55 protein-coding genes (1 of these 55 cut by a window edge) are annotated in these 55,612 nt (G+C 66.5%); 23 read left to right on the top strand and 32 right to left on the bottom strand.

Annotated features, from left to right (window positions below; genetic code table 11):
- From AC6H42_RS17215 to AC6H42_RS17230, 4 genes are all read left to right on the top strand, one after another.
- On the top strand, positions 1 to 518 hold a 518-nt coding region (locus tag AC6H42_RS17215; protein WP_497548568.1), incomplete at its 5' end, for an ABC transporter ATP-binding protein.
- Positions 515 to 1,702, top strand: a complete 1,188-nt coding sequence (locus AC6H42_RS17220; RefSeq protein ID WP_057153278.1) for an ABC transporter permease — start codon at positions 515 to 517, stop codon at positions 1,700 to 1,702. The genes AC6H42_RS17215 and AC6H42_RS17220, both read left to right, overlap by 4 nt.
- A gap of 8 nt (positions 1,703 to 1,710) precedes the next feature.
- Positions 1,711 to 2,865 (top strand): ABC transporter permease, encoded by a 1,155-nt coding sequence (locus tag AC6H42_RS17225; RefSeq protein ID WP_057153277.1) that lies wholly within the window; start codon positions 1,711 to 1,713, stop codon positions 2,863 to 2,865.
- A gap of 98 nt (positions 2,866 to 2,963) precedes the next feature.
- A complete protein-coding gene (locus tag AC6H42_RS17230) occupies positions 2,964 to 4,307 on the top strand; it encodes a hemolysin family protein (protein ID WP_057153276.1) in 1,344 nt (447 codons plus the stop codon).
- 7 nt (positions 4,308 to 4,314) lie between these two features.
- On the opposite strand, the gene AC6H42_RS17235 is transcribed toward AC6H42_RS17230, so the two are convergent.
- The 7 genes from AC6H42_RS17235 to AC6H42_RS17265 are packed head-to-tail and all read right to left on the bottom strand — an operon-like array spanning position 4,315 to position 11,179.
- Positions 4,315 to 6,045, bottom strand: coding sequence for a putative bifunctional diguanylate cyclase/phosphodiesterase (locus tag AC6H42_RS17235; RefSeq protein WP_497548569.1), 1,731 nt, complete (start codon positions 6,043 to 6,045; stop codon positions 4,315 to 4,317).
- Complete coding sequence (locus AC6H42_RS17240) at positions 6,045 to 7,082, bottom strand: AI-2E family transporter (protein WP_057153274.1); 1,038 nt, start codon at positions 7,080 to 7,082, stop codon at positions 6,045 to 6,047. The genes AC6H42_RS17235 and AC6H42_RS17240 overlap by 1 nt, the downstream gene beginning before the upstream one ends.
- Before the next feature lie 52 nt (positions 7,083 to 7,134).
- A complete protein-coding gene (locus AC6H42_RS17245) occupies positions 7,135 to 7,734 on the bottom strand; it encodes an SCO family protein (RefSeq protein ID WP_057153273.1) in 600 nt (199 codons plus the stop codon).
- A 1-nt stretch (position 7,735) separates the two neighbouring features.
- Positions 7,736 to 8,629, bottom strand: a complete 894-nt coding sequence (gene cyoE, locus AC6H42_RS17250; protein WP_057153272.1) for a heme o synthase — start codon at positions 8,627 to 8,629, stop codon at positions 7,736 to 7,738.
- Positions 8,626 to 9,852 carry a COX15/CtaA family protein gene (locus AC6H42_RS17255; protein WP_057153271.1) on the bottom strand — a complete coding sequence of 409 codons (1,227 nt, stop codon included), beginning with the start codon at positions 9,850 to 9,852 and terminating at the stop codon, positions 8,626 to 8,628. Before AC6H42_RS17255 ends, cyoE begins: the two co-directional genes overlap by 4 nt.
- Positions 9,853 to 9,861: 9 nt before the next feature.
- Positions 9,862 to 10,461, bottom strand: a complete 600-nt coding sequence (locus AC6H42_RS17260; protein WP_057153270.1) for an SCO family protein — start codon at positions 10,459 to 10,461, stop codon at positions 9,862 to 9,864.
- Positions 10,445 to 11,179 (bottom strand): SURF1 family protein, encoded by a 735-nt coding sequence (locus AC6H42_RS17265; protein ID WP_497548627.1) that lies wholly within the window; start codon positions 11,177 to 11,179, stop codon positions 10,445 to 10,447. Before AC6H42_RS17265 ends, AC6H42_RS17260 begins: the two co-directional genes overlap by 17 nt.
- 48 nt (positions 11,180 to 11,227) lie before the next feature.
- Between AC6H42_RS17265 and AC6H42_RS17270 the strand changes: the two genes are divergently transcribed.
- A complete protein-coding gene (locus tag AC6H42_RS17270) occupies positions 11,228 to 11,431 on the top strand; it encodes a twin transmembrane helix small protein (RefSeq protein ID WP_057153268.1) in 204 nt (67 codons plus the stop codon).
- Positions 11,432 to 11,538: 107 nt separating this feature from the next.
- Here the strand turns inward: AC6H42_RS17270 and AC6H42_RS17275 are convergent, their stop codons facing one another.
- From AC6H42_RS17275 to AC6H42_RS17305, 7 genes are all read right to left on the bottom strand, one after another.
- Complete coding sequence (locus tag AC6H42_RS17275; protein ID WP_373888153.1) at positions 11,539 to 12,399, bottom strand: cytochrome c oxidase subunit 3; 861 nt, start codon at positions 12,397 to 12,399, stop codon at positions 11,539 to 11,541.
- 9 nt (positions 12,400 to 12,408) lie between these two features.
- Positions 12,409 to 12,612: a DUF2970 domain-containing protein gene (locus AC6H42_RS17280; RefSeq protein ID WP_057153266.1), complete on the bottom strand. Its 204-nt coding sequence runs from the start codon at positions 12,610 to 12,612 to the stop codon at positions 12,409 to 12,411.
- A gap of 9 nt (positions 12,613 to 12,621) precedes the next feature.
- Positions 12,622 to 13,170, bottom strand: a complete 549-nt coding sequence (locus tag AC6H42_RS17285; RefSeq protein ID WP_057153265.1) for a cytochrome c oxidase assembly protein — start codon at positions 13,168 to 13,170, stop codon at positions 12,622 to 12,624.
- 1 nt (position 13,171) lies between these two features.
- The gene (locus AC6H42_RS17290) at positions 13,172 to 13,288 is read right to left on the bottom strand and encodes a cytochrome oxidase small assembly protein (protein WP_229418041.1); all 117 of its coding nucleotides are present in this window, start codon (positions 13,286 to 13,288) and stop codon (positions 13,172 to 13,174) included.
- A gap of 2 nt (positions 13,289 to 13,290) precedes the next feature.
- Complete coding sequence (ctaD, locus tag AC6H42_RS17295) at positions 13,291 to 14,913, bottom strand: cytochrome c oxidase subunit I (protein WP_497548570.1); 1,623 nt, start codon at positions 14,911 to 14,913, stop codon at positions 13,291 to 13,293.
- A 16-nt stretch (positions 14,914 to 14,929) separates the two neighbouring features.
- Positions 14,930 to 16,153, bottom strand: a complete 1,224-nt coding sequence (gene coxB, locus AC6H42_RS17300) for a cytochrome c oxidase subunit II (RefSeq protein ID WP_057153263.1) — start codon at positions 16,151 to 16,153, stop codon at positions 14,930 to 14,932.
- Positions 16,154 to 16,431: 278 nt separating this feature from the next.
- Positions 16,432 to 17,361: a methyltransferase domain-containing protein gene (locus AC6H42_RS17305; protein ID WP_057153262.1), complete on the bottom strand. Its 930-nt coding sequence runs from the start codon at positions 17,359 to 17,361 to the stop codon at positions 16,432 to 16,434.
- A gap of 68 nt (positions 17,362 to 17,429) precedes the next feature.
- On the opposite strand from AC6H42_RS17305, the gene AC6H42_RS17310 reads away from it, so the two are divergent.
- From AC6H42_RS17310 to AC6H42_RS17325, 4 genes are all read left to right on the top strand, one after another.
- Positions 17,430 to 18,305: a ComF family protein gene (locus AC6H42_RS17310; protein ID WP_497548571.1), complete on the top strand. Its 876-nt coding sequence runs from the start codon at positions 17,430 to 17,432 to the stop codon at positions 18,303 to 18,305.
- Between the two features lie 13 nt (positions 18,306 to 18,318).
- On the top strand, positions 18,319 to 18,789 hold the full coding sequence (gene trmL, locus AC6H42_RS17315) for a tRNA (uridine(34)/cytosine(34)/5-carboxymethylaminomethyluridine(34)-2'-O)-methyltransferase TrmL (RefSeq protein ID WP_057153261.1): 471 nt from the start codon (positions 18,319 to 18,321) through the stop codon (positions 18,787 to 18,789).
- 138 nt (positions 18,790 to 18,927) lie between these two features.
- Positions 18,928 to 19,722, top strand: a complete 795-nt coding sequence (locus AC6H42_RS17320; RefSeq protein ID WP_057153260.1) for a transposase — start codon at positions 18,928 to 18,930, stop codon at positions 19,720 to 19,722.
- Positions 19,723 to 19,883: 161 nt separating this feature from the next.
- Positions 19,884 to 20,345, top strand: coding sequence for a DUF421 domain-containing protein (locus tag AC6H42_RS17325; RefSeq protein WP_057153259.1), 462 nt, complete (start codon positions 19,884 to 19,886; stop codon positions 20,343 to 20,345).
- Position 20,346: 1 nt separating this feature from the next.
- Here the strand turns inward: AC6H42_RS17325 and AC6H42_RS17330 are convergent, their stop codons facing one another.
- Complete coding sequence (locus AC6H42_RS17330; protein WP_057153258.1) at positions 20,347 to 20,829, bottom strand: adenylyltransferase/cytidyltransferase family protein; 483 nt, start codon at positions 20,827 to 20,829, stop codon at positions 20,347 to 20,349.
- Positions 20,830 to 20,841: 12 nt separating this feature from the next.
- Positions 20,842 to 22,038, bottom strand: coding sequence for a PilT/PilU family type 4a pilus ATPase (locus AC6H42_RS17335; protein WP_497548572.1), 1,197 nt, complete (start codon positions 22,036 to 22,038; stop codon positions 20,842 to 20,844).
- A gap of 149 nt (positions 22,039 to 22,187) precedes the next feature.
- Between AC6H42_RS17335 and AC6H42_RS17340 the strand changes: the two genes are divergently transcribed.
- From AC6H42_RS17340 to AC6H42_RS17350, 3 genes are read left to right on the top strand one after another with little or no spacing between them, the layout of a single operon-like run.
- Complete coding sequence (locus AC6H42_RS17340) at positions 22,188 to 23,132, top strand: hydrogen peroxide-inducible genes activator (protein ID WP_057153256.1); 945 nt, start codon at positions 22,188 to 22,190, stop codon at positions 23,130 to 23,132.
- 48 nt (positions 23,133 to 23,180) lie between these two features.
- Positions 23,181 to 24,035 carry a 4-hydroxybenzoate octaprenyltransferase gene (ubiA, locus tag AC6H42_RS17345; RefSeq protein ID WP_497548573.1) on the top strand — a complete coding sequence of 285 codons (855 nt, stop codon included), beginning with the start codon at positions 23,181 to 23,183 and terminating at the stop codon, positions 24,033 to 24,035.
- A gap of 60 nt (positions 24,036 to 24,095) precedes the next feature.
- Complete coding sequence (locus AC6H42_RS17350; RefSeq protein WP_057153254.1) at positions 24,096 to 24,449, top strand: ElaB/YgaM/YqjD family protein; 354 nt, start codon at positions 24,096 to 24,098, stop codon at positions 24,447 to 24,449.
- Between the two features lie 113 nt (positions 24,450 to 24,562).
- Here AC6H42_RS17350 and proC read toward each other — a convergent pair whose 3' ends face one another.
- A complete protein-coding gene (gene proC / locus AC6H42_RS17355) occupies positions 24,563 to 25,474 on the bottom strand; it encodes a pyrroline-5-carboxylate reductase (RefSeq protein WP_497548574.1) in 912 nt (303 codons plus the stop codon).
- Complete coding sequence (locus AC6H42_RS17360) at positions 25,471 to 26,223, bottom strand: YggS family pyridoxal phosphate-dependent enzyme (protein WP_057153682.1); 753 nt, start codon at positions 26,221 to 26,223, stop codon at positions 25,471 to 25,473. The genes proC and AC6H42_RS17360 overlap by 4 nt, the downstream gene beginning before the upstream one ends.
- Before the next feature lie 68 nt (positions 26,224 to 26,291).
- Between AC6H42_RS17360 and AC6H42_RS17365 the strand changes: the two genes are divergently transcribed.
- From AC6H42_RS17365 to AC6H42_RS17390, 6 genes are all read left to right on the top strand, one after another.
- Entirely contained in the window at positions 26,292 to 27,335 is a 1,044-nt protein-coding gene (locus tag AC6H42_RS17365) for a type IV pilus twitching motility protein PilT (protein ID WP_056398579.1), read from the top strand.
- Positions 27,336 to 27,350: 15 nt separating this feature from the next.
- Positions 27,351 to 28,487, top strand: a complete 1,137-nt coding sequence (locus AC6H42_RS17370; protein WP_057153252.1) for a PilT/PilU family type 4a pilus ATPase — start codon at positions 27,351 to 27,353, stop codon at positions 28,485 to 28,487.
- Between the two features lie 8 nt (positions 28,488 to 28,495).
- Positions 28,496 to 28,981 (top strand): glutathione peroxidase, encoded by a 486-nt coding sequence (locus AC6H42_RS17375; RefSeq protein WP_497548575.1) that lies wholly within the window; start codon positions 28,496 to 28,498, stop codon positions 28,979 to 28,981.
- A 46-nt stretch (positions 28,982 to 29,027) separates the two neighbouring features.
- A complete protein-coding gene (locus AC6H42_RS17380) occupies positions 29,028 to 32,507 on the top strand; it encodes an MHYT domain-containing protein (protein WP_497548576.1) in 3,480 nt (1,159 codons plus the stop codon).
- A complete protein-coding gene (locus AC6H42_RS17385; RefSeq protein WP_057153249.1) occupies positions 32,504 to 33,499 on the top strand; it encodes an HD-GYP domain-containing protein in 996 nt (331 codons plus the stop codon). Before AC6H42_RS17380 ends, AC6H42_RS17385 begins: the two co-directional genes overlap by 4 nt.
- 144 nt (positions 33,500 to 33,643) lie before the next feature.
- A complete protein-coding gene (locus tag AC6H42_RS17390; protein ID WP_497548577.1) occupies positions 33,644 to 36,133 on the top strand; it encodes a putative bifunctional diguanylate cyclase/phosphodiesterase in 2,490 nt (829 codons plus the stop codon).
- On the opposite strand, the gene glcF is transcribed toward AC6H42_RS17390, so the two are convergent.
- The 3 genes from glcF to AC6H42_RS17405 are packed head-to-tail and all read right to left on the bottom strand — an operon-like array spanning position 36,109 to position 39,948.
- On the bottom strand, positions 36,109 to 37,350 hold the full coding sequence (glcF, locus tag AC6H42_RS17395) for a glycolate oxidase subunit GlcF (protein ID WP_057153248.1): 1,242 nt from the start codon (positions 37,348 to 37,350) through the stop codon (positions 36,109 to 36,111). The two genes, AC6H42_RS17390 and glcF, sit on opposite strands and share 25 nt — an antisense overlap.
- 11 nt (positions 37,351 to 37,361) lie before the next feature.
- Positions 37,362 to 38,441 carry a glycolate oxidase subunit GlcE gene (gene glcE / locus AC6H42_RS17400; protein WP_057153247.1) on the bottom strand — a complete coding sequence of 360 codons (1,080 nt, stop codon included), beginning with the start codon at positions 38,439 to 38,441 and terminating at the stop codon, positions 37,362 to 37,364.
- 10 nt (positions 38,442 to 38,451) lie between these two features.
- Positions 38,452 to 39,948, bottom strand: a complete 1,497-nt coding sequence (locus tag AC6H42_RS17405) for an FAD-linked oxidase C-terminal domain-containing protein (RefSeq protein ID WP_497548578.1) — start codon at positions 39,946 to 39,948, stop codon at positions 38,452 to 38,454.
- Positions 39,949 to 40,045: 97 nt separating this feature from the next.
- On the opposite strand from AC6H42_RS17405, the gene AC6H42_RS17410 reads away from it, so the two are divergent.
- Positions 40,046 to 40,606 carry a cob(I)yrinic acid a,c-diamide adenosyltransferase gene (locus AC6H42_RS17410; RefSeq protein WP_057153245.1) on the top strand — a complete coding sequence of 187 codons (561 nt, stop codon included), beginning with the start codon at positions 40,046 to 40,048 and terminating at the stop codon, positions 40,604 to 40,606.
- On the opposite strand, the gene AC6H42_RS17415 is transcribed toward AC6H42_RS17410, so the two are convergent.
- Entirely contained in the window at positions 40,603 to 41,505 is a 903-nt protein-coding gene (locus AC6H42_RS17415) for a LysR family transcriptional regulator (protein ID WP_497548579.1), read from the bottom strand. The two genes, AC6H42_RS17410 and AC6H42_RS17415, sit on opposite strands and share 4 nt — an antisense overlap.
- A gap of 106 nt (positions 41,506 to 41,611) precedes the next feature.
- Here AC6H42_RS17415 and AC6H42_RS17420 point away from each other — a divergent pair, with 106 nt between their 5' ends.
- Positions 41,612 to 42,895 carry an SGNH/GDSL hydrolase family protein gene (locus tag AC6H42_RS17420; protein WP_497548580.1) on the top strand — a complete coding sequence of 428 codons (1,284 nt, stop codon included), beginning with the start codon at positions 41,612 to 41,614 and terminating at the stop codon, positions 42,893 to 42,895.
- A 20-nt stretch (positions 42,896 to 42,915) separates the two neighbouring features.
- Here the strand turns inward: AC6H42_RS17420 and AC6H42_RS17425 are convergent, their stop codons facing one another.
- The 5 genes from AC6H42_RS17425 to AC6H42_RS17445 form a co-directional block, all read right to left on the bottom strand.
- Positions 42,916 to 43,629 (bottom strand): M48 family metalloprotease, encoded by a 714-nt coding sequence (locus AC6H42_RS17425; protein ID WP_497548581.1) that lies wholly within the window; start codon positions 43,627 to 43,629, stop codon positions 42,916 to 42,918.
- A gap of 123 nt (positions 43,630 to 43,752) precedes the next feature.
- Positions 43,753 to 44,280 carry a gamma carbonic anhydrase family protein gene (locus tag AC6H42_RS17430; RefSeq protein WP_057153241.1) on the bottom strand — a complete coding sequence of 176 codons (528 nt, stop codon included), beginning with the start codon at positions 44,278 to 44,280 and terminating at the stop codon, positions 43,753 to 43,755.
- Positions 44,281 to 44,293: 13 nt separating this feature from the next.
- Complete coding sequence (gene dxs, locus AC6H42_RS17435; RefSeq protein WP_057153240.1) at positions 44,294 to 46,174, bottom strand: 1-deoxy-D-xylulose-5-phosphate synthase; 1,881 nt, start codon at positions 46,172 to 46,174, stop codon at positions 44,294 to 44,296.
- Positions 46,175 to 47,080: a polyprenyl synthetase family protein gene (locus AC6H42_RS17440; protein ID WP_057153239.1), complete on the bottom strand. Its 906-nt coding sequence runs from the start codon at positions 47,078 to 47,080 to the stop codon at positions 46,175 to 46,177.
- The gene (locus AC6H42_RS17445; RefSeq protein WP_057153238.1) at positions 47,077 to 47,337 is read right to left on the bottom strand and encodes an exodeoxyribonuclease VII small subunit; all 261 of its coding nucleotides are present in this window, start codon (positions 47,335 to 47,337) and stop codon (positions 47,077 to 47,079) included. The genes AC6H42_RS17440 and AC6H42_RS17445 overlap by 4 nt, the downstream gene beginning before the upstream one ends.
- Before the next feature lie 314 nt (positions 47,338 to 47,651).
- Between AC6H42_RS17445 and AC6H42_RS17450 the strand changes: the two genes are divergently transcribed.
- Genes AC6H42_RS17450 through AC6H42_RS17460 form a run of 3 tightly spaced genes read left to right on the top strand, consistent with a single transcriptional unit; the run spans position 47,652 to position 50,582 of the window.
- Positions 47,652 to 48,752: an aromatic ring-hydroxylating oxygenase subunit alpha gene (locus tag AC6H42_RS17450; RefSeq protein ID WP_057153237.1), complete on the top strand. Its 1,101-nt coding sequence runs from the start codon at positions 47,652 to 47,654 to the stop codon at positions 48,750 to 48,752.
- 33 nt (positions 48,753 to 48,785) lie between these two features.
- Positions 48,786 to 49,709 (top strand): DMT family transporter, encoded by a 924-nt coding sequence (locus tag AC6H42_RS17455; RefSeq protein WP_497548582.1) that lies wholly within the window; start codon positions 48,786 to 48,788, stop codon positions 49,707 to 49,709.
- 21 nt (positions 49,710 to 49,730) lie between these two features.
- Positions 49,731 to 50,582: a sulfurtransferase gene (locus AC6H42_RS17460; protein ID WP_497548583.1), complete on the top strand. Its 852-nt coding sequence runs from the start codon at positions 49,731 to 49,733 to the stop codon at positions 50,580 to 50,582.
- On the opposite strand, the gene AC6H42_RS17465 is transcribed toward AC6H42_RS17460, so the two are convergent.
- The 5 genes from AC6H42_RS17465 to polA form a co-directional block, all read right to left on the bottom strand.
- Positions 50,583 to 50,879: a type II toxin-antitoxin system RelE/ParE family toxin gene (locus tag AC6H42_RS17465; RefSeq protein ID WP_497548628.1), complete on the bottom strand. Its 297-nt coding sequence runs from the start codon at positions 50,877 to 50,879 to the stop codon at positions 50,583 to 50,585.
- Positions 50,854 to 51,117, bottom strand: a complete 264-nt coding sequence (locus tag AC6H42_RS17470; RefSeq protein WP_157200795.1) for a hypothetical protein — start codon at positions 51,115 to 51,117, stop codon at positions 50,854 to 50,856. Before AC6H42_RS17470 ends, AC6H42_RS17465 begins: the two co-directional genes overlap by 26 nt.
- An 86-nt stretch (positions 51,118 to 51,203) precedes the next feature.
- Entirely contained in the window at positions 51,204 to 51,956 is a 753-nt protein-coding gene (locus AC6H42_RS17475; protein WP_497548629.1) for a ZIP family metal transporter, read from the bottom strand.
- Between the two features lie 142 nt (positions 51,957 to 52,098).
- Positions 52,099 to 52,983, bottom strand: a complete 885-nt coding sequence (locus AC6H42_RS17480; RefSeq protein WP_057153232.1) for a dienelactone hydrolase family protein — start codon at positions 52,981 to 52,983, stop codon at positions 52,099 to 52,101.
- A gap of 41 nt (positions 52,984 to 53,024) precedes the next feature.
- On the bottom strand, positions 53,025 to 55,612 hold the 3' portion of the coding sequence (gene polA / locus AC6H42_RS17485; protein ID WP_497548584.1) for a DNA polymerase I. It continues 220 nt past the right edge of the window; 2,588 of the gene's 2,808 nt are visible here — the last part of the coding sequence; its start codon lies off the right edge, out of view; it ends in the stop codon at positions 53,025 to 53,027.

Raw genomic sequence — 55,612 nt, forward strand, 5'->3', positions numbered from 1 at the left:
GCAAGGTGGGCTACGTGTCGCAAAAATTCTCCCTGTACGGGAACCTGACGGTGGCGGAGAACCTGAAGTTCTTCGGCACCGCGTACGGCCTGCACGGCGAGCACCTGCGCCGGCGCAGCGGCGAGGTGCTGGCGCAGTTCCAGCTGGACGGCCAGGAGAACATGGCCAGCGGCCAGCTGCCCGGCGGCTTCAAGCAACGCCTGGCGATGGCGGTCGGCCTGCTGCACTCGCCCGAGATCCTGTTCCTGGACGAACCCACCAGCGGCGCCGACCCGCTGGCGCGGCGCGAATTCTGGCGCCGCATCACGGCGCTGGCGGCCGCCGGCGTGACGGTCATCATCACCACCCACTTCATGGAGGAAGCCGAGTACTGCGACCGCATCGTCATCCAGGATGCCGGTAAGCTGCTCGCCATCGGCACGCCGCGCCAAGTGCGGGAGCAGGCGGGCGGCGCTCGGGGCATGGAACAAGCCTTCATCGCCATCGTCGAACAGAATCGCCGGGGAGACCAGCCATGACGCGGCAAGCAAGGCGCGGCAACGGCGGCGGCGGCGCTGCCCGCCTGCGCGCGCTGGTGCGCAAGGAATTCCGCCAGTTGCTGCGCGACGCCAGCAACCTGGCCATCGGCATTGCCCTGCCCATCGCGCTGATCCTGATCTTCGGCTACGGCCTGTCGCTGGACGTGAAAAACGCGCCGGTGGCGGTCGTACTGGAAGACTCCTCGCCCACCGCCGCCAACGCCATCGCCGGCCTGCAGCACACCACCGCCATCGCACCGGTGCTGCTGGGCTCCATGCACGAGGCAGAGCAGCTGATGACCGAGCGCCGCGTGGACGGCATCGTGCGCGTTCCCGCCGACTTCACGCGCCGCCTGGCACAAGGCGACGCGCGCGTGCAAGTGCTGGTGCACGGCACCGACGCCAACCGCGCCAGCATCATCCTGCAATACACCAGCGGCGCGCTGGCGCAGTGGCCCGCCATCCAGGCCGACCGCCAGGGCCGCGCCGCAGCCGTTCCCGCCGCTGGGCCTGCGCAGCCCGGCAGCGCAGCCACCGGCATGGTCGCCATCGAGCAGCGCATGTGGTACAACGCCGCCAACACCAGCACCTGGTACCTGGTGCCGGGACTGATTGTCCTCATCATGACGCTGGTGGGCGCCTTGCTGACCGCGCTGGTGATGGCGCGCGAATGGGAGCGCGGCACGCTGGAAGCGCTGTTCGTCACCCCGGTGCGCCCGGCCGAGATCCTGCTGGCCAAGATCATCCCCTACTTCACCGTCGGCATGGCCGGCCTGGCGCTTTGCCTGCTGGCCGCCCGCTTCCTGTTCCACGTGCCGATGCAAGGCTCGCTGATCGTGCTGGTGCTGGCCTGCATGCTGTACCTGTTCGTGGCGGTCGGCATGGGCCTGGTGATTTCCTCCATCACGCGCAACCAGTTCCTGGCCAGCCAGGTTGCGCTGCTGAGCAGCTTCATGCCATCGCTGATGCTGTCCGGCTTCCTGTTCGACCTGCGCAACGTGCCGCGCGCCATCCAGTACGTCGGCAATGCCCTGCCCGCGACTTACTTCATGGAGCTGATCAAGACGCTGTTCCTGGCCGGGAACGTGTGGCCGCTGATACTCAAGAATTGCGCCATCCTGGCCGTCTATGCCGTGCTGCTGCTTGCCGTGGCGCGCGCCGTCACGCGGAAAAAACTCGACTGAGGCCCCGTATGTTCGCCATTCCGACCTTCCCCGCCATCGCCGCAACGCTGCGGCGCATCGCCAATATGTGCCACAAGGAGTTCCTGGCCGTGGTCAAGGACCCGAAAACGCGCGCCATCCTGTTTGTGCCGGCGCTGGTGCAAAGCCTGCTGTTCGGCTACGCCGCCACCTTTGACCTGACCGATGCGCCCTACGTGCTGCTGGACCAGAGCCGCAGCGCCGCCTCCACCGAGCTGGCCGCCAGGCTGGAAGGCAGCGGCGTATTCCGCCGCGTGGCCACCCTGCGCAGCCAGGAAGGCATGGCGCACGCCATCGAAACGCACCAGGCCATGCTGGCGGTGCAGATCGGCCCGCGCTTCGAGCACCAGTTATACGCGGGCGAAGCCGCGCCGGTGCAGCTGATACTGGACGGCCGCAACTCCAACACAGCGGGATCGGCCGCCGCCTTCGCCGGGCAGGTGGTGGCGGCCTACAACCGCGACTGGGCGCGCCGCCACGGCGGCGGCGGCAGCGCGGGCGCTACGCTCGGCGTGGAATCGCGCGCCTGGTACAACCCCAACCTGGAAACCCGCTGGAACATGCTGCCCGGGATGGTGGCGGCGCTGAGCATGCTGCAAACGCTGCTGCTGAGCGCCCTGTCGGTGGCGCGCGAACGCGAACAGGGCAGCTTCGACCAGCTGCTGGTCACGCCCATGTCGCCGCTGGAGATCATGGCCGGCAAGGCGCTGGCGCCGGTGCTGATCGGCCTGGCGCAATCGACCATCATCCTGCTGGTGACCGCGCTCTGGTTCAAGGTGCCGCTGGCCGGCTCGCTGCTCACGCTGTACGCGGGGCTGGGCCTGTTCACCCTGGCCTGCGTCGGCATCGGCCTGTCGATATCGGCCGTGTCGCTGAACATGCAGCAGGCCATGCTGTACACCTTTGTGCTCATCATGCCACTGATGCTGCTGTCCGGGCTGACCACGCCGGTGCGCAACATGCCGCCACTGCTGCAAACGCTCACGCTGGCCAATCCGCTGCGCTTCGCCATCGACCTGGTGCAGCGCGTCTACCTGGAAGGCGTGGGACTGCGCGTGGTGGCGATGGACCTGCTGCCGATGCTGATTATCGCCGCCCTGACGCTGCCGCTGGCGGCCTGGCTGTTCCGCCACCGCCTGTCCTGACGCTGCCGCCGCAGGTGTAGCCAAAAGGCAAATTTGCGCCCGATCGGCCCGCGTCGGATAAGATGTAGGTTTCAACTACGGTCGCGCAAGCGATTTATATGGCTAACTTACTGCTGGTCCTGTTGGCGCTATTCCTGGTAGCGCTCAATGGTTTCTTTGTTGCCGCCGAATTCGGTATCGTCACTTTGCGCCGCACCCGCGTGCGCGCCATCGCCAAAACGCAAGGCCTGCGCGGCCGCATCCTGGCCAAGGTCCACGGTGAACTCGATGCCTATCTGTCGGCCTGCCAGCTGGGTATCACCCTCGCATCGCTGGGCCTGGGCTGGGTCGGCGAACCGGCTTTCGCCTCGCTGCTGGAACCGGTGTTCGGCGCCCTGGGCGTCACCTCCCCGCAGCTGATCCACGGCATTTCCTTCGTCTTCGCTTTCGTCACCATCTCCTTCCTGCACATCGTGGTGGGCGAACTGGCCCCCAAATCGCTGGCCATCCGCCTGCCGGAAGTGGTCGGCCTGTGGAGCGCGATTCCGCTGTACGGCTTCTACTGGGCCATGTACCCCGCCATCTGGGTGCTCAACGCCAGCGCCAACATGGTGCTGCGCCTGGCCGGCCTGGCCGGCGCCGGCGGCCATGGCGACTCGCACTATTCGACCGAGGAACTGAAGCTGATCCTGCGCACCAGCCAGCCTGGCGAGAAATTCAACAAGGACGAGCGCAACATCCTGGCGCACTCGCTCGACTTCAGCCAGCTGTCGGTGTCGGACCTGATGCGTCCGATCCATGAAGTGATCGCGCTGCACGCGTCGAAGTCGCTGGAAGAGAACCTGCAAACCGTGGTGCGCAACCGCTTCAGCCGCTACCCGTACTACGACGCGGACGGCGAGACCGTGCTCGGCATGGTGCACCTGAAAGACCTGTTCTTCGCCGAGCAGTCCGGCAAGGCCATCACCTCGATGATGCCTTTCCTGCGCCCGGTGGAAACCTATTCGGCGCGCACGCCGGCGCTGGAACTGTTCCGCCGCTTCAAGGACGGCGCGCCGCACTTCGCGCTGATCGGCGAAAAGGGCAAGCGTCCGGTGGGCTTCCTCACGCTGGACAACCTGCTGGGCGCCATGGTGGGCGAGATCCACGATGAATTCCGCCTCAACGAAAACGACTGGCTCAAGCAGCCCGACGGCGCGCTGGTCGGCAAGGCCAGCCTGCCCATCGTGTCGCTCGAGCGCGCGCTGGGACTGGACATCGAGAACGAGGAAATGGGCCTGGAGGACATCGAATCGGTGGGCGGCATGGTGATGCTCAAGCTGGGCGACATTCCCAAACAGGGCCAGCGCGTGGAGTTCAACGGCTTCGACATCGTGGTCAAGAAGATGAGCGGCCCGCGCATCCTGCTGGTGAAAGTGATTCCGCGCCAGCCCCGCCACAGCGAATCCGACGACCAGGACTAGGCCGCCATCAGTCCACGGCCAGCGCTGCGCCGCTGCGCAGCATGGCCACGATGCCCGCTTCGGGCAGCGGGCGGCTGAAGTAATAGCCCTGGAATTCGTCGCATCCCTGGCGCGCCAGCAGCTGCAGCTGGCGTTCCGTCTCCACCCCTTCCGCAATGGCGCGCAAGCCCAGGCTGTGCGCCAGCCTGATCACCGCCGTGACGATGGAGCGGTCCTCCGGATCGCTGGCCGCGCCGCGCGTGAAGGACTGGTCGATCTTCAGCTTGTCGACCGGGAAGCGCTTCAGGTAGCTCAGGTTGGAATAGCCGGTGCCGAAGTCGTCGATCGACATCGTGATGCCGATCGCCTTCAGGCGGTGCATCAGCGCGATCGACGCTTCCGGGTCCACCATCGACATGCTCTCGGTCAGTTCCAGTTCGATCAGGCCCGGCTCCAGGCTGTAGCGCGCCAGCACGCCGCGCACCATGGCTTCCATGTCCTGCTGTGCGAACTGGGCGGCGGCCACGTTGACCGCCACCGGCACCACCGGCACGCCGCTGTCGATCCAGCCGCGCAGCGTGGCGCACACCTTGTCCAGCACCCAGCCGCCGATGGCGGTGATCAGATTGCTTTCCTCGGCCACCGGGATGAACTGCATCGGCGGCACCAGCCCCAGCTCGGGCGACTGCCAGCGCAGCAGCGCTTCCAGGCCGATCACCTTGCCGCTGGCCAGGTCCACCTGCGGCTGGTAGTGCAGCACGAATTCGTCGCGCTGCAAGGCCCGCATCAGGCCCTGCTCCAGCTTGACGCGCGCGTTCACGCGCTGCTGCATTTCCTGCGTAAAGAACTGGAAGCCGTTGCGGCCCGCCTCCTTGGCGCGGTACATGGCGATGTCGGCCTGGCGCAGCAGGTCCTCGGCCGAGCCGCCGTCGTCGGGGTACAGGCTCAGCCCCATGCTGGCGGTGATGACGTGCTGCTGCCCGGCCACGGTGACCGGCCGCGCCAGGTGCTCGCCGATGCGCTCGGCGATCATGCCGGGCGTGGCGTCGGCCAGCGGGCTGTCGAGCAGCAGCACGAATTCGTCGCCGCCCAGGCGCGCCACGCTGTCGAAGTCGCGCACGCTGCCGCGCAAGGTGGCGGCCACCGCGCGCAGCAGCTCGTCGCCGGCGGCGTGGCCCAGCGTGTCGTTGACCTGCTTGAATTTGTCCAGGTCCAGGAACAGCACGGCCAGGCGCTCCTTGCGGCGCCCGGCGCGCCGGATCGCGTGCGCCAGGCTGTCCAGGAACAGCGCGCGGACCGGCAAGCCGGTCAGCGCGTCATGCGTGGGCAGGCTGCCGGCGCCGCCCGCCTCGCCGGCCTTGCCGGCCGGGCGCGCCACGCTCATCACCGCATCGGCCTTGCCGAACCACAGGCGGCAGCCGAAGTACGCCACTTCCACCGGCGCGCCGTCCAGCCGCAGCAGCGGGACCGTGACGCGCGGCTGCTGCCAGGCCAGCGCCAGGTCGCCGTGCAGCCCCCGGTCCAGCTGCGCGCGCAGCGCGGCGGGAACGCGCTCGTCGGCGGCGGTCCCGGCCAGGCTGGCGGCCGGCCCGGCGCCGAACAGGCTGTGCGCGGCCTGGTTGGCGAACACGATCCTGCCGCCGCTGTGGATCCACACCGCATCGGGCACCATTTCCATCAGCGCGCGGTAGCGCGCCTCGCTTTCGGCCAGCAGCGTTTGCGCATCCTTGCGTCCCAGGGCGGGCAGCGTGCCCTGCATCAGGCCGGCTTCCCGGTCCAGTTGCGCAGCAGGCCCAGCGCCACCGCCAGCAAGGTCGGGCCGATGAACAGGCCGACGAAGCCGAACGCCAGCACGCCGCCCATCACGCCCAGCAGCACCAGCAGGAACGGCAAGCTCGAGCCGCGGCTGATGATCATCGGCTTGACCACGTTATCCACTCCGCTGATCACCAGCACGCCCCACACCACCATGAATATGCCCCAGCCGGTGCTGCCCTGGTTGAACAGCCACAGCGCGGCGCCGCCCCAGATCAGCGGCGGGCCGACCGGTACCAGCGAGAACAGGAAGGTGGCCACCGACAGCAGCGCCACGGCCGGCACGCCGGCGATCAGGAAGCCGATGCAGGCCACGGCGGCCTGCGCCAGCGCGGTGCCGAGCAGGCCGTACATCACGCCGCGCACGGTGCGGCTGACGGTGTCGGCCACTTCCACCGCGTGCTCGCCCATGATCTTGTCCATGCCCACCCGCAGCGCGCCGAGGATGGCCATGCCGTCGCGGTACAGGAAGAAGCTGACGAAGGCGGCCAGGCTGACCTGGGCCACGCCGCTGCCCAGCACCACGCCGCTGCCCAGCAGGAAGGCGCGCGCCGGTTCCATGTAGCGCTTGGCCAGCGCCACCAGTTCCTCGCGGCTGCCGATAATCTTGCGCACGTAGGCGTCGGCCGCCTCGCCCACCATCGGGATGTCGCGCAGCCAGGGCGGCGGCGCCACGGTGCCGTCGTCGATGGCGGTGCGCAGGTGATCGTAGGCCTCGCGCGCGCTGTCGGCGATGTTCCAGGTGACCAGGGCCAGCGGCAGGATGATCACCAGGATCAGCGACAAGGTCATGATGATGGCGGCCAGCGTGCGGCGCTGGCGGCAGCGCACCAGCAGCATCTGGAACAGGGGCCAGCTGGAAATGGTGATGGCGGCGGCAAACAGGATCGCCGCCAGGAAGGGACGCAGCACCGCCAGGCAGCCGATCACCAGGAACACGATCGCAGCCAGGCGGCTGTAAGGTTGAAAACGCTTTTCCATCTAGCCCTCGAATTGTTGTATCGGGGGCTAGCTTATCAGGAAAGCAGCAGCATCAGGAAAGAAGCAACTTCAGGTCATGCGCGATCGGCGCCGGGCCCTGGCCGTGGCGCAGGAACAGGCGGATCTTGCCGTTCTTGTCGAACACATAGCTGCCGGCCGTGTGGTCGATGGTGTAGCTGTCCGGCGTCTTGCCTTCCACCTTGTTGTAGATGACCTTGAATTCCTTGGCCACCTGCGCGGTCTGCTCGGGGGTGCCGTACAGGCCGATGAAGCGCGGATCGAAGGTGGGCGCGTACTGGGCCAGCAGTTCCTTGGTGTCGCGCGCCGGGTCCAGCGTGATGAACAGCACCTGCACCTGGTCCGCCTGCGGGCCGAGTTCCTTCATCACGCCGGCCATTTCGGCCATGGTGGTCGGGCACACGTCCGGGCACTGGGTGTAGCCGAAGAAGATCACCACCGCCTTGCCCTTGTAGCTCTCCAGCGTCACCGGCTTGCCGGTGTGGTCGTTCAGGGAGAAGCCCTGGGCGTAGCTCAGGCCCGTCAGGTCGGTGTTCTTGAAGGCCAGGCCGGAGCCGGGGGCCTGTTTCTGGCATCCGCCCAGGGCGAGCGCGATGCACAGCACGGCAAACAGCGATTTTAATGATTTGGTCATGTCAGATCTTCACGTAATGGTCCACCAGCAGCGCGGCGAACAGCAGGGACAAATAAATGATGGACCAGGTAAACGCCTTGCGCGCCACCAGGTCGGTGTAATGGCGGTGCACGCGCCAGCTGTGCCACAGGAACACCACGTTCAGCGCCACGGCGCTGACCAGGTAGATCAGGCCGCTCATCTTCACGGCGAACGGCAGCAGGGTGGTGGCGGCCAGCGCGATCGAATACAGCCACACGTGGAAGCCGGTGAAGGTCATGCCGTGGGTGACGGGCAGCATCGGCAGGCCGGACTTGGCGTAGTCGTCGCGGCGGTACATGGCCAGCGCCCAGAAATGCGGCGGGGTCCAGATGAAGATGATCATCACCAGCAGCCAGGCCTGCATCGGCACTTCATTGGCCACGGCGGCCCAGCCCAGCGCCGGCGGCATGGCGCCGGACAGGCCGCCGATGACGATGTTCTGCGGCGTGGCCGGCTTCAAAATCATGGTGTAGATGACCGCGTAGCCGACAAAAGTAACAAAGGTCAGCCACATGGTGAGCGGGTTGACCAGCGTGTACAGGATCCACATGCCCAGGCCGCCGATCACGGCCGAGAACACGGCGGTCTGCGTTACGCTGATTTCGCCCTGCGCCATCGGGCGGCGCGCGGTGCGCGCCATGCGCGCGTCGATCTCGCGCTCGGCCAGGCAGTTGACGGCGAACGCGGCGCCGGCCAGCAGCCAGATGCCGATGGTGGCGGCCACCACCACGCGCCAGCTGGGCAGCTCGTCGGTGGCCAGGAACATGCCGATGACGGCGCAGAACACCGCCAGCTGCGTCACGCGCGGCTTGGTCAGCGCCCAGTACTGGGCGATGCGGTTGGTCGGTTTATGTAGAGCGGTCTGGGTGGTCATTGGCGGTGTCTGGCTGGCGCAGCGCCTTGCTGGGCCGTGTCGAGTTGGTGCTTAGCCCGATAGTTTAACATGGTCAGCAAAAGCACCAGCAGCGCCGCTCCGGCGTTATGCAGCACGGCGATGGCGAGCGGGAAACTGAAGTAGATCGTGGCCAGGCCGCTGGCCGTCTGCAGCGCCAGCACGGCGGCGATGCCGCGCGCCAGCCTTGTCATTGCGGCCAGATTCCATGCGCGCCAAGCCGCGTAGCCAGCGAGCAGCAGCACCACCAGCGCGAAGTTGCGGTGCACCCAGTGAATCGCCGTCAGCGCGGAAAACGGCAGGTAGTGGCCGGCGGCGGTCTTGCCCAGCTCGCGCCACAGGTGGAAGCCATGCTCGAAGTCCATCTCGGGCACCACCTTGCCGGCGCACAGCGGGAATTCGGTGCAGGCCAGGGTGGCGTAGTTCGTGCTCACCCACCCGCCCAAGGCCAGCTGCACCAGCAGCGCGGCGCCGGCGGCCAGCGCCAGCCAGCGCACGGTGCGCAGCACCGGCAGCGGCGCGATCGGCACGCGGCGCGCCGCTGCCGGCGCCGGCGGCCTTGCCGACGCCGGCGCAAGGGCTGCGTGCACCGTGTCCTGGCGGCAGCCGAACCACACCAGCATGGACAGCAGGCCCATGCCCAGCAGCAGGTGCATGGTGACGATCACCGGCTGCAGCTTGAGCGTGACGGTCCAGGCGCCGAACGCGCCTTGCAGGCAGACGAAGAAGAACAGCGCCACCGGCAGGCCGGGCGCGTAGGTCCAGCGCGCCGCGGCGGCCGCCGCGAGATGTTCGGGCTGCGCGGCCAGCTTGCCCGCCCGGCGCGTTTGCAGCAGCGCCACCGCCATCATGGCCACGATCAGCACGCCGATGCCCATGGCCAGGTAGCGGTGGATCATTTCCACCCAGGCCTTGAACACGGTGACCGGGCCGCTTGGCTGCAGGGCCTCGGCGGCGGCGATCTCGGCATGCGCCAGGAAAGGATTGGCCAGGCCGTAGCAGCCCGGCCAGTCCGGGCAGCCCAGGCCCGAATCGGTCAGGCGGGTAAAGGCGCCGAACACGATCAGGTCGAACGTCAGGAACACGCTGATCCAGACCAGCTTGCGGTACTTGTTCTCATCCGAGGACACCCAGACCATGGACAGCGGCAGCAGCGCCACCAGCAGTCCGGTGATGGCCAGCTGGGCCAGCGTGGTGCTATGCATTGCGCCCCCTCAACCGATGGCCGAAGCCTTGAGCAGCTTGGCGATATCTTTCTTCACCTTGCCCGGTTCCGGGTCTTTCGGGAAACGCATCATCAGGTTGCCCAGCGGGTCGATCAGGTAGATGTGGTCCGAGGCCTGGCCGCCCTGCTCCACCGGCAGCCACTTGGCCACGGTGCCGGCCGGTGCGCGCAGCATGCGGGTGCCGTCGTTCACGCGCAGCAGCACCGTCTCCAGCGGCTGGTCGTCGGTAATCAGCCACACGCGTTCGATGCGCTCCATCTCCTTGCCCTGCATGGTGCGCAGCTGGCGCATGGCGAACAGCTGGTCCTGGCAGGCCTGCTGGCAGTCAGAACCGCCCACCTTCAGCATGATCCACTTGCCCTTGTAGGCATCGAGCCCGGTGGGCTTGCCATCCAGCGTGGCGCTGGCCATGGCGGGAATCGGGTACTGGCGCGGGTCGATCAGCGCGCCGTAGTTGGTGCGCCCTTCCGGCTTGATGATGTAGTAGGTGATGTACGATGCAATCAGCGGCGCCGCGCACACGGCCAGCACCGCCATCAGCTTCCAGCGTCCACGCGAGCGCTTGGTTTCCTCAGTTTTGTTTTCCACGTCTGAATCCTGTTGCAACGAAAAAGAGAGCGGCCATGACAGCCAGTGCATACCACTGGAAGGCGTAGCCGCGGTGTTTGTCCACGCCGGACGCGGGCGCCGGCCAGTCGTGCGACAGGCCGCTGTCCTCCGCACCGGCCGGGGCGGTTTGTTCGATGATGAAGGGCTGCATGCGCAGCCCGCTGGCGGCGGCCACCTCGGCCACGCCGGCATTTTGCACGATGGCGCCCGGCTTGAGCGGCGGCGCCGTGCCGAGTTGCATCACATGGCCGGCATGCAGCCGTGCCACGCCTTCCAGCGTGACGGTGCCGGACGGCGTGCCGTAGGGCGGCAGCTGCTCGCGCACCGCCGAATTGCGCGGCAGCCAGCCGCGCGCCACCAGCACGTGCTGGTCCGAGCCGTCGATACGGAACGGCATCAGCAAATAAAAGCCGACGCCCTTGGCCGACGGGCGGTTGTCCAGGTACAGCGGCCAGTCCGCGACAAAGCGGCCGGTGACGCGCACGCGGCGGAACTCGACCTGCGCCACCTCGGCGGCCGGCACGGCGGCCGCGCCCAGCAGAAGCGGCGCGCCGGCCTGCCCGGCCTGCAGGCGCGCCTCGGCGGCGCTCTTGTCGGCGGCGCGGCGGTCCTGCCACCGGCCGAGCGACACGCCCAGCGCCACCAGCAGCACAGTGGCGGCGAAGGGAACCCATTTGAAGCGGAAGGCCATTACAATGGTGCCTTATTCCCGACCTGCGTCCCGACCTGCGGTACTGCCAATTCCATGAAAATCCTCGTTGCCATTGCCTTCATCCTGATCCTTGCCAGCCTGGGGTCGGCCCTGTATTACATGATGCGCCAAAAGGGCAAGAACGACCAGCGCATGGTGCGCTCGCTGGCCATGCGCGTGGGCTTCTCGATCGCGCTGTTCGTGCTCATCCTGGTGGCGCACAAGCTGGGCTACATCCAGCCGACCGGCATACGCTAGCGCCTTGCCGGCGCCAAGAAAAAAGCCGTGCGCGGGTTCACCTGCGCACGGCTTTTTTCATTGCGGCGAACCTTGTCCGCCGCAGATTATAGCGCTTACTGTGACAGTTACAGCCAGTAGACCACGATGTACAGGCCCAGCCAGACCACGTCCACAAAGTGCCAGTACCAGGCGGCGCCTTCGAAGCCGAAGTGGTGTTCCGGGGTGAAGTGGCCCTTCATCACGCGCACCATCACCACCGCCAGCATGATCGCGCCCATGGTCACATGGAAGCCGTGGAAGCCGGTCAGCAGGTAGAAGGTGGAACCGTAGATGCCCGAGGTCAGCTTCAGATTCAGTTCGCTGTAGGCGTGCATGTACTCGTACACCTGGAAGCACATGAACACGGCGCCCAGCGCCACGGTGGCGGCCAGCCAGCCGACGGTCTTGCCGCGCTTGCCCGCGATCAGCGCGTGGTGGGCGATGGTCAGGGTCAGGCCGGACAGCAGCAGCAGCGCGGTGTTGATGGTCGGGATAGGGAACGGGCCCATGGCGGTGAAGCTCTCCACCACGCCGGCCGGGGTGTTGCCCCACTGCGCGGCGAAGTCCGGCCAGATGAATTTATGGTCCAGGTCACCCAGCCATGGCAGGGAAATGGCGCGGGCGTAGAACAGTGCGCCGAAGAAGGCGCCGAAGAACATCACCTCCGAGAAGATGAACCAGCCCATCGACCAGCGGTAGGAATGGTCGATGCGCTTGCTGTACAAGCCGCCTTCCGATTCCTTGATGGCGTCGCCGAACCAGAAATACAGCACGGTCAGCGTGGCCAGGATGCCGATGATGTTGACGGTGGAGCCCCAGGAGGCGTCGTTGACCCAGGCCGACGCGCCTATCATGGTGATGAGCAGGGAAATGCCGGCGAGCATAGGCCAGCGGGACGGACCAGGCACGAAGTAGTACGGTGCCGCGTTATGTGAACTCATCTTCATCTCCTAAAATTACTGTGAAACTACGAACTTCACTATTGTTATCAGCAAGCCAATGAACAGCGCCACGCCTATCAAGGCGGCGATGATGACGTGGAAGGGGTTGAGCTTGGCCCCGTCCTGGTCAAAATCCTTTTTCCGGCGCAGGCCGAAGAACGACCATATCACCGCTTTCATCGAATACATGAAAGAAGCTGTTTGCTTCTTTTCTTCCATCTTGGCCTCCTAGTTTGAGGCAGTCTTATCCAGTCCCGCGATCTCGAAGAACGTGTACGACAGCGTGATGGTCTTCACGTCCTTCGGCAAAGCCGGGTCGATGAAGAACACCACCGGCATCTGCCGCGCCTCGTTCGCCTTCATGGTCTGCTGCTGGAAACAGAAGCACTCCACCTTCTTGAAATAGGCCGTGGCGCTGTTCGGCGCGTAGCTCGGAATCGCTTGCGCGTTCACCGTGCGCGGCTGCGTGTTGACCACTTCGTACACCACCGTGGCCAGTTCGCCCGGATGGACCTGGATGCTGCGCTGGGTGGCGCGGAAACGCCACGGGCCGTGCGCATTGCTGTCCAGCTCCACCGTCACCAGCCGGCTGCTGTCGACCTGGGTATTCTTCGGGTCCAGCGAGACGGTGCCGTCCTTCTGCGTGATCATGTTAATCCCGAGCACCTCGCAGATATGCTTGTACACCGGGATCAGCAGGTAGCCGAAGCCGAACATCATCACCGCGATGATGATCAGCTTCCGCAGCATGCGCAGGTTTTCGGCCTTGACGCTCATGTCAGCCTAGCCAGCCGCGTTTGACGAACACCGACACGAAGAACACCAGCGCGATCGAACCCAGGATCAGCGCCAGCTTCAGGTTGCCCTGCTTCTTGTCGGCTTGAGGGGCGGCCATGATTATTTCACTTGCGGTGGGGTTTCAAAGGTGTGGAACGGCGCCGGCGACGGCACGGTCCACTCCAGGCCTTCTGCGCCTTCCCATGGCTTGTCGCCGGCAGGCTTGCCGCCGCGGATGGTCGGCAGCACCACGAAGAACAGGAAGAACACCTGGCTCAGGCCGAAACCGAAGGCGCCGATCGAAGCGATGGCGTTGAAGTCGGTGAACTGCGCCGCGTAGTCGGCGTAGCGGCGCGGCATGCCGGCCAGGCCCAGGAAGTGCATCGGGAAGAACGTGATGTTGAAGGTGATCAGCGACAGCCAGAAGTGGGTCTTGCCCATCGCTTCGCTGTACATGTGGCCGGTCCACTTCGGACCCCAGTAGTAGAAGCCGGCGAACAGCGCGAACAGCGAGCCGGCCACCAGCACGTAGTGGAAGTGCGCCACCACGTAGTAGGTGTCCTGCAGCTGGATGTCGATCGGGGTCACGGCCAGGATCAGGCCGGTGAAGCCGCCGATGGTGAACACGAAGATGAAGCCCACGGCAAACAGCATCGGGGTTTCAAAGGTCATCGAACCCTTCCACATGGTGGCGATCCAGTTGAACACCTTCACGCCGGTCGGCACCGCGATCAGCATGGTGGCGTACATGAAGAACAGCTGCGAAGTCACCGGCATGCCGGTGGTAAACATGTGGTGCGCCCAGACGATGAAGGACAGGATCGCGATCGACGCGGTGGCGTACACCATCGAGTGGTAGCCGAACAGGGTCTTGCGGGCGAAGGCCGGGATGATCTGCGAGACGATGCCGAAAGCCGGCAGAATCATGATGTACACCTCGGGGTGGCCGAAGAACCAGAAGATATGCTGGTACATGACCGGGTCGCCGCCGCCGGCGGCGTTGAAGAACGAGGTGCCGAAGTGGCGGTCGGTCAGGGTCATGGTGATGGCGCCCGCCAGAACCGGCATCACGGCGATCAGCAGGTAGGCGGTGATCAGCCAGGTCCAGCAGAACATCGGCATCTTCATCAGGGTCATGCCGGGCGCGCGCATGTTCAGGATGGTGACGATGATGTTGATCGAGCCCATGATCGAGGACGCGCCCATGATGTGCATGGCGAAGATGCCCATGTCCATGCCGGGGCCCATCTGGGTCGACAGCGGCGCGTACAGCGTCCAGCCGGCGGCGGTGGCGCCGCCAGGCACGAAGAACGAGCCGGCCAGCAGCAGCGCGGCAGGCGGCAGCAGCCAGAACGAGAAGTTGTTCATGCGCGCGAACGCCATGTCGGATGCGCCGATCTGCAGCGGGATCATCCAGTTGGCGAAGCCGACGAAGGCCGGCATGATGGCGCCGAACACCATCACCAGGCCGTGCATGGTGGTGAGCTGGTTGAAGAACTCAGGCTGGAAGAACTGCAGGCCGGGCTGGAACAGCTCGGTGCGTATCATCAGCGCCAGCACGCCGCCGGACAGCAGCATGATGAAGGAGAACCACAGGTACAGCGTGCCGATATCCTTGTGGTTGGTGGCGAACAGCCAGCGCTGGTAGCCGCTGGGGTGGTCGTGTGCGTGGTCGTGTCCGTGGTCATGACCATGGTCGTGGCCATGCGCATGATCGTGTGCGTGATCGATAGTCGTGCTCATGATGTGCAACTCCTAATTACTTGCGTGCAGCCAGGACTTCGGCCGGTTGAACGATGTTTTCGGCCGGCTTGTTCGACCAGCTGTTGCGCGTATACGTGATGACGGCGGCGATGTCGGTGTCCGACAGCTGCTTCCAGGCCGGCATCTCGGCCGGGAACTTGCCGGTCTTCTGGCCGTTCAGCAGCACGTGGATCTGGGCCGCTTTCTCGCCGTTGACGACGGCGGAGCCGTCCAGCGGCGCGAAGGCGCCAGGTACGCCCTTGCCGTTGGCCTGGTGGCACACGGCGCAGTTGGCCGAGTACACTTTCTCGCCCTTGGTCTTCAGTTCATCGATGGTCCAGGTCTTGTTCGGATCGTCCGCCAGGGCGGCCAGTTCCTTTTTCTTCTTGTCGGCCCAGGCGGTGTACTCCTCGGCGGTGACCACGCGCACCACGATAGGCATGAAGGCGTGGTCCTTGCCGCACAGTTCCACGCAAGTGCCGCGGTAGACGCCGGTGTGCTGCGCCTTGAACCAGGTGTCGCGCACGAAGCCGGGGATGGCGTCCTGCTTCACGCCGAAGGCGGGAATGGTCCAGGCGTGGATCACGTCGTTGGCGGTGGTGACGATGCGGATCTTCTTATTGACCGGCACCACCACCTCGTTGTCGACTTCCATCAGGTAAGCGTCGCCGCGCTTCTCGGTCGGCGCCACGCCCGGCGCGCCCACTTGCGAGCGCGGCGTGGACAGGTTGGAGATGAAGGTGATGCCCTCGCCCTCGCCCTTCAGGTAGTCGTAGCCCCATTTCCACTGCATGCCGGTGGCTTTGATGGTGATGTCGGCGTTGGAGGTGTCCTTCATGGCCACCACGGTCTTGGTGGCGGGCAGCGCCATGCCGATGACGATCAGGAACGGCACGATGGTCCAGGCGATTTCGACCGCGGTGGACTCGTGGAAGGAGGCCGATTTGTGGCCCAGCGACTTGCGGTGCTTGAGGATGGAATAGAACATCACGCCGAACACGGCGATGAAGATCGCCAGGCAGATGTACATCATCAGGTTGTGCAGGCTGTAGATGTCCGCAGCGATGGCGGTGGCGGGCGCCTGCAGGTTCAGCTGGTTGACCATGGGACCGCCGGTACCGCCGGTGGCCTTCGAGTATTCAGTAGCCGCTGCAGCCGTCTCCGCCGCCCAGGACGGGACTGCGGCGGCTGTCATCGACAGCGCGAGCATCAACGATTGAAATCGCTTTGCATGTTTCATGTTTTCCCCAACCACCCAAGAAATAATTAATATTTTTAAAGGCAGCCGTCCGATGTTCTGAATAGCCGCCGTACGCTACAACACCTAAAGTCCCCCCACCCTGTATTTTGGTAATACTTATACAAGACGAAATGATGGCAAAATTAGTCAAGGATTATAGTCAACACCCCTAGGGGCATCAAGGAAATTATCTGTTACGCAAGCCCAATCGTCAGTGCTTTGGCGTTATTTGCCACATATGCGGGACGCTATTCCACAGCGGGCCGCCTGGCGCCGGCCTATTTCCCGGGCTTGCGCGGCAGGTCGAAGCGGACAATCGACTCGCCCTGGCTGGTGCTGCGTGGTGCCGGGCGGAAAGCATGTCCGTAAAGCACCTCGAAAGTCAGGCCCAGCTTGCCGTCCGGGCGGCGCTGGCGCTCCAGCGCGGCCAGCAGGCGGTCCCGGCCGGCGCGGCCCAGCAGGCCCTGGCGGCGCGTGGCCAGCGGATTGCCGCCCCAGGCGCGCACGTCGGCCAGCAGCGCCTGCGGCGTGCCATAGGTGACGGTGATCTTCTCCATGTCCAGCACCGGGGTGGAAAAGCCGGCCTCCACCAGCTGGTCGCCAAAGTCGTGCATGTCCACGAAGGGCAGCGCGTGCGGGAACAGGTCGACCTCGGCAAAGGCGGTGCGCAGCTCGGCGAACGTGTCCGGGCCGAAGCAGGAAAACATCAGCAAGCCCTCGACCCGCAGCACGCGGCGCCACTCGGCGAACACGCGGTCCGGCTGCGGATGCCAGTGCAGCGCCAGGTTGGACCAGACCAGGTCCATGCTGTGCAGCGCCAGCGGCAGCTCGGCGAAATCGCCGCACACCAGGTCGACCCCGGTCTTGGACGGCAGCAGCTTGCTGATCAGCTGGTTCAGTCCGCCTTTCGGCGCCGGACTGGCGGCGGCGGCCGCGCGCGCCATCGGCTCGGCGGCGTCCACGCCCAGGATTTGGGCGGCGGCATACATTTTTTGCAACATCGGCAAATCGGCGCCGGCGCCGCAGCCCGCGTCCAGCACCCGCTGCGGCACGATTTTCACCAGTTGCAGGCGGTCCTGCATGCGCGACGCAATCTCGCGGCGCAGGAAATCGGACGGCGCGATGCGCTCGGGGCGGGAAAACAGCGCGCGCACGCGCTCGATGTCGATGGGCGCGCTCAATTTCGGCGGCTTGGCGGGAACTTGCATGATCGGTCAGACTCGCGGTCGGATGGGTGAGATAATGGCGGCAGTTTACATGGTTAAGGGGAAGTGCGATGCCTGGCCCTGAATCCGCGCCCGGCGCAGCGGTTGCCGCGCCGGCCGCCATCGACGCCGGCGCAGCCCCGCCGGCCCGCCTGCGGCCCGGACTGCTGTCCCGTGGCCGGCTGCGCGCGCTGCTGGCGCGCGCCAGCCACACATTGCTGCCGGGCGCTTGCGTGCTGTGCGGCGGGGAAGCCTGGACCGGCATGCAAACTTGCCAGCAATGCCATGCGCAGATATTCGGCACGGCGCGTCCGCGTTGTGGGGTCTGCGCCAACCCGCTGGCGGGGCAGTGGCACGCGCAGGCGCCCGGCGCGCCGATGCCGGCCAGCCGGGGCGGCGCCGTGTGCGGCAGCTGCCTCGCGCACCGGCCCGCCTTCGACGCCACGCTGGCCGCCGCCGACTATGCCATGCCGCAAGACCAGCTGGTGCTGCAGCTCAAATTCGGCGGCCGGCTGGCGCTGGCCGCGCTGTTCGGCCGCGCGCTGGCCGACGCGGTCCAGGCCGCGCCGGGATTCGAGCGGCCCGCCGTGCTCTGCCCGGTGCCGCTGGGGCCGCAGCGGCTGGCCGAGCGCGGCTTCAACCAGGCGCTGGAAATCGCCCGCGCGCTGGGCCGGCGGCTCGACATCGCCGTGCACCCGCGCCTGGCAGCCCGGGTGCACGACACGGCCGCGCAAAGCCTGGTGCAGCCGTCCGAGCGGCGCGCCAACATCGCGCACGCCTTCGCGGTAGCGGACCGGGCGCTGGTCGAAGGGCGCCACATCGGCATTGTCGACGACGTCATGACCAGCGGCCAGACGCTGGACGAACTGGCCGCCGCATTCAAGCGCCACGGCGCCGCGCGCATCACCTGCCTGGTGTTCGCGCGCACGCCGCCGCATTATAGTTAACAGGAGAAACGCAGTGTTCCACGTAGTACTAGTCAACCCCGAGATCCCGCCCAACACCGGCAACGTCATCCGGCTGTGCGCCAACACCGGCGCCCGGCTGCACCTGATCGAGCCGCTGGGCTTTCCGCTGGAAGACAGCAAGATGAAGCGTGCCGGGCTCGACTACCACGAGTATGCCAGCATGAAAGTGCACAAAAGCTGGGACGCCTTCCTGGCCAGCGAGCAGCCCGACGCGGCGCGCATGTACGCGATGACCACGCACGGCTCCTCGCCGTTCGCGCAATGCCGCTTCCAGCCCGGCGACTACTTCGTGTTCGGCTCCGAGACGCGCGGCCTGGCCCCGGAGCTGCGCAACAGCTTCCCCGAAAGCCAGCGCATCCGTCTCCCCATGCGCCCCGACAACCGCAGCCTCAACCTCTCCAACACGGTCGCCGTGGTCGTATTCGAAGCCTGGCGCCAAAACGGCTACAGCGGCGGCGCCTGACACCCCAAGGCTAGCAGCCTGAGCCGCATCCCCCGCACAGCGGGGTCAGACCCCGACTTAGGCCAAATGCGGCTCAGCTCGCCAGTGAAAAGTTGATGGGCATCAATATGCCGCGGTGCCCCGGCGGTATATTGCGGCATGAGCAGACCACTTCGCACCCAGGCATGCGGCGCCCTCTATCACGTCACGGCGCGCGGCGTTCGCCGCACCACCATTTACGTCGATGGCAATGACTATCGGGTCTGGCTGGGCATGCTGGGAGAGACCGCTGCGCGATTCCAGTTCATCGTCCACGCCTACTGCCAGATGCCGAACCACTTCCACCTGGCGGTGGAGACCCCGCTCGGCAACATCGCGGCCGGCATGCGCTATCTAAACGGCAAGTATTTCCAGTACTTCAACCGGAAGTACCAGCATCTTGGCCACGTATCGCAAAGCCGCTACAGCGCCGAGATCATCGACCGCCAGGAATACCTGCTGGAGGTGGCACGCTACCTTGTCCTGAATCCCGTCCGGGCCCAGCTGGCCGCGGTGGCGTCGGCCTGGAAATGGAGCAGCCACCGCGCCCTGCTTGGCTTGACCCGCCGGCCAGACTGGTTGCACACAGACTGGTTGCTAAGCCAGTTCGGGACCGGCCCGCGTGAACGCCACATCCAGGCTTACGCCGAATTCGTCATGCAGGGCCATGGCTTGCCCGATCCGCTCGCGTCCCAGCGCCTCGCGGCCAAGGCGGCCAAACGTGCGCCGCCCGCCGCAAGCACCGTGCCGGCAGAGCCCATCGACCAGTACTTTGCCCGCTTCGCCTGCTGGCAAGAAGCGGCCTTGCGCGCCTACCTGTCGTCCGCCTACTCCATTCGCGCCATCGCACAATATCTGCACATGTCACCGCGCACCCTGTCGCGCCTGCTGCGCCAGCTCGGAAAATCCCTATAACTCCACCCGACATCCGACAAGCGGCCTGAGCCGCATCCCCCCCCACTTCGGGGTCTGACCCCGAAGTGGGGGAAATGCGGCTCAGCTTGCTCAGCTCTACGGTGTTGGCGTGGCGCTGCGCTTCGTCGTATAAGGTCGTATAGGCGCCGCAGGGAGGGGGTATGTTCGAGATGGAGTTGCCGTGGTGGGAGCTGGTCGCCCGGGGGGCGATCATCTACGCCGTGCTGCTGGTCATGGTGCGCGTGGCGGGCAAGCGCACCGTGGGCCAGTTTACCCCCTTCGATCTGCTGGTCGTCATGCTGCTGAGCGAGTCGGTGTCGAACTCGCTGTCCGGCGGCGATAATTCCATTCCCGCCGGCTTGCTGATCGCTGCCACCCTTATTGCGCTGAACATGGCGATCGCCTTCATCACGTCCCGCAGCCGCAAGGCGGCCGAACTGGTCGACGGCACCGCCGTCCTGCTGGGGCGCGACGGCAAGATCTTCCAGGAGGTCGTCAAGCGCAACCGCGTCGCCGAGGGCGACATGCAGCAAGCCCTGCGCGAGCAGGACTGCAGCCTCGACGAAATGCAGTGCGTCTTCCTTGAAGCGGATGGCAAGATCACCATCCTCAAGAAAAGATAACTCAGCCGCCGAAGGTGCGCACCTTGGCCAGCAGCTTGGTGGTGGAGCGGTCGTGCTCGAAGTCGATCGCCACCGCCTGCCCGCCGTAGGCGATCACGGCCTTGCCCTCGGGGATGGCCGTCATGTCGTAGTCGCCGCCCTTGGCGTAGATCCCGGGCCGCGCTTCCTGCACCACTTCCAGCGCCGTGTCCTCGTCGAACGGCACCACCAGGCTGACCGATTCCAGCGCCGCCAGCACCGCCATGCGGTCCGCGCAAGCGTTCAGCGGGCGGTCGTCGCCCTTGCCCAGCCGCTTCACCGACGCGTCCGTATTGGCCGCCACCACCAGCGCGGCGCCCAGCGCGCGCGCCTGCGCCAGGTAGGTCACGTGGCCGCGGTGCAGGATGTCGAACACGCCGTTGGTGAGCACCACCGGCTGGGGCAAGGCGGCCACGCGCGCCGCCAGTTCGGCGCGGCTGCAGATTTTTTCTTCGAATTGGGGCATAGGTTCCGTTGGTTAGTGGCCGGGCTCGGCGTCTTCCTCTTCCTGGTCGATTTGCATGCTCAGCTCGCCAACCGGCCCGGCTGCACCACCGCCGCCCTCGCCCGGCTCCTTGCGGTCGCCGCGCAGCTTGATCTGCAGCCGCAGTCCGTTGGCCGAGTCGGCGTTGCGCAGCGCCTCTTCGTAGGAGATATAGCCCTTATTATAGAGCTCGTAGAGCGCCTGGTCGAAGGTGCACATGCCCAGCTCGCGCGATTTGGCCATGATTTCCTTGATGGAGTGGAAATTGCCCTTGAAGATCATCTCGGCGATGGTCGGCGTGTTCAGCAGGATCTCAATGGCGGCCTTGCGCCCCTTGCCGTCCTCGGTGCGCACCAGGCGCTGCGACACGATGGCCTTCAGGTTCGACGACAGGTCCATCAGCAGCTGGTTGCGCCGCTCTTCCGGGAAGAAGTTGATGATGCGGTCCATGGTCTGGTTGGCGTTGTTGGCGTGCAGGGTGCCCAGGCACAGGTGGCCGGTCTCGGCGAAGGCGATGGCGTGCTCCATGGTCTCGGTGTCGCGGATCTCGCCGATCAGGATCACATCCGGCGCCTGGCGCAGCGTGTTCTTCAGCGCGTTGTGCCAGGAATGCGTGTCCACGCCCACCTCGCGGTGCGTCACCAGGCAGCCCTTGTTCTTGTGCACATATTCGACCGGGTCTTCCACCGTGATGATGTGCCCGGCCGAGTTGCTGTTGCGGTAGTCGATCATGGCCGCCAGCGTGGTCGACTTGCCCGAGCCGGTCCCTCCCACCACCAGCACCAGCCCGCGCTTGGCCATGATGACGTCCTTGAGCACCTCGGGCAGGTCCAGCTTCGCGAAATTCGGGATCTCGGAGGCAATGGTGCGGATCACCATGGCCACGTTCTGCTGCTGCATCAGCACGTTGACGCGGAAGCGGCACACGTCCGGCAGCGAGATGGCGAAATTGCATTCCATCTCGGCGGCGAACTCGTTGCGCTGCTTGTCGTTCATGATGGCCATGGCCAGCGCGCGCGTCACTTCGCCGGTCAGGCGCTGCTGGCTGAGCGGTTTCATGGCGCCCTGCGACTTGATACTGGGCGGAAAATCGGCGGAAATGAACAGGTCCGAGCCGCCGGTCTGGTGCATCACCTTGAGCAGCTTGTGGATGTAGGCCTGCGCTTCTTCGTGGCCAAATGTGGTTGACATGCTTGCCTCGCCAGGTTGGTCGGCTGCCTGGGCACAGCCGGTCCGGGCAATTATAGCCATGCCCTTACGCTACAATACTATTTAGTTGCGCTGGACAGCTGGCCCCTTTCGGCATTGCGCCCAATCATTGCCTGTGTTCAAATACATTTATGACACTGACCGAATTGAAATACATCGTCGCTGTTGCGCGAGCGAAACACTTCGGACACGCCGCCGAAGCCTGTTACGTTGCCCAGCCTACGCTCTCGGTTGCCATCAAGAAGCTCGAAGACGAGCTGGGTGTCGTCCTGTTTGAACGCGGCGGCGCCGAAATTTCCGTCACCCCGCTGGGCGCGCAGATCGTGGCCCAGGCCGAGCGCGTGCTGGAACAGACCGCCGCCATCAAGGAACTCGCCAAGCAAAACAAGGACCCGCTGGCCGGGCCGTTGCGCCTGGGCGTCATTTACACCATCGGCCCCTATCTGCTGCCGCCCCTGGTGAAGGCCATGATAGAGAATGTGCCGCAGATGCCGCTCATCCTTCAGGAAAACTTCACGGTCAAGCTGCTGGAGATGCTGCGCCAGGGCGAACTGGACGCGGCCATCATGGCGCTGCCCCTGCCCGACCACGGCATGGCCCTGCAGACCCTGTACGACGAGCCCTTCGTGGTGGCGATGCCGCGCCAGCATCCGTGGGCTGCGCGCAACAGCATCCCGGCCGAGGACTTGAAGACGGAGACCATGCTGTTGCTGGGCAATGGCCACTGCTTCCGCGACCAGGTGCTCGAGGTGTGCCCGGAAATGGCGCGCTTTTCCTCGCCCGGCAACGGCATGCAGCGCACCTTCGAGGGTTCCTCGCTGGAGACCATCCGCCACATGGTGGCCAGCGGCATCGGCCTGACCGTGCTGCCGCGCGCCTCGGTGCCGGACATGGGCGTGAAGGACGGCATGCTGCAGTTCCGGCCCTTCGAGCAGCCGGCGCCGTCGCGCCGCGTGGTCATCGTCTGGCGCAAGAGTTTTACGCGCAAGGCCGCCATCGACGCCATCTGCAGCGCCGTGGCCGAATGCGACCTGCCGGGCGTCACCCCGCTGTGCCAGGACGAGGCCTCCGCCTAAGCGCCTGGCAGGGTCTATAATCGCGTTTTTGCCTAGCTCCCGAACGCGATGAACAAGCTGCAGCTCTACTTCCGCCTGGTACGCCTCGACAAACCCATCGGCACCGTGCTGCTGCTGTGGCCCACCCTGGCCGCGCTGTGGCTGGCCAGCGGCGGCGTGCCGGACGGGCGCCTGCTGCTCATCTTCTCGCTGGGCACCCTGCTGATGCGTTCGGCCGGCTGCGCCGTCAACGATTACGCCGACCAGGATTTCGACCGCCACGTGAAGCGCACCGCCGAACGCCCGATCACCAGCGGGCGCATCAGCGGCAAGGAGGCGCTGGCCGTGGCGGCCACCCTGGCGGTGCTGGCCTTCCTGCTGATCCTGCCGCTGAACGCGCTGACCAAGCAGCTGAGCGTGGCGGCGGTCGTGATCGCCGCCACTTATCCATATTTCAAGCGCTTTTTCGCCATCCCGCAGGCTTACCTGGGCATCGCCTTCGGCTTCGGCATCCCGATGGCGTTTGCCGCCGTGCAGGGCGCGGTGCCGGCCGTGGCGTGGTGGCTGCTGGCGGCCAATGTGTTCTGGGCCGTGGCCTACGACACCGAGTACGCGATGGTGGACCGCGACGACGATCTGAAAATCGGCATCAAGACCTCGGCCATCACCTTTGGCAGCTACGACGTGGCCATCGTCATGCTGTGTTACGCGGTGTACCTGGGCATGCTGCTGGCGGCGGGACGCCAGTTCGGCCTGGGCTGGCCGTTCCACCTGGGGCTGGCGGCGGCGGGCGCCATCGCGGCCTACCACTACACCTTGATACGCGGCCGCGAACGTGCGCCTTGCTTTGCCGCGTTCCGGCACAATAACTGGCTGGGGGCGGCTGTCTTTGCAGGCGTTGCGCTGGACTACGCGCTACGCTGAAGCAAGCCATGTGGCAAGCGGCGCGTCCCTGCCTTATCCACCACTGCATAGAGGCTATCCATGGACCAGAATACCAACCAAGCCAGCGGCAGCACCTTGCGCAACGACGCGGGCGCCGACCGCGAACGCCTGCTGAGCCACCTGCGCGACGCCGTCACCGATGCCGAACAATGGCTGAGCACGGCCGTCAAGGATGGCAGCGCCGAGATCGAACACGCCAAGGCCGCTTTCAAGGAAACCCTGCAGACCGCCAAGACCGACCTGCTGCGGCTGGAAGACAGCATGCTGGCACGCAGCAAGCTGGCGGCCAAGGCTACCGACAATTACGTCCATGAACATCCATGGGGCGCGGTGGCGATGGGCGCGGCGGTCGGCCTGCTGGCCGGCCTGGTGATCGGCGCCAAACAGCGCTGATGCAACGCTGATGCCGCGCCGCGGCGGCTTGCGCGCTTCCCGCCCCCGCTACGCCCCATCGGCCAGGATCGCGGGGCGGCGCAGCCGGGCCTGCCCGGCGCAAGCCGCCAGCCTCAGTCCGCGCCGCCGAACTCGCGGCCCAGCTCCTGGCCGCGCGCGGCGGCCGCTTTCATGGCGCGGCCGATCGCCTCGGCCACGCCGTCGTCCGCCATGCTGCTCAGCGCCGCGTAGGTGGTGCCGCCTTTCGACGTCACGCGCTCGCGCAGCAGCGACACCGGCTCGTCCGACTGCGCCGCCAGCTGCGCCGCGCCGGCGAAGGTGGCCAGCGCCAGGTCCTTGCCCTGCTGGGCGCTCAAGCCCAGTTCCTCGGCCGCCTTCTGCATCGCCTCGATAAAGTAGAACACATAGGCCGGGCCGCTGCCCGACACCGCCGTCACGGCGTCGATCTTGTCCTCGTCGTCCAGCCACACGGTGCCGCCCACGGCTTTCATGATGGCGTCGGCCGCCGCGCGCTGCTGCGCGCTCACGCCGGCCGACGCGGCCATGCCGGTGACGCCCATGCCGATCAGCGCCGGCGTGTTCGGCATGCAGCGCACGATGGCGCCGTAGCCGCCCAGCCAGCGCGACAGTTCCGCCGCGCGGATGCCGGCCGCGATCGACACCAGCAGCGGGCCGGCCGCCGCCGCGCCGCCTGGCAATGGCAGCAGCGGGCGCAGTTGCTGCGCCACTTCGCGCATGCTTTGCGGTTTCACCGCCAGCACGATCACGTCCGCACTGGCCACCGCCTGGTAGCCTGCTGCGGCCGCAACGGCGGCCCCGTCGCCGCCCGCCACGCCGGCGTCCGGCGCGTGGGGCGCGCCCGGCAGCGCGGCCGACGTGCTCACGCCGAACTGCGCGCGCAGCTTCTCCAGCGCCGCCGCGCTGGGGTCCACCACGTGGATGTTGGCGCCCGCCGTCAGCTTGCCGGCCAGGCCGGAGATCAGTGCCGCGGCCATATTGCCGCCGCCGATGAATGCAATTTTCATACTTGTCCTTTAGGGGTAACCGCGGGTGTGGCCGCGGAAGTCGCCGCGTAGCTGCGCGCGCCGAATATGGCGCTGCCCACCCGCACGATGGTGGCGCCTTCCAGCACCGCCGCGCGCATGTCGCCGGACATGCCCATCGACAGCGTGTCGAGCGCCAGGCCTTGCGCGCACAGCGCGTCATACAGTTCGCGCACGCGGCGAAATGCCGCGCGCTGCTTGTCGAGATCGTCTTCCGGTTCGGGAATGGCCATCAGCCCGCGCAGGCGCAGGTTCGGCAGCCCGGCCACCGCCTGCGCCAGCGCCGCCACCTGGTCCGGCGCCGCGCCGCTCTTGCTGGCTTCCCCGCTGATGTTTACTTGCAAACAGATATTCAACGGCGCCCGTCCGGCCGGACGCTGTTCGCTCAGGCGCAGCGCGATCTTCTCGCGCTCCACCGTGTGCACCCAGTCGAAATGCTCGGCGATGGGCCGCGTCTTGTTACTTTGTATAGGCCCGATGAAATGCCACTCCAGTGCCTGGTCCGGCATGGGCGTGGCCGCAGCCAGCGCGCGGATCTTGTCCACGCCCTCCTGCACATAGTTTTCGCCAAACGCGCGCTGCCCGGCCTGCACCGCTTCCAGTACCGCCTCCGCGCCGAAGGTCTTCGACACGGCCAGCAAGCGCACGGACTGCGCCGGACGGCCCGCTTCGTGCTCGGAGGCAACAATTGTACTGATCACTGCTTGCAAGTTCTGGGCTATTCTGGACATAATCATCGGGCTGGCTGGTTGGGCCGGTTCCGCAGGCCTCTCCCCGAAACGCAGCACTGGGATTATAAATGGACATCTCCGAATTACTCGCATTCTCCGTCAAGAACAAAGCTTCCGATCTGCACCTGTCCGCCGGCCTGCCGCCCATGATCCGCGTCCACGGCGACGTACGCCGCATCAACCTGCCGCCGCTCGAGCACAAGGACGTGCACGGCATGATCTATGACATCATGAACGACGGCCAGCGCAAGGCCTACGAGGAAATGCTGGAGTGCGATTTTTCCTTCGCCATTCCCGGCCTGGCGCGCTTCCGCGTCAACGCCTACAACCAGGAACGCGGCGCGGCCGCCGTGCTGCGCACCATTCCGTCCAAGATCCTCAGCCTGGAAGAACTGAACGCGCCCAAGATCTTCGCCGAATTCGCGCTCAAGCCGCGCGGCCTGGTGCTGGTGACGGGGCCGACCGGCTCGGGCAAGTCCACCACCCTGGCGGCCATGGTCAACCACCTCAACGAAAACGAGTACGGCCACATCCTCACCATCGAGGACCCGATCGAATTCGTGCACGACTCCAAGAAGTGCCTGATCAACCAGCGCGAAGTGGGACCGCACACGCTGTCGTTCAACAACGCGCTGCGCTCGGCGCTGCGGGAAGACCCGGACGCCATCCTGGTGGGCGAGCTGCGCGACCTGGAGACCATCCGCCTGGCGCTGTCGGCGGCCGAAACCGGCCACCTGGTGTTCGGCACCCTGCACACCTCCTCCGCCGCCAAGACCATCGACCGCATCGTCGACGTGTTCCCGGCCGAGGAAAAGGAAATGGTGCGGGCCATGCTGTCCGAATCGCTGCAGGCGGTCATTTCGCAAACGCTGCTCAAGACCAAGGACGGCTCCGGCCGCGTGGCGGCGCACGAAATCATGGTCGGCACGCCGGCCATCCGCAACCTGATCCGCGAAGCGAAGATCGCGCAGATGTACTCGGCCATCCAGACCGGCAGCAACGTCGGCATGCAGACCTTGGACCAGAACCTGACCGACCTGGTGCGCCGCAACCTGATCTCGCCGGCCGCCGCGCGCAACGCCGCCAAGATCCCCGACAACTTCCCGGGCTAAACGAAAGCACACCAGATGGAACGCGACCAGGCCTCCAAATTCATGTTCGACTTGCTGCGCCTGATGGTCAGCAAGAACGGCTCGGACCTGTTCATCACGGCCGGCTTCCCGCCGGCGATGAAGATCGACGGCAAGATGACGCCGGTGTCGGCCCAGCCGCTCACCGCCGCCCACACCTCGGACCTGGCCCGTTCCATCATGAACGACAAGCAGACCGCCGGCTTCGAGCTGACCAAGGAGGCCAACTTCGCCATCAGCCCGGGCGACCTGGGACGCTTCCGCGTGTCGGCCTTCGTGCAGATGAGCGCCGTGGGCATGGTGCTGCGCACGATTAATTCGGCCATCCCCAAGCTGGAAGAGCTGGGCTTGCCGGAAGTGCTGAAGGACGTGGTGATGTCCAAGCGCGGCCTGGTGATCATGGTGGGCGCCACCGGCTCGGGCAAGTCGACCACGCTGGCGGCCATGGTGGGCTACCGCAACGAGAACAGCTACGGCCACATCATCACCATCGAGGACCCGGTGGAATTCGTGCACCCGCACCGCAACTGCATCATCACGCAGCGCGAGGTGGGCGTGGACACCGACGACTGGGAAGTGGCGCTGAAGAACACCCTGCGCCAGGCGCCGGACGTGATCCAGATCGGCGAGATCCGCGACCGCCAGACCATGGACCACGCCATCGCCTTCGCCGAAACCGGCCACCTGTGCCTGGCCACCCTGCACGCCAACAGCGCCAACCAGGCGCTCGACCGCATCATCAACTTCTTCCCCGAGGAGCGCCGCCAGCAGCTGCTGATGGACCTGTCGCTCAACCTGAAGGGCATGGTGTCGCAACGCCTGATTCCGCGCAAGGAAACCAAGGGCCGCGCCGTGGCCATCGAAATCCTGCTCAACTCGCCGCTGATCTCGGACCTGATCTTCAAGGGCCAGGTACACGAGATCAAGGAGCTGATGAAGAAGTCGCGCGAGCTGGGCATGCAGACCTTCGACCAGTCGCTGTTCGACCTGTTCGAGGCCGATGTGATCAGCTACGAGGACGCGCTGCGCAACGCCGATTCGGTCAACGACCTGCGCCTGGCCATCAAGCTGGAAGGCAAGGCCGCCAAGACGCGCGACCTGTCGGCCGGCACCGAACACCTGAACATCATCTAAGGACGCCCATGACCACAGTATTCGATTTCAAGGCCGACACCCTGTCCGGCGCGCCGGCCGAGCTGGCGCAGTACAAGGGCAAGGTGCTGCTGATCGTCAATACGGCCAGCAAGTGCGGCTTCACGCCGCAGTACCAGGGCCTGGAGGCGGTGTACCAGCAGTTCAAGGACCAGGGGGCGGTGGTGCTGGGCTTCCCCTGCAACCAGTTCGGCGCCCAGGAACCCGGAACGGCCGAGGACATCGGCGCCTTCTGCGAAAAGAACTACGGCGTGAGCTTCCCCATGTTCGCCAAGGTGGACGTGAACGGCAGCGGCGCGCACCCGCTGTACCAGCACCTGAAAAAACAGTCGCCCGGCCTGCTGGGCACGGAAGGCATCAAGTGGAACTTCACCAAGTTCCTGATCCGCAAGGACGGCACGGTCTACAAGCGCTACGCCCCCACCACCAAGCCGGAAGAACTGACGGACGATATCGCGCGCCTGCTGGCCGAGTAATTCCTTCCCTGGCACTACCCCGGCGGCTTTGCCCCGCCCGCACATCATGGTTATCGACTACCTGGCGCAGCTGTTCTCGCCGCCCTCCGACCCCACTATGCTCAGTTTCGGGCGCTACGATCCCTGGCTGGTTGCCTTGTCCATCCTGGTGGCGGCGTTTTCCTCCTGGATGGGATTGCAGATGGCCGGCCAGGCCGGCGCCGCCACCAGCGCGCGGCTGCGCAGCGCCGCGCTGCTGACCGGCAGCCTGTCACTGGGCAGCGGCGTGTGGGCCATGCATTTCATCGGCATGCTGGCCTTCGACCTGTGCACCAGCGTCGATTACGACCGCGCCATCACCATCTGGTCCATGCTGCCCAGCGTGGCCGCGTCCTTCGTGGCGCTGTCGCTGATCAGCCGCCAGCAGATCGGCCGCTGGCAGCTGCTGGCCGGCGGCGTGCTGGTGGGCGCCGGCATCGGCGCCATGCACTACACCGGCATGGCCGCCATGCGCAGCGCCCTCACGCTGCGCTACGACCCGGCCATGTTCGCGCTGTCCATCGTGGTGGCGGTGGCGCTGGCCACGCTGGCGCTGTGGGTGCGCTTCGGCCTGAACGCGCTGCGCGGCCGCCTGGGCGGCGGCGCCCGGCTGGCCATCGCCAGCGTCATCATGGGCTGCGCCATCGCCGGCATGCACTACACCGGCATGGCGGCGGCGCGCTTCGTCGGCACCGTGCCGCCCGGCACGGCCGGCGGCGTGAGCAACGCCGGTTTCCTGGCGCTGGCCGTCACCCTGATCACCGTCTCGTTCACCTTGCTGGTACTGTCGGCCAACGGCATGCTGCGCTACCGCGCGCTGTTCTTCCAGCTCAGCCAGAGCGAATCGTGGATGCGCGCGCTGCTGGCCACCGCCGTCGACGGCGTCATCACCATGGAGTCGGACGGCACTATCCGCGAATTCAACGCGGCCGCCGAGCGCATTTTCGGCTGGCGCCGCGAAGACATCCTGGGCCGCAACGTGCGCGTGCTGATCGCCGATCCCGCGCGCTCGCAGCGCGACGGTATCCTGAGCCACCTGAACGACGGCAGGGAGGGCGTGATCGGCGAGAGCCAGGACGTGCTGGGCCTGCACAAGAACGGCGCCCTGGTCCCGCTGCGCAATGCCTACGGCCACGCGCGCCTGGCCGACAAGGACTTGTACGTCTGCTTCGTCACCGACATCAGCGAGCGCAAGGCCATGGAGCAGCAGCTGCGCGCCAGCGAACAGCAGTTCCGCTCCCTGATCGGCAACATCCCCGGCATTTCCTACCGCAGCCTGATGGCGCCCGGCTGGCCCATGGTCTACGTCAGCGCGGCGGTGGAAAGCGTCACCGGCTACCCGGCATCGGATTTCCTCGGCGCGCCGCCCAAGCGCTGCTTCGGCGACCTGATCCACCCGGACGACCATGAACAGGTGGCGCGCGGCCTGGACGCGGCGGTGGAAAACGGCCAGCCCTTCCTGCTGGAATACCGCCTGCTGCACCAGGACGGCAGCATCCGCTGGCTGTGGGAAAACGGCAGCGCCATCCTCAACGACGAAGGCAAAGTGCAATGGCTGGACGGCGTGATCCTCGACATCAGCGGCCGCCGCACCATGGAAGAGGAGCTGCGCGCGGCCAAGGAGCGCGCCGAGCAGGCCGCCGCCGCGCGCGCCGCCTTCCTGGCCAACATGAGCCACGAGATCCGTACCCCGATGAATTCCATCCTCGGCTTCACCGACGTGCTGCTGCAGGGCGAACTGGCCAGCGACCAGCGGCGCCACCTGAACACGGTGCGCAACTCGGCGCGCTCGCTGCTGCGCCTGCTCAACGAAATCCTCGACACGGCCAAGCTGGACAAGGGCGCGGTGGAACTGGAGCTGGCCGACTACAACCTGCTGGCCCTGATCGACGAGCTGTCCTCCACCATGGGCAGCAACGCCGGCGCGAAAGGGCTGAAGCTGTCGATCGCCTACGATCCGGCCATGCCGCACAGCCTGCACGGCGACGAGCTGCGGGTGCGCCAGGTGCTGAGCAATTTGCTGGGCAACGCCATCAAGTTCACCGCCCAGGGCAACGTCACGCTGGCGGTGGCGCGCGAGAACGGGCCGGACGGCGACTGCGTGCACTTCATCGTCAGCGACACTGGCATCGGCATTCCGGCCAGCCGCCTGGCCGCCATTTTCGAACCCTTCACCCAGGCCGACGCGTCGATGAACCGGCGTTTCGGCGGCACGGGGCTGGGCACCACCATCTGCAAGCAGCTGGCCGAACTGATGGGCGGCCAGATCTGGGCCACCAGCACCGAGGGCCACGGCAGCGCCTTCCACGTGGTGCTGCCGATGACGGCCGCGCTCAGCCAGCCGGCGCAGCAGCGCGCGGCGCCGTGCATCAAGCTGCCGCCGCTGAACATCCTGGCGGCCGACGACGTGCCGCAAAACCTGGAATTGCTCACCCTCTTGCTGGGCAAGCAGGGCCACAGCATCACCGGCGCCAGCGACGGCGCCATCGCGGTGCAGCTGGCCGCCGAAGGCCGCTTCGACGTGATCCTGATGGATGTGCAGATGCCGGGCATGGACGGCCTGGAAGCGACGCGCCGCATCCGCGCGCAGGAAGCGCAGCGCGGCCGCCCGCGCGTGCCCATCATCGCTATGACCGCCAGCGTGCTGGAAAAAGACCGCGAGGCCACCAATGCGGCAGGCATGGAGGGCTTCGCGCCCAAGCCGGTGGACATGCACGTGCTGGGCCGCGAACTGGCCATGGTGCTGGGTATCGCCATTGACGAGCAAACCCAGGCCAGCGGCCCGGAAACCCTGCAGCAAGTGCTGAACCACCAGCACGCGCTGCACCGCTGGGCCGGCGAGGAGCGCGCGTATCACCGCGCGCTGCGCAGCTTCGCCGCCGACCGCGCGGGCGCCACCGGCGAACTGCGGCGGCTGGGCGCCGGCCTCGCCGATGCCGCCGATGGCGCCGGCCAGGCAAGCTTCGCCGCTGCCGCGGCACTGGCGCACCAGCTCAAGGGCGCGGCCGGCAACCTGGGGCTGGAGCAGCTGGCCGCAACGCTGGACCGTCTCGAACAAGCGTGGCGCGGCAGCGCGGTGGCGGCGCCGGCCACGGCAGCGCCGCTGCTGGACGCGGTGGAGCAGCGCCTGGCCGAAGCCATCGCGGCCATCGACCTCCTGCTCGCCAACGCCACCGCCACCGCTGCCACCGCTGGCACCGCTGCGGCTGCCGGCGCGGCCGCCACCACCGCCGCACCCGCCGCAGCCCCCGGCCCGGAACCGCACGCACCGCTCGATGAAGCGCTGGTGCAGCGCCTGGGCGCCACCCTGCAGCGCTCCATCGACAGTGGCGCCTTCGACGAAGCCGCTATGGAACAATTGGCACAAGCACTGGCGTCGCATGTCCCGCCACAGCGCCTGCGGGAACTGCAGCAAGCGATAGACGATTTCGATTTCAGCGCGGCCCACGCGCGGCTGCAGGCGCTGCTGGCGTCCTGCCTGCCGGCGCCGGCCGGGAGCACACCATGACACAACCACCCAAGCGCCTTCCCGTCATCCTCGCGGTCGACGACGAATCCACCAACCTGCAGCTGCTGCGGCAAATCCTGCAGGAGCGCCATAGCCTGCTGTTCGCCAAGGACGGCCCGCGCGCGCTTGAACTGGCCGCCAAGGAGCAGCCCGACCTGATCCTGCTGGACGTGATGATGCCCGACATGACCGGCTACGAGGTGTGCCGCCGCCTGAAGGCCGATCCCGCCACGGCCGGCATCCCGGTCATCTTCGTCACCGCGCTGACCGACAGCACCGACGAGGTGGACGGCTTCGAAGCGGGCGCGGTGGACTACATCACCAAGCCGGTCAGCCCTGCCGTGGTGAAGGCGCGCGTGCGCCTGCACCTGTCGCTGGTGCGGCTGGACGAACTGAAAGCGAGCCGCCTCGAGATCGTGCAGCGCCTCGGCCTGGCCGCCGAATACAAGGACAATGAAACCGGGCTGCACGTGATCCGCATGAGCCACTACACGCGCCTGCTGGCCATTGCCTGCGGCCTGGACGAGGACGATGTGGACGACCTGTTCAACGCCGCGCCCATGCACGACATCGGCAAGATCGGCATCCCCGACCGCATCCTGCAAAAGCCCGCCAAGCTGGACGAGGACGAATGGCGCGTGATGCAAACCCACCCGACCATCGGCGCCGACATCATCGGCCGCCACGCCACGGGCATGCTGGCCGTGGCCTGCCAGGTGGCGCAGAACCACCACGAGAAATGGGATGGCAGCGGCTACCCGCAGGGCCTGAAAGGCGAACAGATTCCGCTGGCCGGGCGCATCGTCGCGGTGGCCGACGTGTTCGACGCGCTAACGTCGGTGCGTCCCTACAAACAGGCATGGACCGTGGAACAGGCCTGCGACCACCTGCGCGCGCAGCGCGGCCTGCATTTCGATCCGCAGCTGGTGGACCTGTTCCTGGGCCAGCTGCCGGCTGTCGCGGAAATCATGGAAAAATGGGCGGAAAGTTAAAATAATCGGGGTTGCGCCATGACTTTTACGTAATAATGTGACTAGGAATGATTTAAGGCTGGACGGAAACCTATGCCACTGTTGGGGAAATTGCTGTCATTGTGGATGCGCATGGGAATCTATGCCAGGCTCTTCGTCCCTATCTTGTTGCTAGTAACCGTCATTGTCAGCGTGCGCTATACGCTGATGACCGAATCCGAATCGGCCGCCGCGCGCCAGCGCTACGAAATCGAAGCGCAGCAATTGAGCCAGTACCTGGCGGCCGCCCTCAAGCCTTTGCAGCGCGAACGCAACCAGCTGGCCATTGCCGCATTGCTGGCCGGCGCCGCCGCGCACGATCCCGACCTGGCGATGGTGCGCTGGGAACACGGCGGCAACGCCACCAGCTCGGCCGGCGCGGCGCCGCTGCCGGACCTGGCCCATCCTTCCTGGCTGGGCAGGGTCACCGCCATCGAACCGCTGTACCTCAAGCTGCGCGTGCCGCTGCACGAGGTTGGCGCGGGCCCCGGCGGCGCGGGCCCCGGCCTCGCCCCCGGCACGCTGTCGCTGTGGTTCCATCCCACCCAGCCGCTGAACCGCGTATGGCGCGCGCTGCGCCAGCAAGCGGCCATCTCGGCGGTAAACATCGTCACCATCTACGTACTGCTAGGCCTGCTGATTTACCTCAACCGGCGCATGCAGCTGCGCCTCGAAAGCGCCACCGGCCGCTTCCAGAACGGCGACCTTGGCATGCGCATGCCGGTCAGCGGCTCGCCCGAGGCGCGCGCCATGGCCACCACCTTCAACAGCATGGCCAGCCAGGTGCAGGCGCTGGTGCACTCGCTGCAGGAACAGAAGGAACGCATCGAGGTCACGCTGTCGTCGATCGGCGACGCCGTCATCGTGATCGGCCTCGACGGCCGCATCGGCAGCATGAACGAAGCGGCGCAGCAGCTCACCGGCTATGGCGAAGAGCAGGCGCGCGGCAGGCAGCTGCAAGCGGTGTTCACGCTGGCCAACAACTTCGGCCACCAGGCGCTGAAGCGCACCATGCAGAGCATCTACGCCGGCGGCGCCGTGGTGCGCGCCAAGAACCAGACCCTGCGCCAGCCATCCGGCGCCAGCTTCGTCATCGAATACACGATCGCGCCCATCCGGCGCAACGAGGACGGCGGCGCGGCGCGGCTGTCCGCTGCGGCGCAGGCGGGCGTACAAGGGATAGTGCTGGTGTTCCGCGACGTGAGCGAGAAGAAGCAGCTGATCCAGCAAATGTCCTGGCAAAGCCAGCACGACCTGCTGACCGGCCTGCCCAACCGCAGCGCGCTGGCGGCCCGCTTCGAGCATGAACTGGAACTGGCCAAAGAGCACAACGCCATGCTGGCCGTGTGCATGCTGGACCTGGACCACTTCCAGCAGGTGAATGAGCGCGGCGGCCACGCGCTGGGCGATGAAATCCTCAAGCAGGCAGCCGGCCGCCTGCACAGCTTCGCCGGTCCGCGCCACTACGCCGCGCGCCTGGGCGGGGACGAATTCGTGCTGCTGCTGCCGGACCAGCCCGACCAGGCCGCCGTCGAGCACACGCTGGCGCAGCTGCTCGCGCTGCTGGCCCGCCCTTACCATTGCGAGACGCAGACGCTGTCGGTGCCGGCCAGCGCCGGCGTCACGATCTACCAGGGCGGCGACATCAGCGCCGACAACCTGCTGCGCCACGCCGACCAGGCGCTGTACCAGGCCAAGCTCACCGGCCGCAACAAGGTACACTATTTCGATGTGCACCTGGACGAGCAGGTGCGCACGCACCACAACCGCCGCACCGAAATCCGCGCCGCGCTGCGCGCCGAGGAGTTGTGCCTGTACTACCAGCCCAAGCTGGACATGCGCGCCGGCCGCATCATCGGCATGGAGGCGCTGCTGCGCTGGCGCCATCCGCAGCGCGGCATCGTCGGGCCGATGGAGTTCCTGCCGGTGGTCGAGCATACCGACCTGATCGTGGAAATCGGCGACATGGTGCTGCGCCACGCGCTGCGCCAGCTGGAACTGTGGCGCGCCAGCCATCCGGACTGGGTGGTGAGCGTCAACATCGCCGCGCGCCATTTCCAGCGCACCGACTTCGTGCCGCGCCTGACCGCCATCTTGGCCGAATTTCCCGGCGTGCCGCCGCGCATGCTGGAGCTGGAGATACTGGAATCGTCGGCGCTGGCGGACATCGGCCACGTGCGCGCCATCATGCTGGAATGCCAGGCGCTCGGCATCCGCTTCGCGCTGGACGATTTCGGCACCGGCTACTCGTCCATGTCCTACCTGAAGCGCCTGCCTGCCGAAGTGCTGAAGATAGACCAGAGCTTCGTGCGCAACATGCTGGTCGACCGCGACGACCTGCACCTGGTGTCGGCCGTCATCGGCCTGGCACGCGCCTTCAACCGCAGCGTGATCGCGGAGGGCGTCGAGACGGTGGAACACGGCGCCCAGCTGATGCGCCTGGGCTGCGAGCTGGCGCAAGGCTACGGCATCGCGCGCCCGATGCCGGCCGGCGAGGTGCTGCCGTGGACCGCCAGCTTCGCCGCCACGCCCGCCTGGCAGCGCGCCGCCCTGCTGCCGGTCGACGGCATGAGCGGCGCTCCCAGCATCCCCTACGCCAGCTTGCCCAGCGCCTGATCGATCAGTTCTATCCAGTGCTGCACCGGCGTTTCGGTGCCGGACTGCAGGTGCGTAAGGCAACCGATATTGGCCGACACGATCTTCTTCGCGCCGGTGGCCGCCAGGTTCTCCAGCTTGCGCTCGCGCAGCTGCATCGACAGCTCCGGCTGCAGCATCGAATAGGTGCCAGCCGAGCCGCAGCACAGATGGCTGTCCGCGCACAGCACCACCTCCACGCCCACGGCGCGCAGCACGCCTTCCACCTTGCCGCGTATCTGCTGCCCGTGCTGCAGGGTGCAAGGCGGATGGAAGGCCACCCGCTCGGCGATGCGGCCCCGCATGCGTTGCGCCAGCTCCGCCTCGAACTCCGGCATCACCTCGCTCAGGTCCCTGGTCAGCGCCGACACGCGGCGCGCCTTCTCGGCATAGGCGGGGTCGTGCGCCAGCAGATGGCCGTACTCCTTGACGGTGACGCCGCAGCCGGAAGCTGTCATCACGATGGCCTCGACCGGCGCGGCATCTCCGGCAACGTAGGGCCACCACGCATCGATATTGCGGCGCATGTCGTCCAGCCCCCCCTCCTGCTCATTCAGGTGGTAGCGCAACGCGCCGCAGCAGCCCGCCTTGCGCGCGGCGACCAACTGCACGCCCAGCGCATCCAGCACGCGCGCCGTGGCGGCGTTGATGTTGGGCGCCATGCCCGGCTGCACACAGCCTTCCAGCACCAGCATCCTGCGCGCATGGCTGCGCGCAGGCCTGCGCCCCGCAGCCGCGGCCGGCGGCAGCTTGTCCTGCAGCGCCGGCGAGAGCACCGGCTTGAACAGGCGCCCCATGGCCAGCGCCGGCTCGAACAGCCAGCGGCGCGGCAATGCTTCTTTCAGCACGTAGCGTTTCACGCGCTCGGCCAGCGGCCGCTGCACGCGCTGCTCGACCACCTTGCGGCCGATGTCGGCCAGGCGGCCGTACTGCACGCCGGACGGACAGGTGCTCTCGCAGTTGCGGCAGGTCAGGCAGCGGTCCAGGTGGGTCTGCGTTTTCTGCGTCACGGGCGCGCCTTCCAGCACCTGCTTGATCAGGTAGATGCGGCCGCGCGGGCCATCGAGCTCATCGCCCAGCAGCTGGTAGGTGGGACAGGTGGCGGTGCAAAAGCCGCAATGCACGCAGGCGCGCAGGATGGCCTCGGCCTCGTCGCCTTCGCGCGTGTTCTTGATGAAGTCTGCCAGGTTGGTTTGCATGGTATCGGAGTCTACATGCGGCCGGGGTTGAAGATACCGGCCGGATCGAAGGCCTGCTTCAGGCGCTGGTTGATCTTCGCCACGGCGGACGCCGGCGGATGAAACGCGCCGGCACGTTTGTCATCGGCGCGGAACAGCGTGGCGTGGCCGCCCGCCGCCGCCACCGTGCGGCGGACATCCTGCGCCGTATCGGCGGTGGGCGCCGCGTCCACTTTCAGCCAGCGCTGCGCGCCGCCCCATTCGATCAGCTGCTCGCCTTTCAGGATGATGGAGCTGGCCGCTGGCGGCACCGACAGCCGCCACAGGGCGCCACCATTGAAGTGGCCGTGCGACTGGTCGCGCAGGCTGGCCCAGAACGCCGCCGCTTCGCCATCAGGGACGCGCGCACCGTCCATGCGCGCCAATGCCGCGCGCACCGCTGCCTCCGCACCCGACAGCCGCAGCGTCAGCACGCCCCGGTGCCAGCAACTGGCCGACAGCGGCAAAGGCTGCCCGGCCCACTCATTCAGGCGCCGCAGCGCATCGATCTCGCCCAATTCGAAACGCAGCGCGGCTTCGCATACCGGCAGCGGCAGCACCTTGAGCGACACCTCCAGTATCAATCCCAGCGTGCCCATCGAGCCGGCCAGCAGGCGCGAAACATCGTAGCCCGCCACGTTCTTCATCACCTGCCCGCCGAAGTTCAGCACCTCGCCCTTGCCGTCCATGAGCTTGGCGCCCAGCACGAAGTCCCGCACGCCGCCGGCGCTGGCGCGGCGCGGCCCGGCCAGGCCGCTTGCCACCACCCCGCCGATGGTCGACCCGGCGCCCAAGCGCGGCGGCTCGAACGCCAGCATCTGGCCGTTGGCGGCCAGCAGTGCCTCCACCTCGGCCAGCGGCGTGCCGCAGCGCACCGTGATCACCAGTTCGGTCGGCTCGTAGTCCACCACCCCGGTGTAAGCGCGGGTATCGAGCAGCGCGCCCGGCGCAGCCGGGTCCATGGCCGCGTTGCCATACCAGTCCTTGCTGCCGCCGCCGCGCACGCGCAAAGGCGTTCCCGCCTCGACGGCAGCGAGTACCTGGTTACGGAATTGCTCTACGATCGCTTGCATGTGGCTCCGATTAAAAACGCGGCAAACCCGCATGCGGCAGCAGGCCTGCCGTCACGCGCATCTTGCCGAACTCCGCGCAGCGGTTCAGGGTGGGAATGGCCTTGTTCGGATTGAGCAGCATGGCCGGATCGAAGGCGCGCTTCACGCTGAAGAAAGCCTCCAGCTCGGCAGGCTTGAACTGCACGCACATGGAATCGATTTTCTCGATGCCCACGCCATGCTCGCCCGTGATGGTGCCGCCCACTTCCACGCACAGCGCCAGGATTTCGGCGCCGAAGGCCTCGGCGCGCTCCAGCTCATCCGGCTGGTTCGCGTCGAACAGGATCAGCGGATGCAGGTTGCCGTCGCCCGCATGGAACACATTGGCGCAGCGCAGGCCGTACTTCAGCTCCATCTGTTCAATGCCGATCAGCACCCGCGCCAGGTGCTTGCGCGGGATGGTGCCGTCCATGCAGTAGTAATCCGGCGAGATGCGGCCGGCCGCAGGGAAAGCGTTCTTGCGCCCCGACCAGAACTTCAGCCGCTCGGCCTCGCTCTGCGACACCTGGATGGCGCTGGCGCCGGCCGCCTCCAGCACCGCCGTCATGCGCGCGATTTCTTCTTCCACCTCTTCCAGCGTGCCGTCCGCCTCGCACAGCAGGATGGCGGCGGCGTCGGTGTCGTAGCCCGCCTTCACGAATGGCTCCACCATGCGCGAGGAGGTGCGGTCCATCATTTCCAGCCCGGCAGGGATAATTCCGGCCGCAATCACCTTGGCCACCGCATTGCCGCCGGTGACCACGTCGCCGAAGGACGCCATGATCACGCGCGCACAGGCCGGCTTGGGCACCAGCTTTACCGTCACCTCGGTGACGATGCCCAGCATGCCCTCCGAGCCGATGAAGGCCGACAACAGGTCCAGGCCCGGCGCATCGAGCGCCTCGCTGCCCAGCTCCACCACATCGCCCTCGATGGTGGCCATGCGCACGCGCAGCACGTTGTGCACCGTCAGGCCGTACTTCAGGCAATGCACGCCGCCCGAGTTCTCCGCCACGTTGCCGCCTATGGTGCAGGCAATTTGCGAGGACGGATCGGGGGCGTAGTACAGCGCATGCTGCGCGGCCGCCTCCGAGATGGCCAGGTTGCGCACGCCGGGCTGCACCACGGCCGTGCGCGAATACGCGTCCATGCGCACGATCTGGTTCATGCGCGCGGTGGACAGCACCACCCCGTCGGCAATCGGCATGGCGCCGCCGGACAGCCCGGTGCCCGCGCCGCGCGGCACGATGGGCACGTTCATGTCGCGGCACACCTTGAGCACCGCCAGCACCTCCTGCTCATTGGCGGGCAGCGCCACGATCATGGGCGGCTGGCGGTAGGCCGACAGGCCGTCGCACTCGTAGGGCCGGGTGTCCTCCAGCGCGGACAGGATGCTGCTTGCCGGCAGCGCGGCGCGCAGGGCCGCCGCGACGCTGTGCTGGCGCTCGGCCGTAAAGGCCGGCGTGGCTACTTGGGTGGCTGTGGTCATGGGAGTGGAGCATATCGCCGATGAAGTACTGATTGTAAGGCACCCAAGCCGAAATTATCGTATGCTCGCTGTCATTCCAGAAATAAGGGGCAATACCATGGGCAACCGACTCTCGAAAATCGCCACCCGCACCGGCGACAACGGCACCACCGGCCTGGGCGACGGCAGCCGCACCGACAAGGACAGCCTGCGCATCCACGCCATCGGCGACGTGGACGAGCTGAACTCCAACCTCGGCCTGCTGCTCAGCGAAGCCATGCCGGACGACCTGCGCGATGAACTGGTGGGCATCCAGCACGACCTGTTCGACCTGGGCGGCGAGCTGTGCATCCCCGGCTACCAGATGATCAAGGAGGAACATGTCGAGCAGCTGGACGCGCTGCTGGCCAAGTACAACGCCACCCTGCCGGCGCTGACCGAGTTCATCCTGCCGGCCGGCTCGCGCGCCGCCGCCATCGCCCACGTGTGCCGAACGGTCTGCCGCCGCGCTGAGCGCAGCATCGTCACGCTGGGCAAGGCCGAGGCCCTGCACGAGCACCCGCGCCAGTACGTCAACCGCCTGTCCGACCTGATGTTCGTGCTGGCCCGCGTGCTGAACCGCTTCGCCGGCGGCAGCGACGTGCTGTGGCAGCACGAGCGCAAGAGCAAGAAGGGTTAAACTTCGAATCCTGCCTGTTGCGGCAGGCGCGCCTGGAGAAAGTCCATGAACAGCCGGGTGCGCAACGGCTGGTGCCGGCGGGAGGGATAGATCAGGCTGAGATCCTGCGCGGCGCCGTGCCAGTCCTGCAGCACGCGGGTGAGCTTGCGGCTTGCCAGCAGGTCCTGCACCAGCCAGGCGGGGCACAGGCCGATGCCGGCGCCCATTTCCAGGCTTTCGCGGATCGCCAGCGCGTTGTTGACGCGGTAGCGGCCCTGGGTTTGGATGCGCACGCTGCGCGCGCCGTTATGCAGTTCGACCATGCCGCCGGTGCTGAGCCAGGCGAAGCGGATGTAGTCGTGCGCCGCCAGGTCCTCTGGCTGGTGCAGCGTGGGGCGGCTGTGCAGGTAGCCGGGCGATGCCACCAGCCAGCGCGGCGAGCCGGCGATCTTGCGGGCGATGGCGTTGGGCGGCAGCTCGCTTCCCAGGCGCAGCGCGACGTCGACGCCCTCTTCCACCAAGTCCGCCATGCGGTCGTTCAGTATCAGCTCGATTTCCATTTCCGGGTAGTGCGCGAGGAACTCCTGCACCAGCGCGTTCAGGCGGAACTGGCCCAGCGCGACCGGGGCGTTTACGCGCAGCAGGCCGGCAGCGCTCTGGCTTTCGCCGCGCGCCTCGGCCACGGCTTCGGCGTAGTCTTCCAGCACGCCCTTGCTGCGCTGGTAGAAGCGCTGGCCCTGCACGGTGGCCGACAGGCTGGAGGTGCTGCGTTCGAGCAGGCGCACGCCCAGGCTGTCTTCCAGGGCCGCGACGACCTTGCTCACCGTGGGCTGCGTGGTGCCGTGTTCGCGCGCGACGGCGGACAAGCTGCCCAGTTCGACGGCGCGCACGAAGTACTGCAGGGAGCGGATGGTGTCCATGCCGGGTCCTCATTCTATATTGGAATGAATCATAGTCCATTTCAACAGCTTCCGCATGGGATTGGAATGAATGAAGATGTCTGCACACTGACTCAAGGAGCACATCATGTTCAAGACCATAGCCACCATAGCCACCATCGGCGCTGCCGCCGCCCTCGCCTCGTCCACCGCAGCGGCCGCAGCGGCCGAACAGTGGCAGACCAGCTGGTACGCGGCGCCGCAGCCCGGCTGGGATGCGGGCTTCGCGCTGCCGACCAATATCCCGCTCAGCCTGCAGAAACAAACCGTGCGCGAGACGCTGCGCCTCAGCGTGGGCGGGCAGCGCGTGCGGGTGGTGCTGTCGAACCGCTATGGCACGGAGCCGCTGGTGATCGGCGAAGCACAGCTGGCCCGCAGCGCCGGCAACGCGGCAGGCGGCGCTTCCAGCGCCATTGCAGGCGCGCCGGCGGGCATTCTGACCTTTGGCGGCCGGCGCTCGGTGACCGTGGCGCCCGGCCAGCAGGCGGTCAGCGACGCGCTGGACTTCAGCGTGCGTGCGCTTGAACGGTTGAGCGTGTCAACTTACTTTCCGCAGCGTGCGGCGCCGTCCACCTTCCACTGGGGCGCGCAGCAGACGGCCTTTGTCGGCCGCGGCAACCAGGCCGGCGCGCGACAGTTGTCGGAGGCGGCGCCGCTGCAAGGACGCGTGTTCCTGAGCGCGATCCACGTCAGCGGCGGCGCGCCGGCAACGGCCAGGGAAACAGCGATGGCGACGGGCGGCACGGTCGTCGCCTTCGGCGACTCGCTCACAGACGGCAACGGCTCCACGCCGGACCATGACCGCCGCTGGCCGGACTACCTGGCCAGGCTGGCCGCAGCGCGCGGAATCGGCGTCGCCAACGCCGGGATTTCGGGCGCGCGGGTACTGGGAGACCGCATGGGCGAGCGGGCAGCAGCGCGCTTCGAGCACGACGTGCTGGCGCAGCCGGGCGTGCGCAGCGTGATCATTGCGCTGGGCATCAACGACATCGGCTGGCCCGCCAGCGGCTTCGCCCCGCACGATCCGGCCATGCAAGCGGAAACGCTGATCGCCGGCTACCGCAAGCTGATAGAACGCGCCAGGGAGCGCAAGGTGAAGGTGGTCGGCGCCACCATGGCGCCTTTCGAGAACGCGCTGCAAGGCACTCCCCTGTCGGATCACTACAGCCCAGCCAAGGACGCCGTGCGGCGCCAGGTGAACGACTGGATACGCGGCAGCGGCGCCTTCGACGCGGTGGCGGACTTCGACGCCGTTCTGCGCGACCCGGCGCACCCGTCCCGCATGCTGCCCGCGTACGACTCGGGCGATCACCTGCACCCCGGCGACGCCGGTTACGAGGCGATGGCGAAGGCTGCCTATGAGGCGCTGTAGGGCGCATCGCGGCGTCGAGGTCATCGCTCCAGCAGCCGCGCCATGCCGCGCGACATGCTGATGCGCGAGGCGTGCGAGGGATGGCTGGCGACCAGGGACTCACCGGCGCCGCCGTCCGCGTCCGCCAGCTTGCGGTAGAAACTGAGCATGGCCGACGTGGGCCATCCGGCGCGGTGCGCCAGCACCATCCCCAGCTGGTCCGCCTCGCGCTCCTGTGTGCGGGCCAGGCTTGCCAGGCGCAGTTGCAGGGACAAGTCGCTGTCGAGCCGCAGCATGACCACGTCCACCGGCACCAGCGGCCGATAAACCAGCTGCGCTTCGGACAGGAACTCGCGTGAGTGTTCCGCAATGGCGTGCGCCACCTCGTGCGCCAGCAGCACGGCCAGTTCGCTGTCGTCCAGCGCCAGCCGCCGCACGAAATCGGCGCCCACCAGCAGCTTGCCGCCGGCCAGGCAGACCGCTTCGATATCCGGCCCGCTGGCCAGGTGCACTTCCCACGGCCAGGACGCCGCTTCCGGTTTCAACTCAATGGCGGCGGCGATCAGTTCCCGGCTGATGTAGCGCAGGCGGTGCAGCAGCGCGCGGTCCGCATCGAGCCGGCCGGCGGCGGCCAGTTCCACCACCTGCTCGATGTAACGGTCTTCCATGCGTTCGCCGACCTCTTCCGCGCCGAAGCGCAGCTCCTGCCAGCGGCCGGAATCGGGCACCTGCGCCGGCGCGGCCTGCGGCAGCAAACATGCTGCAAGCAGCACCGCGGAACAAGCGCAGCGGGCGCAAGAGCGCATGGCGATCCCCCAGTATTGGAATAAACCGTTTATACCAATATAGGAGAGCGCGGGCGCCGCCGCAAGGGGGACTTACCTGGAATGGTTGTTTTTGACGCGGACGTAGTGTTCGGCCGAATACTTCAGGTAGGCGATTTCTTCATCGGTGAGCTTGCGCACGCGCTTGACCGGGCGGCCAACGTACAGGTAGCCGCTTTCCAGCACCTTGCCGGGTGCAACCAGGCTGCCGGCGCCGATCATGACGTGCTTTTTCACCACCACGTCGTCCATGACGATGGTGCCCATGCCGATCAGGCATTCATCGCCGATCTCGCAGCCATGCAGGATCACGGAGTGGCCAATGGTGACGTAGTTGCCGATCACCAGCGGCGAGCCGTCCGGCTTGGCCGCGTTCTTGTGCGACACGTGGCCCATGGCAAAGTCCTGCACATTGCTGCACTCGCCGATGGTGATGCGGTTCACGTCCCCGCGCAGCACGGTGTTGCACCACACGGAGGAATCGCGCCCGATGCGCACGTCGCCGATCACTTGCGCGGTCTCGTGCAGGTAGACCCCCTCGCCCAGTTCGGGCGAGGTGTCGAGGTAGGAACTGACTGGCATAGCGTGCTTGCCTTCAGCCGTTGTTGACCACGAGGCGCGGCTCGTCGCTGCCGTCCGCCGCCACGAAGCGCGCCTTGATGGAGGCAGCGATGCCGGCGGCGTCCAGGCCCACGCTGGCCAGCAGTTTGGCCGGGTCGCCATGGTCGATGAACTTGTCCGGCAGGCCGAGCATGAGCACCGGCTTGACGATGCCTTCGGCGGCCAGCGCTTCGGCCACGGCGGCGCCGGCGCCGCCCATGATGCAGCCCTCTTCCACCGTCACGAAGTAATCATGGTCGGCGGCCAGCTGCCTCACCAGGTCCACGTCCAGCGGCTTGACGAAGCGCATGTTGGCCACGGTGGCGCCCAGCTGCGCGCCCGCCGTTACCGATGGCGCCACCATCGAACCGAACGCCAGGATGGCGATCTTCTCGCCTTTGCGCTTGATCTCGCCCTTGCCGATCTCGATCGCATCCAGTTTCGGATCGATGGCCGCGCCGATGCCCGCGCCGCGCGGATAGCGGATGGCGGCCGGACCGTCGTAGTGGTAGCCCGTGGTGAGCATCTGGCGGCATTCATTCTCGTCCGACGCGGCCATCACCACCATGTTGGGGATGCAGCGCAGGTAGGCCAGGTCGTAGTTGCCGGCGTGGGTGGCGCCGTCCGCGCCCACCAGGCCGGCGCGGTCCAGCGCAAAGGTCACGTCCAGGTTTTGCAGCGCCACGTCGTGGATCAGCTGGTCGTAGGCGCGCTGCAGGAAGGTGGAGTAGATCGCCACCACCGGCTTCAGGCCTTCGCAGGCCAGGCCCGCGCCGAAGGTGACCGAGTGCTGCTCGGCGATGCCGACGTCGAAATAGCGGTCCGGGTATTCCTGCTCGAAGCGCACCATGCCCGAGCCTTCGCGCATGGCGGGTGTGATGCCGACCAGGCGCTGGTCGGCCTTGGCCATGTCGCACAGCCAGTTGCCGAACACTTCGGTGTAGGTGATCTTGCCGGCCGGAGCGGGCTTGATGCCCTCGGCCGGATTGAATTTGGGCGTGCCGTGGTACAGCACCGGCTCGGCCTCGGCCAGCTTGTAGCCCTGGCCCTTCTTGGTCACCACATGCAGGAATTGCGGACCCTTCAGCTTCTTGATGTTCTCCAGCGTCGGGATCAGCGATTCCAGGTCATGGCCGTCGATCGGGCCGATGTAGTTGAAACCGAATTCCTCGAACATGGTGGCCGGAACCACCATGCCTTTCGCATGCTCTTCGAAGCGCTTGGCCAGCTCCAGCACGGGGCCGGGCAGGACCTGCTTGCCGACATTCTTGGCGGCCGCGTAGAACTGGCCCGACATCAGGCGCGCCAGGTAGCGGTTCAGCGCGCCCACCGGCGGCGAGATCGACATGTCGTTGTCGTTCAGGATCACCAGCAGGTTGACGTCCTCCTGCACGCCGGCGTTGTTGAGGGCCTCGAACGCCATGCCGGCGGTCATGGAACCGTCGCCGATGACGGCGATGGCGTGGCGGTGCTCGCCCTTGATCTTGGCCGCCTGCGCCATGCCCAGCGCGGCCGAGATCGAGGTCGACGAGTGCGCGGTGCCGAAGGTGTCGTATTCGCTTTCCACGCGGCGCGGGAAGCCGGAAATGCCGTCCAGCTGGCGCAGCGTGTGCATCTGCTTGCGGCGGCCGGTCAGGATCTTGTGCGTGTAGGTCTGGTGGCCCACGTCCCACACGATGCGGTCGTGCGGCGTGTTGAAGACGTAGTGCAGCGCCACGGTCAGTTCCACCGTGCCCAGGTTGGACGACAGGTGGCCGCCCGTCTTGGAGACGGAATCGAGCAGGTAGTTGCGCACTTCGTGCGCCAGCGGCGTGAGTTGGGTGCGTGCCAGCTTGCGCACGTCTGCCGGGTCGTTGATATTTTCAAGCAAGTTCATTTATGCCTTCCGCTGCACGATCAGATCCGCGAGTTCGCGTAACCGCAGAGCTTTTTCTCCAAACGGCGCGAGCGCAGCATGCGCGTCGCGCCGCAATGTTTCCGCCAGCTCGCGCGACGGTTCCAGACCCAGTATCGAAACATAGGTCGGCTTGTTGTCGGCCGCGTCCTTGCCGGCGGTTTTGCCCAGCGTGGCCGAATCGGCCGTGGCGTCGAGCACGTCGTCCACCACCTGGAAGGCCAGGCCGATGGCGCGCGCATAGTCGTTCAGCGCGGTCAGTTCCGTCTGGTCCAGATCCTTGCCGGCCAGCGCGCCCAGCACCACGGACGCGCGCAGCAAGGCGCCGGTCTTCAGTTGATGCATGCGCTCGAGCTGTTCCAGCGTCAGGCTCAGGCCCACGCTGTCCAGGTCGATCGCCTGGCCGCCGCACATGCCGGCCGAGCCGGAAGCATGGGCCAGCAGGCGCAGCATGGCCGCCAGGCGCCCCGGCGGCAGCGCCGCGCCGTCCGCCGCGGCCGCGTCGGCCAGCACCAGGAAGGCTTGCGATTGCAGCGCGTCGCCCACCAGCAGCGCGGTGGCCTCGTCGTAGGCCACGTGCACGGTCGGCTTGCCGCGGCGCAGTTCATCGTCGTCCATGCAGGGCATGTCGTCGTGCACCAGCGAGTAGGCATGGATCATTTCGACGGCGGCGGCGGCGCGGCTCAGTACTGCGGCGTCGGCGCCGAACAGGGCCCCGGCCGCGTACACCAGCAGGGGACGCACACGCTTGCCGCCCCCCAGCAGCGCGTAGCGCATCGCTTCGTGCAATTTGGACGGCACGGCGCCGGCGCCCGGCAGGTAGGCGCCCATATCCTGCTCCATGCCGGCCTGGATGGTTTTCATCCAGTCGTGGAAGGCCGCGCTCATGCCAGCTCCTCGGCGTCGGCGAAAGGCTTGAGCATGCCGCCTTCCAGCACCTTGACCTGCGCTTCCACCTTGTCGAGCTGGCCGGCGCAGTATTTAACCAGTTCCGAGCCGCGCGCATAGGCCGCGACGGACGCTTCCAGCGGCAGCTGGCCCGCTTCCATTTGCGTCACCAGTTGCGCAAGCTCCGCCATGGCTTCCTCGAAGGAAGCAGGGGCGGATGCGGCATTCACGGGGTCAGCATTCAATTTCTTAGACATAAGCACTCAAATCGGTAAGGCCGGGCAGCGTTCAGGGGCCGCCAGCGCAGTGTAGCCCGTTATTTTAGATCAAACCAACCAATGCAGTGGAATTAACACTTCGGCACAAGTGCAACCGGCGCTTACAGTGTTGCTCTCCAGTCTACCCTGTCGGCGAGGCAATCGGGCGCCCTTGTCAGGAAAGCCAGCGGAATATAGGCATTTCACGGTATAATCTCCGGTTCTGTCCGAAATACCGTTTCAAAAACTGAATTCAGGTCTTTACGGATTCTGTCTCTTCTTGGTTTGCAGCACTTTAATTAAGGGGGGTTGGGATGTCCGATCTGGCTACCCACGCCAAGCTAGCGCGCTCCAACGCGCAACTTCCGGTTAACGTCTATTTTGACGAAACGCTACTGCAGCGTGAAATGCAGCAACTGTTCAAAGCAGGGCCGCGCTATGTCGGCCATGAACTGATGGTGCCGAACGCCGGCGACTTTGCGACCCTCGTTTCCGAAAACGAAGGGCGTATGCTGGTGCGCAACGCCAACGGCCTTGAAGTGCTGTCCAACGTCTGCCGCCACCGCCAGGCGCTGATGTTCAATGGGCGCGGCAACAGCAACACCATCGTCTGCCCGCTGCACCGCTGGACCTACGACCTGAAAGGGGAGCTGATCGGCGCGCCGCACTTCCCCGAGACGCCCTGCCTGAACCTGCCCAAGACCAGGCTGCAAAGCTGGAACGGGCTGCTGTTCGAGCAGAACGGCTACAACGTCATGGACAAGCTGAAGGAAATGTCGGTCTCCAAGGACCTGGACTTCAGCGGCTATATGTTCGACCACGTGGAAGTGCATCAGTGCGACTACAACTGGAAGACCTTCATCGAGGTCTACCTGGAGGACTACCACGTCGAGCCCTTCCACCCCGGGCTGGGCGGCTTCGTCAACTGCGAAGACCTGCGCTGGGAATTCGGCGCCGACTACAGCGTGCAGACGGTGGGCGTGAACCGCAGCCTGCGCAAGTCCGGCTCGCCGGTGTACCAGAAATGGCACGAGCAGGTGCTCAAGTTCCGCGGCGGCGAACCGCCCGAATTCGGCGCCATCTGGCTCACGCTGTACCCCAACATCATGGTGGAGTGGTATCCGCACGTGCTGGTGGTGTCCACCCTGTGGCCGGACGGCCCGCAAAAAACGCGCAACGTGGTGGAGTTCTACTATCCCGAGGAAATCGTGCTGTTCGAGCGCGATTTCGTGGACGCCGAGCGCGCGGCCTACATGGAAACCTGCGTCGAGGACGATGAAATCGCCCTGCGCATGGACGCCGGCCGCAAGATCCTGATGCAGCGCGGCGAAAACGACGCCGGCCCGTACCAGTCGCCGATGGAAGACGGCATGCAGCACTTCCACGAGTGGTACCGCAGCAAAGTCGCTTTGTAACCCAGCCGCCAAGGCGGCAGAAACAGGAATGTGATGCAATCGCTTTGGATGTTGTTCGCCAGTTTCATGTTCGCCGCCATGGGCGTATGCGTGAAACTGGCCTCGGAAATCTACTCCACCTCCGAGATCGTGCTGTGCCGGGGCGTCATCGGCGTGACGGTGCTGTTCTGCATGATCCGCATCCAGGGCGGCAGCTTCAAGACCAGCATGCCCTTCGCCCACCTGTGGCGCGGCTTCATCGGCGTGGTCTCCCTGTGGCTGTGGTTCTACGCCATCGCCAACCTGCCCCTGGCCACCGCCATGACGCTGAACTACATGGCGCCGATCTGGATCGCGCTGTGGCTGTTCATGCACGGCTGGTGGCACGCCCAGAACCGCATCGAATGGCCGCTGATCCTGGCCGTGGTGATGAGCTTTGTCGGCGTCACCCTGCTGCTGCAGCCGGCCTTCCATTCCAACCAGCTGGCCCCTGCCATCGTGGCCATCGTGTCGAGCGTGCTGTCGGCCATGGCTTATATGCAGGTGCGCAAACTGGGCCTGGCGGGCGAGCCGGAATACCGGGTGGTGTTCTATTTCTCGGTCGGCAACCTGCTGGCCGGCGTCGGCGGGCATATCCTGGAAGCGGGCAGCGGCCCGGTGATCTGGCACCCGGTCGACAGCTGGTACAAATTCTTCCTGATGCTGGGCATCGGCCTGAGCGCCACCGCCGCGCAGATGGCCATGACGCGCGCCTACCGCGTCGGCAAGACGCTGGTGGTGGCCAATCTGCAGTACACCGGCATCGTGTTCTCCAGCTTCTGGGGCGTGATGGTGTTCAGCGATTCCTTCGACTGGCACAGCTGGCTGGGCATCGCCATCATTCTCGCTTCCGGTATCGCCGCAACGTTTTACAATACCCGCAGTACGGAGCGCGGCAAAGCCATTGCCACCACCGATCCGATCGCCAGCGAAGTGTAACAACCGAGTAAGAGGAGCGCCATGCATACCACCCTGATCACCGCCGCCGACCTCGCGCAGCACCTGACCGACCCGGCCTGGGTCATCCTGGACTGCCGGCACGACCTGATGAACCCGGACGCGGGCCGCGACGGCTTCGCCATCGGCCATATCCAGAACGCGCAGTTCGCCAGTATCGACGACGACCTGTCCGGCCCCAAGGCCGCCGCCGGCGCGCAGTTCACGGGCCGCCATCCGCTGCCCGAGCGCGGCGCGCTGATCGAGACGCTGCGCAGCTGGGGCATCAGCGACAGCACGCAAGTGGTGGCCTACGACGCGCACGGCGGCATGTTCGCGGCGCGCCTGTGGTGGCTGCTGCGCTGGGTGGGCCACCCGGCGGTGGCGGTGCTGGACGGCGGCCTGGCCGCCTGGCAGTCGCAAGGCCTGCCGCTGGTGACGCCGGTGGCGCAGCGCGCGCGAGGCCAGATCGCCGAGCGTCCGAGCCTGGCGCATACGGTGACCCTGGCCGACGTGGTGGAGAACCTGGGCACGCAGCGCCGCACCGTGGTGGACGCGCGCGCGGCGGACCGTTTCCGCGGCGAGAACGAGACTATCGATCCGGTGGGCGGCCACATTCCGGGCGCCAGGAACCGTTTCTTCAAGGACAACCTGCTGCCGGACGGCCGTTTCAAGCCGGGGCCGCAGCTGAAGCAGGAATTCGCGCCGCTGTTCAGCAACGCGCCCACGGCCATCATGCAATGCGGCTCGGGCGTCACCGCCTGCCACAACCTGCTGGCGATGGAAATAGCCGGCCTGCACGGCGCCTCGCTGTATCCAGGCTCCTGGAGCGAATGGTGCGCCAACCCGGCCCGCCCGGTCGCCACCGGCGCCTGATCACGGCCGCTTGCGCCGCTGGCGGTACCAGCGCAAGATATGAAGTTCTCCCGGACGCACACGGTATTCGATCGTGTGTCCGGTCTTCGGGATAGCGAATCGACGAATATCCAAAGTCGTCGCCGGTGTGCCGAGCATGGGCTGAATTTCCAGCAGAGCCAGCAGTCGTCGAACCCGACGCGCTACCAAGTCCGCCGCGCGCGGATCCGTCGTACCGATGCGCCGCAACGCCGCGTCATAGTCAGCTTTCGCTGCCGGGGCCCAAACGATCTTAGGCTTGCTTGGCACGCTGAGCACATTCGTCAATGATGCGCTGGGCGTCTTCCATCACTTGTTCGTTCGGAACCCCGCGTCCCTCTGCAATATCTTGCTCCGCGATTAAGTTTTCACGCACGCTCTCTTCGCACTCTTCGAACCCGTCCCGTTGAACAAAGTACAAGGTTTCCAGCGGCGTGCGCCCGGCGAGTTCCGCCAGGCGCTCCAGGCGGGCGCGGTCGGATGGGGACAGGGCTTGCAGGTCTTGTTCGGTGGCCATGGTTGCCTCCTTGGCGGCCAAAACATCACCTTAGCACAGGCCGGAGCGCGCGGTTTGCGCGGCCGCAAGCCCGGCCTGGCGGCCGCTCAGTGGCGCTGCGCGGTGAGGAACAGCACGATGCCGACGCCGGCGGCGATCAGCAGTACTTGCGGGATGGTCTCGCGCAGCGTGGCACGGCGCTGCATCTGCGGCATCAGGTCGCTCACGGCGATGTAGATGAAGCCGGACGAGGCGAACACCAGCACGTAGGGAATCAGGTTGCTGGCCTGGTCCAGCGTATAGTAGCCCAGCAGGCCGCCGGCGATCGCCATCATGCTGCACAGCAGATTGTAGACATAGGCGCGCGTGCGCGAGAAGCCGGCGTTCAGCAGCACGATGAAGTCGCCGATCTCCTGCGGGATCTCGTGCGCGATGATGGCCACGCCGGTCACCAGCCCCAGGCCCGGATCGGCCAGGAAAGCCGCCGCGATCAGGATGCCGTCGGTGAAGTTGTGCATGCCGTCGCCCACCAGGATCATCCAGCCGGCCTTGCCGGCTTCGCGCTTGTCATGTCCGTGGTGGTGGTGATGGCCGTCGTGCTCGTGGTGGTGCGAGTGGCGCAGGATGGCCAGCTTTTCCAGCATGAAGAAGGCCAGCAAGCCGCCCAGCAGGGTGGCAAACAGGGTGCGCGGATCCGCACTCGATTCAAACGCCTCCGGCAGCGCGTGCAGCAGCGACGTGGACAGCATGATGCCGACCGACAGGCTGACCATGCGCTCGACCACCTTGGACAGCAAGGTAAACGAGAAAACGGCCGCAGCCGTCAGGCTGATCACGCCGCCGATGGTGGTGGCCAGCAGGATGGAAATGAGTGTGGAATCGATTTTATTGCCTCTTGAGCACTACCAGGAAACGCAGCCGGGGCCCGGCGCCTGCTGCGTTCCGCGCCTGAATGCCGGCGCAAACCGGGCATTTTACCGCCCGGCCCGATTTTCTGCTCAGTTATGCAACGCCGTTGGCCTTGAACCAGGCCACGGCGCGCGCAAAACCGTCCTTGGCGTCGGCTTCGTTGTAGCTGGGACGGTAGTCGGCGTGGAAGGCGTGGCCCGAATTGGGATAGACCACGATGGTGGACCCGGTGTTGCCGGCGGCCGCCAGCGCCGCCTTCAGCTTGTCCAGCGATTCGACCGGGATGCCGGTGTCCTTGGCGCCGTACAGGCCCAGCACCGGCGCCTTGATCTTGTCGGCCACGTCGACCGGGTGCAGCGGGCTGATGGCGGTTTTCTCGCCCACCACGCGGCCGTACCAGGCCACGCCGGCCTTCACATTCGGATTGTGCGCGGTGTACAGCCAGGTCTGGCGGCCGCCCCAGCAGAAGCCGGTGATGCCCAGCTTGTCGGTGTTGCCGCCGTTGGCCTTGGCCCAGGCCACCACGGCGTCCAGGTCGGCGTGCACCTCGGCGTCCGGCGTCTTGCCGACGATGTTCTTCATCAGTTCGGCCTGCGACGGCGCCTTGGTGGCGTCGCCCTGGCGCACGAACAGGTCCGGCGCCAGCGCCAGATAGCCCAGCTTGGCGAAGCGGCGCGCCACGTCGGCGATGTGCTCGTGCACGCCGAAGATCTCGGAGATCACCAGGATCACCGGCAGGCCGGTCTTGCCGGCCGGCTGCGCGCGGTATACCGGCACGGCGGTGCCGTTCACGGTGACCGTGACGGTGCCGGCGGTCAGGCCGTCGGTGTCGGTCTTGACGACGTTCTGCGCCACCACCGGCAGCGCGGCGGCCGCAAAGCCGGTGCCGAGGGCCACTTTCAGGAAGTCGCGGCGGGCCACGCCGTCGCTCAGGTGCTTGTCGTTCAGGCTTGCTGCGTCGTTCAACAAATCTTTCATCAGTCCCCTCCTGTTGGTGAATAAATCCCGCGCAGGCCCACTTAGTGAGCCTCCTCCCAGTTCTTGCCCACGCCGACTTCCGCCAGCAGCGGCACCTTCAACTGCGCCACGCCGGCCATCAGCTGCGGCAGCTTTTCGCGCACCAGCGCCAGCTCCTCGTCCGGCACTTCCAGCACCAGTTCGTCGTGCACCTGCATGATCATGCGGGTTTTCAGGCCATCCTTCTCCAGCCAGTCCTGCACCGCGATCATGGCCAGCTTGATCAGGTCGGCCGCCGTGCCCTGCATCGGCGCGTTGATCGCCGCGCGCTCGGCGCCCTGGCGGCGCGGGCCGTTCGGCGAATTGATCTCCGGCAGCCAGAGGCGGCGGCCGAACACGGTTTCCACGTAGCCCTTGGCCTTGGCCTGCAGGCGGGTGTCGTCCATGTAGGCCTTCACGCCGGAGAAGCGCGCGAAGTAGCGGTCGATGTAGTTCTGCGCGGCGGCGCGGTCGATACCCAGGTTGGAGGCCAGGCCGAAGGCGCTCATGCCGTAGATCAGGCCGAAATTGATCACCTTGGCGTAGCGGCGCTGTTCGCTGGTCACGTCGGCCGGCGCCACGCCGAAGATCTCGGCGGCGGTGGCGCGGTGGATGTCCTCGCCTTCGGCGAAGGCGCGCAGCATGTTCGCGTCCTCCGAGATGTGCGCCATGATGCGCAGCTCGATCTGCGAATAGTCGGCCGACACGATATGGCTGCCCGGCGGCGCCACGAAGGCTTCCCGGATGCGCCGCCCTTCGGCGGTGCGGATCGGGATGTTCTGCAGGTTCGGATCGTTCGACGCCAGGCGCCCCGTCACCGCCACCGCCTGTGCGTAGTTGGTGTGCACGCGGCCGGTGGCCTTGTTGATCATCAGCGGCAGCTTGTCGGTATAGGTGGACTTCAGCTTGGCCATGCCGCGGTATTCCAGCAGCACTTTCGGCAAGGGATAGTCCTCGGCCAGCTTCTGCAGCACTTCCTCGTCGGTGGACGGGGCGCCGCTGGGCGTCTTTTTCACCACCGGCAGCTTCAGCTTCTCGAAGAAGATCTCGCCGATCTGCTTGGGCGAGCCCAGGTTGAACGGCTGCTCGGCCAGCTCGTGCGCCTTCGCTTCCAGTTCCACGATGCGCGCGCCCAGCTCCTCCGACTGGATCTTCAGCAGCGCCGCGTCGATCATCACGCCGTTGCGTTCGATCTTTTGCAGCACGATGGCGGTTGGCAGTTCGATCTTGCTGTAGATGCGGGTCAGCTTCTCGTCGGCCGAGACGTTGCCGTGCATGGCCAGGTGCAGCCGCAGCGTGATGTCGGCGTCTTCCGCCGCGTATTCGGTGGCGCGGCCGATTTCCACCTGGTCGAAGGTGATCTGCTTGGCGCCCTTGCCGCACACGTCCACGAACGGGATGGTGGTGTGGTTCAGGTGGCGCAGCGCCAGGCTGTCCATGTCGTGCGTGCGGTGCGATTCGAACACGTAGGACTGCAGCAGCGTGTCGTGCACGATGCCGCGCAGGGCCACGCCGTGGTTGGCGAAGATGTGCGCGTCGTACTTCAGGTTCTGGCCGACCTTGGGCTTGGCGCCGTCCTCCAGCCAGGGCCTGAGCTTTTCCAGCACCAGTTCGCGGCTGAGCTGCTCGGGCACGCCCTGGTAGCTGTGCGCCACCGGGATATAGCAGGCCACGCCCGGCTCGGTGGCCAGCGAAATGCCGACCATCTGCGCCGTCATCGGCTCCAGCGAGGTGGTTTCCGTGTCCACCGCCGTCAGCCCGGCGGCGTCGATGCGGGCGATCCATTTGTCCAGGTCCGCCTCGGTCAGCACGGTCTCGTAGTGGACGCTGGCCGGCGCGCTGGCGGCGGCGAACAGGTCGCCGTTGGCGCCGCCGGCGGCGATGGCGCCCGCTGGCGCCGCGGCCGCGCCGGCGCCGGTGGCGGCGGACGGTGCGCCCGCGCCGCCGGCGCCGATGGGCGCGGCCGGCGTCAAGCCGCCCAGTTCCCGCAGCAGCGTCTTGAAGCCGTATTTGCCGAAGAAGGCCAGCAGCGACTCCTTGTCCTCGCCCTTGGCCACCAGCGATTCGGAAATCGACATCATGTGCGCGCTCAGGTCGCAGTCGGTCTTCACGGTGATCAGCTCGCGGCCCTTCGGCAGCCATGGCAGCGCGGTGCGCAGGTTCTCGCCGACGGCGCCGGTGATCTTGTCCGCGTTGGCCATCACGCCGTCCAGGCTGTCATAGGCGGTGAGCCACTTGAGCGCGGTTTTCGGGCCGCACTTGGCCACGCCCGGCACGTTGTCGACGGTGTCGCCGATCAGGGTCAGGTAGTCGATGATGCGGTTCGGCGGCACGCCGAACTTGGCCAGCACGCCCGGCTCGTCCATCTTCTCGTTGGTCATGGTGTTGATCAGCATGACGTGCGGATTGACCAGCTGCGCCAGGTCCTTGTCGCCGGTCGACACCACCACGTCCAGGCCGGCCTTGACCGCATCCACGCACAGCGTGCCGATCACGTCGTCCGCCTCCACGCCTTCGACCATCAGGATCGGCCAGCCCATGGCGCGCACGGCCTCGTGGATGGGTTCGATCTGCAGGCGCAGGTCGTCCGGCATGGACGCGCGCGTGGCCT

It is taken from the genome of Massilia sp. NBRC 108631 (assembly GCF_059704565.1).

Excerpts from the sequence above, each read along its gene's own strand:
- AC6H42_RS17220 (WP_057153278.1), top strand. The coding sequence starts at position 515 with ATGACGCGGCAAGCAAGGCGCGGCAACGGCGGCGGCGGCGCTGCCCGC.
- AC6H42_RS17225 (WP_057153277.1), top strand. The coding sequence starts at position 1,711 with ATGTTCGCCATTCCGACCTTCCCCGCCATCGCCGCAACGCTGCGGCGC.
- AC6H42_RS17230 (WP_057153276.1), top strand. The coding sequence starts at position 2,964 with ATGGCTAACTTACTGCTGGTCCTGTTGGCGCTATTCCTGGTAGCGCTC.
- AC6H42_RS17235 (WP_497548569.1), bottom strand. The coding sequence starts at position 6,045 with ATGCAGGGCACGCTGCCCGCCCTGGGACGCAAGGATGCGCAAACGCTG.
- AC6H42_RS17240 (WP_057153274.1), bottom strand. The coding sequence starts at position 7,082 with ATGGAAAAGCGTTTTCAACCTTACAGCCGCCTGGCTGCGATCGTGTTC.
- AC6H42_RS17245 (WP_057153273.1), bottom strand. The coding sequence starts at position 7,734 with ATGACCAAATCATTAAAATCGCTGTTTGCCGTGCTGTGCATCGCGCTC.
- cyoE (WP_057153272.1), bottom strand. The coding sequence starts at position 8,629 with ATGACCACCCAGACCGCTCTACATAAACCGACCAACCGCATCGCCCAG.
- AC6H42_RS17255 (WP_057153271.1), bottom strand. The coding sequence starts at position 9,852 with ATGCATAGCACCACGCTGGCCCAGCTGGCCATCACCGGACTGCTGGTG.
- AC6H42_RS17270 (WP_057153268.1), top strand. The coding sequence starts at position 11,228 with ATGAAAATCCTCGTTGCCATTGCCTTCATCCTGATCCTTGCCAGCCTG.
- AC6H42_RS17275 (WP_373888153.1), bottom strand. The coding sequence starts at position 12,399 with ATGAAGATGAGTTCACATAACGCGGCACCGTACTACTTCGTGCCTGGT.
- AC6H42_RS17280 (WP_057153266.1), bottom strand. The coding sequence starts at position 12,612 with ATGGAAGAAAAGAAGCAAACAGCTTCTTTCATGTATTCGATGAAAGCG.
- AC6H42_RS17285 (WP_057153265.1), bottom strand. The coding sequence starts at position 13,170 with ATGAGCGTCAAGGCCGAAAACCTGCGCATGCTGCGGAAGCTGATCATC.
- AC6H42_RS17290 (WP_229418041.1), bottom strand. The coding sequence starts at position 13,288 with ATGGCCGCCCCTCAAGCCGACAAGAAGCAGGGCAACCTGAAGCTGGCG.
- ctaD (WP_497548570.1), bottom strand. The coding sequence starts at position 14,913 with ATGAGCACGACTATCGATCACGCACACGATCATGCGCATGGCCACGAC.
- coxB (WP_057153263.1), bottom strand. The coding sequence starts at position 16,153 with ATGAAACATGCAAAGCGATTTCAATCGTTGATGCTCGCGCTGTCGATG.
- AC6H42_RS17305 (WP_057153262.1), bottom strand. The coding sequence starts at position 17,361 with ATGCAAGTTCCCGCCAAGCCGCCGAAATTGAGCGCGCCCATCGACATC.
- AC6H42_RS17310 (WP_497548571.1), top strand. The coding sequence starts at position 17,430 with ATGCCTGGCCCTGAATCCGCGCCCGGCGCAGCGGTTGCCGCGCCGGCC.
- AC6H42_RS17320 (WP_057153260.1), top strand. The coding sequence starts at position 18,928 with ATGAGCAGACCACTTCGCACCCAGGCATGCGGCGCCCTCTATCACGTC.
- AC6H42_RS17325 (WP_057153259.1), top strand. The coding sequence starts at position 19,884 with ATGTTCGAGATGGAGTTGCCGTGGTGGGAGCTGGTCGCCCGGGGGGCG.
- AC6H42_RS17330 (WP_057153258.1), bottom strand. The coding sequence starts at position 20,829 with ATGCCCCAATTCGAAGAAAAAATCTGCAGCCGCGCCGAACTGGCGGCG.
- AC6H42_RS17335 (WP_497548572.1), bottom strand. The coding sequence starts at position 22,038 with ATGTCAACCACATTTGGCCACGAAGAAGCGCAGGCCTACATCCACAAG.
- AC6H42_RS17340 (WP_057153256.1), top strand. The coding sequence starts at position 22,188 with ATGACACTGACCGAATTGAAATACATCGTCGCTGTTGCGCGAGCGAAA.
- ubiA (WP_497548573.1), top strand. The coding sequence starts at position 23,181 with ATGAACAAGCTGCAGCTCTACTTCCGCCTGGTACGCCTCGACAAACCC.
- AC6H42_RS17350 (WP_057153254.1), top strand. The coding sequence starts at position 24,096 with ATGGACCAGAATACCAACCAAGCCAGCGGCAGCACCTTGCGCAACGAC.
- proC (WP_497548574.1), bottom strand. The coding sequence starts at position 25,474 with ATGAAAATTGCATTCATCGGCGGCGGCAATATGGCCGCGGCACTGATC.
- AC6H42_RS17360 (WP_057153682.1), bottom strand. The coding sequence starts at position 26,223 with ATGTCCAGAATAGCCCAGAACTTGCAAGCAGTGATCAGTACAATTGTT.
- AC6H42_RS17365 (WP_056398579.1), top strand. The coding sequence starts at position 26,292 with ATGGACATCTCCGAATTACTCGCATTCTCCGTCAAGAACAAAGCTTCC.
- AC6H42_RS17370 (WP_057153252.1), top strand. The coding sequence starts at position 27,351 with ATGGAACGCGACCAGGCCTCCAAATTCATGTTCGACTTGCTGCGCCTG.
- AC6H42_RS17375 (WP_497548575.1), top strand. The coding sequence starts at position 28,496 with ATGACCACAGTATTCGATTTCAAGGCCGACACCCTGTCCGGCGCGCCG.
- AC6H42_RS17380 (WP_497548576.1), top strand. The coding sequence starts at position 29,028 with ATGGTTATCGACTACCTGGCGCAGCTGTTCTCGCCGCCCTCCGACCCC.
- AC6H42_RS17385 (WP_057153249.1), top strand. The coding sequence starts at position 32,504 with ATGACACAACCACCCAAGCGCCTTCCCGTCATCCTCGCGGTCGACGAC.
- glcF (WP_057153248.1), bottom strand. The coding sequence starts at position 37,350 with ATGCAAACCAACCTGGCAGACTTCATCAAGAACACGCGCGAAGGCGAC.
- glcE (WP_057153247.1), bottom strand. The coding sequence starts at position 38,441 with ATGCAAGCGATCGTAGAGCAATTCCGTAACCAGGTACTCGCTGCCGTC.
- AC6H42_RS17405 (WP_497548578.1), bottom strand. The coding sequence starts at position 39,948 with ATGACCACAGCCACCCAAGTAGCCACGCCGGCCTTTACGGCCGAGCGC.
- AC6H42_RS17410 (WP_057153245.1), top strand. The coding sequence starts at position 40,046 with ATGGGCAACCGACTCTCGAAAATCGCCACCCGCACCGGCGACAACGGC.
- AC6H42_RS17415 (WP_497548579.1), bottom strand. The coding sequence starts at position 41,505 with ATGGACACCATCCGCTCCCTGCAGTACTTCGTGCGCGCCGTCGAACTG.
- AC6H42_RS17420 (WP_497548580.1), top strand. The coding sequence starts at position 41,612 with ATGTTCAAGACCATAGCCACCATAGCCACCATCGGCGCTGCCGCCGCC.
- AC6H42_RS17430 (WP_057153241.1), bottom strand. The coding sequence starts at position 44,280 with ATGCCAGTCAGTTCCTACCTCGACACCTCGCCCGAACTGGGCGAGGGG.
- dxs (WP_057153240.1), bottom strand. The coding sequence starts at position 46,174 with ATGAACTTGCTTGAAAATATCAACGACCCGGCAGACGTGCGCAAGCTG.
- AC6H42_RS17440 (WP_057153239.1), bottom strand. The coding sequence starts at position 47,080 with ATGAGCGCGGCCTTCCACGACTGGATGAAAACCATCCAGGCCGGCATG.
- AC6H42_RS17445 (WP_057153238.1), bottom strand. The coding sequence starts at position 47,337 with ATGTCTAAGAAATTGAATGCTGACCCCGTGAATGCCGCATCCGCCCCT.
- AC6H42_RS17450 (WP_057153237.1), top strand. The coding sequence starts at position 47,652 with ATGTCCGATCTGGCTACCCACGCCAAGCTAGCGCGCTCCAACGCGCAA.
- AC6H42_RS17455 (WP_497548582.1), top strand. The coding sequence starts at position 48,786 with ATGCAATCGCTTTGGATGTTGTTCGCCAGTTTCATGTTCGCCGCCATG.
- AC6H42_RS17460 (WP_497548583.1), top strand. The coding sequence starts at position 49,731 with ATGCATACCACCCTGATCACCGCCGCCGACCTCGCGCAGCACCTGACC.
- AC6H42_RS17470 (WP_157200795.1), bottom strand. The coding sequence starts at position 51,117 with ATGGCCACCGAACAAGACCTGCAAGCCCTGTCCCCATCCGACCGCGCC.
- AC6H42_RS17480 (WP_057153232.1), bottom strand. The coding sequence starts at position 52,983 with ATGAAAGATTTGTTGAACGACGCAGCAAGCCTGAACGACAAGCACCTG.